The sequence below is a fragment of the Neobacillus solisequens genome, from assembly GCF_051233465.1.
Classification (GTDB): Bacteria; Bacillota; Bacilli; order Bacillales; family Cytobacillaceae; genus Neobacillus.
In genome coordinates this window covers 57,672-115,342 of the sequence record NZ_JBKFGJ010000017.1, presented here as the reverse complement: position 1 = coordinate 115,342, position 57,671 = coordinate 57,672, and the positions used below count along the sequence as shown (strand labels likewise).

Annotated in this window: 52 protein-coding genes and 1 pseudogene (1 of these 53 only partly in view); 8 read left to right on the top strand and 45 right to left on the bottom strand. The window is 38.1% G+C overall.

Features of this window, described 5'->3' with window-relative positions:
* Positions 1–29: 29 nt before the first annotated feature.
* The 7 genes from ACI3K6_RS16315 to trhA all read right to left on the bottom strand — a co-directional run bounded on the left by ACI3K6_RS16315 (position 30) and on the right by trhA (position 5,330).
* On the bottom strand, positions 30–497 hold the full coding sequence (locus ACI3K6_RS16315; RefSeq protein ID WP_435555652.1) for a DMT family transporter: 468 nt from the start codon (positions 495–497) through the stop codon (positions 30–32).
* 18 nt (positions 498–515) lie between these two features.
* Positions 516–1,214 carry a Crp/Fnr family transcriptional regulator gene (locus tag ACI3K6_RS16310; protein ID WP_435555651.1) on the bottom strand — a complete coding sequence of 233 codons (699 nt, stop codon included), beginning with the start codon at positions 1,212–1,214 and terminating at the stop codon, positions 516–518.
* Positions 1,215–1,312: 98 nt separating this feature from the next.
* On the bottom strand, positions 1,313–1,738 hold the full coding sequence (locus ACI3K6_RS16305) for a DMT family transporter (protein ID WP_335474761.1): 426 nt from the start codon (positions 1,736–1,738) through the stop codon (positions 1,313–1,315).
* 228 nt (positions 1,739–1,966) lie between these two features.
* Positions 1,967–2,950 carry an NAD(P)-dependent alcohol dehydrogenase gene (locus ACI3K6_RS16300; protein WP_435555650.1) on the bottom strand — a complete coding sequence of 328 codons (984 nt, stop codon included), beginning with the start codon at positions 2,948–2,950 and terminating at the stop codon, positions 1,967–1,969.
* A gap of 145 nt (positions 2,951–3,095) precedes the next feature.
* Positions 3,096–3,746, bottom strand: a complete 651-nt coding sequence (locus ACI3K6_RS16295) for a FusB/FusC family EF-G-binding protein (protein WP_435555649.1) — start codon at positions 3,744–3,746, stop codon at positions 3,096–3,098.
* Positions 3,747–4,131: 385 nt separating this feature from the next.
* Complete coding sequence (locus ACI3K6_RS16290) at positions 4,132–4,401, bottom strand: CD3324 family protein (RefSeq protein WP_335474754.1); 270 nt, start codon at positions 4,399–4,401, stop codon at positions 4,132–4,134.
* A 287-nt stretch (positions 4,402–4,688) separates the two neighbouring features.
* Positions 4,689–5,330, bottom strand: coding sequence for a PAQR family membrane homeostasis protein TrhA (trhA, locus tag ACI3K6_RS16285; RefSeq protein WP_335474752.1), 642 nt, complete (start codon positions 5,328–5,330; stop codon positions 4,689–4,691).
* Between the two features lie 164 nt (positions 5,331–5,494).
* On the opposite strand from trhA, the pseudogene ACI3K6_RS16280 reads away from it, so the two are divergent.
* A pseudogene (locus ACI3K6_RS16280) lies at positions 5,495–5,632 on the top strand (GNAT family N-acetyltransferase); the annotation flags it as partial.
* Between the two features lie 33 nt (positions 5,633–5,665).
* On the opposite strand, the gene ACI3K6_RS16275 reads toward ACI3K6_RS16280, so the two are convergent.
* Together ACI3K6_RS16275 and ACI3K6_RS16270 are read right to left on the bottom strand one after the other, a co-directional pair.
* Positions 5,666–6,526, bottom strand: a complete 861-nt coding sequence (locus ACI3K6_RS16275) for an AraC family transcriptional regulator (RefSeq protein ID WP_435555648.1) — start codon at positions 6,524–6,526, stop codon at positions 5,666–5,668.
* A gap of 540 nt (positions 6,527–7,066) precedes the next feature.
* Positions 7,067–8,125, bottom strand: coding sequence for a PrsW family intramembrane metalloprotease (locus tag ACI3K6_RS16270; protein ID WP_335474748.1), 1,059 nt, complete (start codon positions 8,123–8,125; stop codon positions 7,067–7,069).
* Between the two features lie 175 nt (positions 8,126–8,300).
* On the opposite strand from ACI3K6_RS16270, the gene ACI3K6_RS16265 reads away from it, so the two are divergent.
* Positions 8,301–8,639, top strand: a complete 339-nt coding sequence (locus ACI3K6_RS16265) for a YqzG/YhdC family protein (RefSeq protein ID WP_435555647.1) — start codon at positions 8,301–8,303, stop codon at positions 8,637–8,639.
* Positions 8,640–9,030: 391 nt separating this feature from the next.
* On the opposite strand, the gene ACI3K6_RS16260 is transcribed toward ACI3K6_RS16265, so the two are convergent.
* The 3 genes from ACI3K6_RS16260 to ACI3K6_RS16250 all read right to left on the bottom strand — a co-directional run bounded on the left by ACI3K6_RS16260 (position 9,031) and on the right by ACI3K6_RS16250 (position 11,418).
* Positions 9,031–9,606, bottom strand: a complete 576-nt coding sequence (locus ACI3K6_RS16260) for a nucleotidyltransferase family protein (RefSeq protein WP_435555646.1) — start codon at positions 9,604–9,606, stop codon at positions 9,031–9,033.
* Between the two features lie 100 nt (positions 9,607–9,706).
* On the bottom strand, positions 9,707–9,889 hold the full coding sequence (locus ACI3K6_RS16255) for a hypothetical protein (RefSeq protein ID WP_435555645.1): 183 nt from the start codon (positions 9,887–9,889) through the stop codon (positions 9,707–9,709).
* Positions 9,890–10,224: 335 nt separating this feature from the next.
* Positions 10,225–11,418 (bottom strand): MFS transporter, encoded by a 1,194-nt coding sequence (locus ACI3K6_RS16250; RefSeq protein ID WP_435555644.1) that lies wholly within the window; start codon positions 11,416–11,418, stop codon positions 10,225–10,227.
* A gap of 91 nt (positions 11,419–11,509) precedes the next feature.
* Here ACI3K6_RS16250 and ACI3K6_RS16245 point away from each other — a divergent pair, with 91 nt between their 5' ends.
* Positions 11,510–12,343, top strand: a complete 834-nt coding sequence (locus ACI3K6_RS16245; RefSeq protein ID WP_435555643.1) for a MerR family transcriptional regulator — start codon at positions 11,510–11,512, stop codon at positions 12,341–12,343.
* 263 nt (positions 12,344–12,606) lie between these two features.
* On the opposite strand, the gene ACI3K6_RS16240 is transcribed toward ACI3K6_RS16245, so the two are convergent.
* The 9 genes from ACI3K6_RS16240 to ACI3K6_RS16200 form a co-directional block, all read right to left on the bottom strand.
* Positions 12,607–13,395: a carbon-nitrogen family hydrolase gene (locus tag ACI3K6_RS16240; RefSeq protein ID WP_435555642.1), complete on the bottom strand. Its 789-nt coding sequence runs from the start codon at positions 13,393–13,395 to the stop codon at positions 12,607–12,609.
* 118 nt (positions 13,396–13,513) lie between these two features.
* Positions 13,514–14,179, bottom strand: coding sequence for a hypothetical protein (locus ACI3K6_RS16235; protein WP_435555641.1), 666 nt, complete (start codon positions 14,177–14,179; stop codon positions 13,514–13,516).
* 17 nt (positions 14,180–14,196) lie between these two features.
* On the bottom strand, positions 14,197–14,616 hold the full coding sequence (locus ACI3K6_RS16230) for a YhfM domain-containing protein (protein ID WP_435555640.1): 420 nt from the start codon (positions 14,614–14,616) through the stop codon (positions 14,197–14,199).
* 590 nt (positions 14,617–15,206) lie between these two features.
* Positions 15,207–15,989: an SDR family NAD(P)-dependent oxidoreductase gene (locus ACI3K6_RS16225; RefSeq protein ID WP_335474714.1), complete on the bottom strand. Its 783-nt coding sequence runs from the start codon at positions 15,987–15,989 to the stop codon at positions 15,207–15,209.
* Positions 15,986–17,344 (bottom strand): aspartate aminotransferase family protein, encoded by a 1,359-nt coding sequence (locus ACI3K6_RS16220; protein WP_335474712.1) that lies wholly within the window; start codon positions 17,342–17,344, stop codon positions 15,986–15,988. The genes ACI3K6_RS16225 and ACI3K6_RS16220 overlap by 4 nt, the downstream gene beginning before the upstream one ends.
* A gap of 68 nt (positions 17,345–17,412) precedes the next feature.
* Positions 17,413–18,258, bottom strand: coding sequence for a carbon-nitrogen hydrolase (locus ACI3K6_RS16215; RefSeq protein WP_435555639.1), 846 nt, complete (start codon positions 18,256–18,258; stop codon positions 17,413–17,415).
* Positions 18,255–19,868: an amidohydrolase gene (locus tag ACI3K6_RS16210; RefSeq protein ID WP_435555638.1), complete on the bottom strand. Its 1,614-nt coding sequence runs from the start codon at positions 19,866–19,868 to the stop codon at positions 18,255–18,257. Before ACI3K6_RS16210 ends, ACI3K6_RS16215 begins: the two co-directional genes overlap by 4 nt.
* 12 nt (positions 19,869–19,880) lie before the next feature.
* Positions 19,881–21,239: an APC family permease gene (locus ACI3K6_RS16205; RefSeq protein WP_435555637.1), complete on the bottom strand. Its 1,359-nt coding sequence runs from the start codon at positions 21,237–21,239 to the stop codon at positions 19,881–19,883.
* Between the two features lie 821 nt (positions 21,240–22,060).
* Positions 22,061–22,225: a hypothetical protein gene (locus ACI3K6_RS16200; protein ID WP_435555636.1), complete on the bottom strand. Its 165-nt coding sequence runs from the start codon at positions 22,223–22,225 to the stop codon at positions 22,061–22,063.
* A 198-nt stretch (positions 22,226–22,423) separates the two neighbouring features.
* Between ACI3K6_RS16200 and ACI3K6_RS16195 the strand changes: the two genes are divergently transcribed.
* Both ACI3K6_RS16195 and ACI3K6_RS16190 read left to right on the top strand, forming a co-directional pair.
* Positions 22,424–23,296: an SDR family oxidoreductase gene (locus ACI3K6_RS16195; protein ID WP_435555635.1), complete on the top strand. Its 873-nt coding sequence runs from the start codon at positions 22,424–22,426 to the stop codon at positions 23,294–23,296.
* Positions 23,297–23,470: 174 nt separating this feature from the next.
* The gene (locus tag ACI3K6_RS16190; protein WP_435555634.1) at positions 23,471–24,745 is read left to right on the top strand and encodes an L-cysteine desulfidase family protein; all 1,275 of its coding nucleotides are present in this window, start codon (positions 23,471–23,473) and stop codon (positions 24,743–24,745) included.
* Between the two features lie 273 nt (positions 24,746–25,018).
* On the opposite strand, the gene ACI3K6_RS16185 is transcribed toward ACI3K6_RS16190, so the two are convergent.
* The 6 genes from ACI3K6_RS16185 to ACI3K6_RS16160 form a co-directional block, all read right to left on the bottom strand.
* Positions 25,019–25,417: a DUF5412 family protein gene (locus ACI3K6_RS16185; RefSeq protein ID WP_335480617.1), complete on the bottom strand. Its 399-nt coding sequence runs from the start codon at positions 25,415–25,417 to the stop codon at positions 25,019–25,021.
* A 291-nt stretch (positions 25,418–25,708) separates the two neighbouring features.
* Entirely contained in the window at positions 25,709–28,006 is a 2,298-nt protein-coding gene (locus tag ACI3K6_RS16180; RefSeq protein WP_435555707.1) for a molybdopterin-dependent oxidoreductase, read from the bottom strand.
* A gap of 283 nt (positions 28,007–28,289) precedes the next feature.
* Positions 28,290–29,732 (bottom strand): glycoside hydrolase family 1 protein, encoded by a 1,443-nt coding sequence (locus ACI3K6_RS16175; protein ID WP_435555633.1) that lies wholly within the window; start codon positions 29,730–29,732, stop codon positions 28,290–28,292.
* The gene (locus ACI3K6_RS16170) at positions 29,729–30,088 is read right to left on the bottom strand and encodes a PTS sugar transporter subunit IIA (protein WP_435555632.1); all 360 of its coding nucleotides are present in this window, start codon (positions 30,086–30,088) and stop codon (positions 29,729–29,731) included. The genes ACI3K6_RS16175 and ACI3K6_RS16170 overlap by 4 nt, the downstream gene beginning before the upstream one ends.
* Positions 30,089–30,109: 21 nt before the next feature.
* Positions 30,110–31,369, bottom strand: coding sequence for a PTS sugar transporter subunit IIC (locus ACI3K6_RS16165; protein WP_435555631.1), 1,260 nt, complete (start codon positions 31,367–31,369; stop codon positions 30,110–30,112).
* Between the two features lie 28 nt (positions 31,370–31,397).
* Positions 31,398–31,706, bottom strand: a complete 309-nt coding sequence (locus tag ACI3K6_RS16160) for a PTS sugar transporter subunit IIB (RefSeq protein ID WP_435555630.1) — start codon at positions 31,704–31,706, stop codon at positions 31,398–31,400.
* A 186-nt stretch (positions 31,707–31,892) separates the two neighbouring features.
* Between ACI3K6_RS16160 and ACI3K6_RS16155 the strand changes: the two genes are divergently transcribed.
* Positions 31,893–33,794, top strand: coding sequence for a BglG family transcription antiterminator (locus ACI3K6_RS16155; RefSeq protein WP_435555629.1), 1,902 nt, complete (start codon positions 31,893–31,895; stop codon positions 33,792–33,794).
* Positions 33,795–33,977: 183 nt separating this feature from the next.
* On the opposite strand, the gene ACI3K6_RS16150 is transcribed toward ACI3K6_RS16155, so the two are convergent.
* The 18 genes from ACI3K6_RS16150 to ACI3K6_RS16065 form a co-directional block, all read right to left on the bottom strand.
* Positions 33,978–34,226 carry an MmcQ/YjbR family DNA-binding protein gene (locus tag ACI3K6_RS16150; RefSeq protein ID WP_435555628.1) on the bottom strand — a complete coding sequence of 83 codons (249 nt, stop codon included), beginning with the start codon at positions 34,224–34,226 and terminating at the stop codon, positions 33,978–33,980.
* 127 nt (positions 34,227–34,353) lie between these two features.
* Positions 34,354–34,749 carry a VOC family protein gene (locus tag ACI3K6_RS16145; RefSeq protein WP_435555627.1) on the bottom strand — a complete coding sequence of 132 codons (396 nt, stop codon included), beginning with the start codon at positions 34,747–34,749 and terminating at the stop codon, positions 34,354–34,356.
* Positions 34,750–34,980: 231 nt separating this feature from the next.
* Positions 34,981–36,456, bottom strand: coding sequence for a C69 family dipeptidase (locus ACI3K6_RS16140; RefSeq protein WP_435555626.1), 1,476 nt, complete (start codon positions 36,454–36,456; stop codon positions 34,981–34,983).
* Between the two features lie 193 nt (positions 36,457–36,649).
* Entirely contained in the window at positions 36,650–38,035 is a 1,386-nt protein-coding gene (locus ACI3K6_RS16135; protein ID WP_435555706.1) for an MFS transporter, read from the bottom strand.
* 76 nt (positions 38,036–38,111) lie between these two features.
* The gene (deoD, locus tag ACI3K6_RS16130) at positions 38,112–38,825 is read right to left on the bottom strand and encodes a purine-nucleoside phosphorylase (protein ID WP_435555625.1); all 714 of its coding nucleotides are present in this window, start codon (positions 38,823–38,825) and stop codon (positions 38,112–38,114) included.
* A gap of 200 nt (positions 38,826–39,025) precedes the next feature.
* On the bottom strand, positions 39,026–39,769 hold the full coding sequence (locus ACI3K6_RS16125; protein WP_435555624.1) for a GntR family transcriptional regulator: 744 nt from the start codon (positions 39,767–39,769) through the stop codon (positions 39,026–39,028).
* Between the two features lie 194 nt (positions 39,770–39,963).
* Entirely contained in the window at positions 39,964–43,047 is a 3,084-nt protein-coding gene (locus ACI3K6_RS16120; protein WP_435555623.1) for an MMPL family transporter, read from the bottom strand.
* Between the two features lie 29 nt (positions 43,048–43,076).
* A complete protein-coding gene (locus tag ACI3K6_RS16115; RefSeq protein WP_435555622.1) occupies positions 43,077–43,580 on the bottom strand; it encodes a MarR family winged helix-turn-helix transcriptional regulator in 504 nt (167 codons plus the stop codon).
* A 145-nt stretch (positions 43,581–43,725) separates the two neighbouring features.
* Positions 43,726–44,649, bottom strand: coding sequence for a type I pantothenate kinase (gene coaA / locus ACI3K6_RS16110; protein WP_435555621.1), 924 nt, complete (start codon positions 44,647–44,649; stop codon positions 43,726–43,728).
* 147 nt (positions 44,650–44,796) lie between these two features.
* Positions 44,797–45,912 carry a sensor domain-containing diguanylate cyclase gene (locus tag ACI3K6_RS16105; protein ID WP_435555620.1) on the bottom strand — a complete coding sequence of 372 codons (1,116 nt, stop codon included), beginning with the start codon at positions 45,910–45,912 and terminating at the stop codon, positions 44,797–44,799.
* Between the two features lie 175 nt (positions 45,913–46,087).
* Positions 46,088–47,278 carry a macrolide family glycosyltransferase gene (locus ACI3K6_RS16100; RefSeq protein WP_435555619.1) on the bottom strand — a complete coding sequence of 397 codons (1,191 nt, stop codon included), beginning with the start codon at positions 47,276–47,278 and terminating at the stop codon, positions 46,088–46,090.
* A gap of 178 nt (positions 47,279–47,456) precedes the next feature.
* Positions 47,457–47,897, bottom strand: a complete 441-nt coding sequence (locus ACI3K6_RS16095) for a cell wall hydrolase (protein ID WP_335477850.1) — start codon at positions 47,895–47,897, stop codon at positions 47,457–47,459.
* Positions 47,898–49,050: 1,153 nt separating this feature from the next.
* Complete coding sequence (locus ACI3K6_RS16090) at positions 49,051–49,515, bottom strand: phage tail protein (protein ID WP_435555618.1); 465 nt, start codon at positions 49,513–49,515, stop codon at positions 49,051–49,053.
* A gap of 368 nt (positions 49,516–49,883) precedes the next feature.
* A complete protein-coding gene (locus tag ACI3K6_RS16085) occupies positions 49,884–50,882 on the bottom strand; it encodes a PLP-dependent cysteine synthase family protein (protein ID WP_435555617.1) in 999 nt (332 codons plus the stop codon).
* A 264-nt stretch (positions 50,883–51,146) separates the two neighbouring features.
* The gene (locus tag ACI3K6_RS16080; RefSeq protein WP_435555616.1) at positions 51,147–52,328 is read right to left on the bottom strand and encodes a M20 metallopeptidase family protein; all 1,182 of its coding nucleotides are present in this window, start codon (positions 52,326–52,328) and stop codon (positions 51,147–51,149) included.
* 63 nt (positions 52,329–52,391) lie between these two features.
* A complete protein-coding gene (locus ACI3K6_RS16075; RefSeq protein ID WP_435555615.1) occupies positions 52,392–53,219 on the bottom strand; it encodes a MetQ/NlpA family ABC transporter substrate-binding protein in 828 nt (275 codons plus the stop codon).
* Between the two features lie 13 nt (positions 53,220–53,232).
* Positions 53,233–53,886, bottom strand: a complete 654-nt coding sequence (locus ACI3K6_RS16070) for a methionine ABC transporter permease (protein WP_435555614.1) — start codon at positions 53,884–53,886, stop codon at positions 53,233–53,235.
* The gene (locus ACI3K6_RS16065; RefSeq protein WP_435555613.1) at positions 53,883–54,905 is read right to left on the bottom strand and encodes a methionine ABC transporter ATP-binding protein; all 1,023 of its coding nucleotides are present in this window, start codon (positions 54,903–54,905) and stop codon (positions 53,883–53,885) included. The genes ACI3K6_RS16070 and ACI3K6_RS16065 overlap by 4 nt, the downstream gene beginning before the upstream one ends.
* A gap of 763 nt (positions 54,906–55,668) precedes the next feature.
* Between ACI3K6_RS16065 and ACI3K6_RS16060 the strand changes: the two genes are divergently transcribed.
* Both ACI3K6_RS16060 and ACI3K6_RS16055 read left to right on the top strand, forming a co-directional pair.
* The gene (locus ACI3K6_RS16060; RefSeq protein ID WP_435555612.1) at positions 55,669–56,385 is read left to right on the top strand and encodes an HAD family hydrolase; all 717 of its coding nucleotides are present in this window, start codon (positions 55,669–55,671) and stop codon (positions 56,383–56,385) included.
* A 51-nt stretch (positions 56,386–56,436) separates the two neighbouring features.
* Positions 56,437–57,671, top strand: the 5' portion of a protein-coding gene (locus ACI3K6_RS16055; RefSeq protein WP_435555611.1) for an ABC transporter substrate-binding protein. 355 nt of this gene lie beyond the right edge of the window; the window shows 1,235 of its 1,590 coding nt (coding positions 1–1,235); its start codon is at positions 56,437–56,439; its stop codon lies beyond the right edge, outside the window.

Below are 57,671 nucleotides of genomic sequence, written 5' to 3'. Positions count from 1 at the left end.
ACATCGCATTCCGGATTAAGAATTAGTAGTTATTGTGTGTTGACTGAAACAGTTCCCTTACCCGACTTTTTATTCCACTTAAAAACAATTACCCCAAGAACCATCAGGAAGATCCCTAAAATTTTATAATGTGTTAATGGCACTTTCTCAAATCCAAACCAGCCAAAAGAATCGATCAAAATGGCCAACGTAATCTGAGAGATGAGGACAATGGAAATGGAGTAGGCAGGACCTAATAGACTTATACCTTTCATAATGCAAAAGACTAGGACTACTCCTAGTAGACCACTAAAGAGGTATAGTTTATTTACTTTTCCAAAAGAAAATAACGATGTATGATCCATAACCATAAAGAATGGCAGAGAGGTCAAGAAGCCCAGGCCTAGAACCAGCGTGGTTGTTGCCCAGGAACCAAATTTTTCACTCACTCTAGTATTAAAGACAGTTTGCAGACTAATAAAAATGCCTGAAATTATAGCTAACAATATTCCTTGCATGGCAATTCCTCTCCGTTCTTATTCATGGATATGCCCATTTGCCCGTTCTCTAAGTCTCGGCAAATCTTTTATGGTGAGGGATCCTTTATTCCGTTCGATTATTCCCTCAAGGACTAGTTTCTGTATGACCCTATTTAAGTGTCGGTAGCTTGTTCCGATGAGAGCAGCTACCTCCGTCAGGTTAGTCGTCCTCATTTCCTTATGATAGATATTTCCTTCACCCTCTGATGATAAAGATAGCAAATAACTGGCTAAACGAGCTTCAACAGGCAGCAACAGGTTTAAACTGTTGGATTGGGATTCCGTGTATAATTTTTCCGTAATAATTTTTAATAAAAACTGTAGGAATTCAACTTGTTTCGCCTGCATGGTTCGCAAGACATCATAGGATACGCCAATCAGTTCACCATCCGAAACAGCCTCAACGGTATTTAATACGCTCATCCCGTTTACAAATTCCACATCCCCTATGATTGCAAGAGGTGTTTTGAAACGGACGATTAGTGTATTCCCTTCTGATGAGATGGCATACACTTTAAACTTCCCCTTCACCATAAAATACATAGAATGTAACTGATCACCTTTTGAACATAGGATTTCACCTTTACTGAACTGATGCAGTGTTAAATATTCCTTTACCTCATTTGAAAAAATAGATTCTAATTTATATTGGTCAAGATAACCAAGAAGCCGTGATTGTTCATGTATTTCTTTCATTTTTTTCACCTTTTATATTTTGCCTCTATTAAATTTGTCCATTGAGTAACGTTTTCCAATGGAATGGGTCATAGATCAACAGTATTATTTACTCTAGCTTATATTTTAAAAATAACGATTCCTACCATAATTAGTGCCATTCCTATTATTTGCTGCAAAGTAATGTTTAATTTCCGTACACCGAATAAACCTCTTATATCTATTATATATGCAAAAAGTAGCTGTGAAATTAACAGCGTCGCAATAGCAAATGACATCCCCAGCTTATTAATGGCCGTCATTTCTCCGATGACAATGATTACTCCAAACATTCCTCCCAGAAAATACACAAAGGGCACCTCGCGAAAGCCTCTTGATTTTCCATCTCTTACAAACAAAAAAATAATAAATGAAGCAATAAATCCAACGAGATGAACAATTGTTGTCGTATGCCACGGACTAAGTTCCTCAGACATTCTTGAATTAAAGACACCCTGCAAGGAGATAAACACCCCAGCCACAATTGAAAACAGGATTCCTTTCACCCATTTCACCCCCCATATTCTTCTCTTATTAAAATACAGGTGGGCTAAATAGAGAAAGGACATATGTCCCGAATGAAAAAAAGCGACTTTACCTCAAAGAATCGCCCTTTTGTTGAATTCAATGCTATATGTGTTGAATCCCTAATTTTTTTGTTGAATCACTATTCAATTTTGTTGAATCCTCTTAATTGTTCCTCCACATAAAAAAACAGAAGGAACTCCTCCTGTCTACTCTTCTTCAACGCTCACTTTTATGACAACATTACCTCGTTTATGCCCTTTTTCCACATATTTATGAGCTTCCACAATATCTTCAAATCTATAAGATCGATCAATCACGACTTTTAACTTTCCCGCTTCAGCAAGTTCACTTAGAAAATCAAGGGCCTCGGGAGTTTCAGGTGCATTTTGACTCAATATCACTCTTTTGCTGCTTGCTACCTTCGTCCAAACCATTCGAGCATCTGGCAAAGGTTCGGTAACATTTATATAGGTACCTTTATCTTTTAATAATTTGATACAGTCTTCGAACGAGCTCTTGTTTACTGCTTCAAAAATCACATCGTACGTCTCGCCTACAATTGAAATATCTTCTGTGGTGTAGTCAATGACCTGATCAGCGCCTAGTGATTTTACCAAGTCTACATTCGCAGCACTGCATACTCCTGAGACGGTTGCACCGTAATATTTGGCAAGCTGGACGGCATAGGTTCCTACACTGCCAGAGGCCCCATAGACCAGTACCTTTTGGCCACTTTCAATGTTGGCTTTTCTAAGAAAATGCAATGCGGTACGAGCTCCAATGGGAATAGCAGCTGCTTCCTCATGTGAAATATTGGACGGTTTTATGGAAATCGGCCCATCTTCAGGGAGACATATATATTCTGCATACGCTCCAAAACCCACTAGTGATGCTGCAAAAACCTGATCACCCTGCTTAAATCTTTTTACGGCTTTTCCAACGGATTCGACTTCTCCCGCCAATTCCATCCCCAATATCACTTTTTTAGGTTTTCTCATACCTAGTGACATGCGAGCAGGCAGCCACACTGACCTGGGAACCGTAAAACTCCGTGATCGAATATCTGCAGCTGTGACAGTCGTTGCCTTTATTTTTATCAATATTTCATGATCCTTAGGTGTTGGTTTTTCGATCTCTTTTAGGTGAAGAACATCAGGGGGACCGTACTTTTTATACACAATAGCCTTCATTCCTCGTCCTCCAATCCGTTTTGTTCTTTATTATCATACGAATGATACGGATAAATAGAACGAAGGTTTCAGACCCGTGCTAAAGAGAGAGTATAGGCAAATCAAGAGTCCATTCTCAGATACAAAAAACCATCATTTGAAAATCTCACACTCCTAGTGAGTCTTTGAGAAAGGAAGTTACATATTCGACCTCTGTGATTTTATGATTGCATTCACTGCTATCAGCGCAAATTAGATTGCCTATAGATCTATAATAATCTGGATTTTTCGCTTTTTTTGTTTTTGTTACGGTAGATAGATAAGTTACCTCTCCAAAACAATTACAGAAAGAACAATAATTTTTTTTGGTGGCTGGTGTGAAATTACATTCAATGCCGACCATTTTACCATCCAGCTCGTATACAATAAATTTTTTATTCAATCTTAGATCATTCCAACTTAAATAGGTCAGTTGGTGGTGGTCTATTTTTGATAAATCAGGTAGCTTTAATTTTTTTTGCTTTGGGAACATTTTTTTCAGTTGCTGCTCTGTTATGATTGGAAAGGGTATTAAAAAGTCCGAAAGAAGCTGAATATATCGCTCATACTCTTGATCGGTTTTCAGTTTAGAAAGATCCAGCATTTCCTGTTGATCCAATGATGCATTAGGAAAGAGATTCAAAATTTTGGCATTAGCAATATCAATCACAGCAGTCAAAACAGTTGGAGGTGCATTCTTTTTTGTGCTGTCCTTGATCAAAGAGATCTGTTTTTTTATAAAATTTAATTGTTCATTTTTAATAAATTTTTCGGTCATCATTTTTCTCTCCTATTTACGGCTATTAACACTTATTTTATCTAACAGAGTCAGCTTATAAAATGGAGAAAATAACTTAGAAACGTTTTTTACATAGGCTGTTAAACTCGTCTGTTGATTTCCGATCCAGGCACTTCGCTTTCCGTGGGTGTTTCGGCGAGCCTCCTCGGCGCTTGCGCCTGCGGGGTCTCTCCAGAACCGTAATCCCACAGGACATTGATTTTCTTCCTAGATTTCGCTCACGCACGAAGGAAATGCGTTAGCATTTTCGAGGAGTCTTCGTGCCTTCCTCTCCAATTAACATGGTATAAAAAATCAACAGTGCCGTTTAACATATCCTTTACATAAAAAAGCACCGATGACGGTGATCATCAGTGCTGTTCCACTACTTTTTATGTGAATAAACTATTTTCTTAATGGTTTCGGTTGAAAGGAAATGTTCCTTAGCTAGTTGTTCGATACTGCTGCCACTAAAAAAAGAATTTCTGATTGTGGCATTACGGTAATCAAGCAGCTTTCTCCCGCCACTCGAAGTCCCCCATTTCTGATGCTTCGTTTCAGGCTTCGGAATGTAAAGAGTTTCCCCTTGTACATACTTTTGGATTTCCAAAACTAGCTTTTCGGGTAAAACTTTATTTGCATTCATATATTTCAATTCTGCCAGCCCCTTATTTTGATTTTGAAAAAAATAAGGTGCAAAGCCTAATTAGTAGAAAAGCTGTTCAGCGATAATTTTAAATATTTCGCCCCATGCAAAGTATCGCCTTTCCATTAATAGGCTTTGCATGAGTGGAAGAAGTACCAGACAATCGATCATGATTCTCCATCTGTAAGCACCCCCTTTAATTTAATTATTATACCAAATTGTACTATTCGTTTGAACCGGTTAATACCGATAAATAACGACAAAAAAGACCTCCTAAAAGGTCTTCATGGAGCGAATTAATTTAAAAGCGTTAACACACTGAAAAAGTGCATAATGCTGCCGCCAATGACGAAAATGTGCCATACAGCATGGTGGAACTTGAATCCCCTCCAAATATAAAAAACAGATCCTAACGTATATAGCACTCCACCAATAATCAAAAACAGTAAACCATTAGGATGCATGTACTCGGATATAGGTTTCCAAGCAAAAACAATTAACCACCCCATTAATACGTATAACGCCGTGGATGTGAACAAAAATTTCTTCACAAAAAAGGATTTAAAAATGGTGCCACCGATGGCCATTCCCCAGACAATCCCAAAAATCGTCCAACCGATCCAGCCTTTAACAGCTATAAACATAAATGGAGTGTAGGACCCAGCAATAAAAAAATAGATTGAAGAATGGTCGAATATTTCAAATAGATTTTTCACTCTACTTCCTTCAGGGAAAGCATGCAAGAGTGTCGACGATGTATACATTAAGAACATGGTAGAACCAAATAAAGTGAAACTAACTATATGCCAAACATTACCGTATAACGAGGAAAATACAATTAGTAATACTAATGCTGCTATACTTAGAAGGGCACCTATTCCATGAGTAATGGAATTGGCAACTTCCTCACCTGTGCTAAAAGTATGTGTGTTAGCCATTTTAATGTCTCCTTTTGAAAATTGGTCCGATAGTATTTCTATTATTAAAATACCATACCGACAAACACAATTGGAAACTATACGGTTATTATATTAAGGTATATGCTGGAAATTAGATCCGCAATTATAATGAAAGAATGCAAGACTATAAATGGAAATTTACTTATGCTGCTTTAAACAGGGCAAAAGTGCTAGGTTATCATTCTGCCATTGGCTTAGGACATAATGATTATTATTCTAAGTTTGGTTTTAAACCTGCAAGCTTGTGGAACATTCGAGCTCCATTTAAGGTAAATAAAGAAAGCACAAGAACCGAATGCCCTTGTGCTTTTTTGCTACTTTTTAATAGGTATCCATATTTCACTATAATAATCCTCGGATGAAGGGTCAGCGTCGCTAGGGTAAACTTCCAACTCGGGTCCATCAGCATGCTGATATCCGGTTGCCGGAAACCACTCTGAAAAGATCCTTCCCCATGCTTTTTGTATGGTAACAGGCATGGCACCCTTTACTGGGAAAATCGCCCAGGTAGCAGAAGGAATTTGTCGTTCCTCCCAATCAGAAGGAATCTGATCAACATTCTTTTCTGCACAAATTAAATAAGTTAGATTTTCTTGTTCTTTATCAAAATCCATGCAAACTCCTATTAAACCCAGTGGGCCACAGTTTTTTGCAAGCTCACGTGAAAATCCATTCTGATTTGATTCAACCCAGAAAGCCGCTATATTTCGGTGATTTTCTCCACCAATTGTTGATGTGCGAATACTTTTTCCTACCACAGTAAAAGCATTTTTTTCGACAATCTTGTATTCCATTTCTACATCACCCTTTAACTGAATTTGAAAAGAGAGTCTCGGATATGCCTTCAAAATTTGACTGTTTTTTTTGGCATCAGAGGGATTAATTCCATGAATTCTCCGAAACGCTTTTGTAAAGGATTCTGGACTTTCATATCCATACTTCATGGCAACGTCAATCACCTTAGCCTTGGAATTAACCAATTCCTGTGCAGCTACTGTAATACGGCGATTTCGGATATATTCACTCACGGTATACCCCGTCAACATGTTAAACATTCGTTGGAAGTGAAATTTAGACATACACGCTGCAGCGGCAACATCGTCAATCAATAGATTGGTGTCTAAATTACTTTCCATATACTCGATGCTTTCCAGCATTCTTTGAAGCCCTTCCATGTGAACCTCTCTCCTTTCTACATTAAGTCTACTAACATTGATTCCATCTTTCCTGACAATCTGTGCACATTTATGACAGATCCTTTTTAAAGAAGTCATATTAATATAAAAGTAAGCTTAATATTCACTATTTTATCAAACTTTCTTGGTGACTAAGCTATAATAATATTCAGCAGTACGGGCTTTTATTAGCCCTTCATAACGACTGTGTTGCTTTCTTTTTTATCGATTCGGGCTTTATAAACCTTTCATAACGACCTTTTTACTTCCTCTTTTATCGGTACGGGCTTTATGAGCCTTTCATAACGACCGGGGTTGCTTTCTTTTTTATTGGTTCGGGCCTTATAAACCCTTCATAACGACCGGGTTGCTTCCTCTTTTATAGATTCGGGCTTTATAAACGTTTCATAACGACCTTTTTGCTGCCTCTTTTATCAGTGCGGGCTTTATGAGAACTTAGGCTCCCACCATTACCTTACTTATTATTTCCTAGCCAACAAAAAAAAAGAGCGCTTCCCATTATGAGTTACGCTCTCGAACTTACGTCATTATTTTTCTTTCCCCAATCTCCTTTAGACCGACACGAATAAACAGGAACACAACAACCCAGGAAGCAGCTGTTAAAAAGATGTGTCCAAAGGGAGACATACCAGGTATCGAAGTGTCCCATAGAGCATGCATGATGACCACTAAGAAAAACACACGCAAAAACTTAACATGAAAAAGCAGTTTTAGTTTAAATGGATGGTCCCCTTGCACTCGGCAGAAGGCCGCGCCAGTAAGAGCTGCCCAGGCTATATGCCCACCGGGAGCAAAAATTCCTCGAAATAGAATCGTGTTGTAGAGATTTGCGCCGTCACCGGAAAGCATGGCCCTAAGCGCATATCCGGCTGTCTCAAACGCCGCAAAGCCTGCTCCAACGGCGGCACCCATGAGAAGACCGTTTAGAATATATCTGTATTTTCGGTATCGTACAAAGGTAATGACGGTTATCGCTTTTGCCAGTTCCTCAGCAATGCCAATCGTAATCGGGTTTATATTGTTTTTCAAAATATCGAAAAAGACAAGTGCAGCTAACATGGAGAGAATACCGCCAATCAATACCACATAAATCACTCGATAAAAGGCAATATTTTGCGGAGCATTCATCTCCCAGAAAAAGATTAGTGTTGTAAATGGAACTGCAAACGAGCCAATAATAATAAGACCAGGGATAAAGTTCACATTCCCAAAATAGCTAACACCAATGTAAAATCCTGTGAATGCTAGAAGCGCAATGATGAACACCCTTGCAAAAAGCCAAGGTTTTGGCCAAGTTTCTTTCACTTCTGATATTTTTGGAGTTGTCAGGGCTGTTCCTACGATAAACAGACGTTCCGCTTCCAGTTCACTATGATTACGAAAAACACGCGAAAACACATTTTGAAACTTCGGCTCAATGGATCGTTCAAATTTTGGAACCATATCAACATAATGAGCAAATTCATAAAAATAACTGGTATCATCCTCTTCACCATTATTTTTATGAAACTTTTCACCGCAGTTTATGCAGAATTTTACTCCATCTGGATTGGTATAAACACATTGCGGGCATTTCAAAAAAACTCACTCCTCTAACAAGTAACTACCTTAAAAGAAGTATGCCCATTATTTGGTGAAATTCGCCGTTCATTTGTCTACTGCCGGTTAAAGTGGACTGCCCCTAATCCTCGGATATTCCCGTATAAAATAGTATTAAAAAACGAAAGATAATAGCAAAAAAGAGGCTTGCCGCATGGGAAAATTATTTATTCGTTTCATCATTAGTTTCGTTTTTTGTTTTAGTAGTATCCTTCCCATTTATTTCACTAACACCACAAACGCACAACAGAAACCTATTCCTTCCTATGCTAAATGGGGACGTCTGGCATTGACGAAAACGCAGGAAAGATACCCAAATGCTCAGATCATTGATTATCTCCATATTGGTAGAAGAAAGGGTAACCAAACATCAACGGAGAGATTTAAATTTTGGTTAAAAGATCGAAGAGAATTTGGGGTTTTTGTAAATATTGAATTTAACAATAAGACAGAAAAGGTTATTAATGTCACATTTAAGGAAACACCCAAATGATATAGAATTCTCTTGTCCCAAATCAAATTCCAGCAACCATCAATTTCAATATTCCTTGTGACAGGTTCCAATTGTTCATCTAACTTGTCAGCATATAAAAATATATATGCTCATATATTTATATCGTGTTCAAGGGATTGCTAAGAAGGAATAAATTAGATGGGGGAATTACATAGAATCATACAGACAAAGAAACTCAATACATTTTAAAAAACAAGAAAATATATGTACATAACAACATTAATCTATCATTTCATTTCGGGGATTCACTAAACTTACTTGCCCTAATTGGAGGAGTGTTTATGATTAAAACGATCTCCAAACAGTACAAGATATATAAGAAAACACAGAAGAAAAAGCCTCTCTCTAATTAATTTTTTAATCAATTAATTCAATAGGGACTTTTAATATGATATACGTTTAATTTATTCCAAATAGCTTTCCAATTCTTTTTTGCAAGACGGGTTTCGTATATTTCAATTCTTTCTTTCGTCTCTGTAAAAAAAGGAGTTGGTTTTACCTGTAAATTTACAACATCACTTATTCCACATGGAGCAGCCAAAATCACATTGTCCTTTTCATCTAATGTTACTCCTAATGCTGTGGCTGTTTCCGTAAATTTAGAAATAGCATCAACAGAAGATACATAGGGAGGCATATTGCTTTTTAGGTGCATTCTTGCTTCATTTTTTACTGACCATGGTGTGTTAGGCATGAGGGTTTTAAGCCTATCCTCCATTTTCTTTTCTTCTAATTCATCAATATGGGAAGGATTGAAATAGATTAAATCAATATCGGGTATTGGCGTGCGATCACTGAAATTATGAAGTGTGTCCCAAATTTTTGAACGAACAAAGCCCGCACAAACCCACCAATCCGGCAACTGTACTGCTTTTGCCGTTTTTAATATGTCCATCATCCAAGGATCTTCTGTTATTAAAGAAATAATGTCATCTTCATTCATCATAGAACATACTCCAAACTTATTTATATTATTGGTTTATTTACACTTGTTTGTTGATTTCCGCTCCAATCAACAGGGTGCTCCAACATAGCCATATTATTACTTATTGTTTATTCATAAATTCCCCTGGCTTCACCTTCTCCAATAATTCTATAATCCTCTTATTTTGCTCCACTTGAATTTCACTATTTCTTTTCATCTTATACACAGATACCAAAAGGAAGATCACTGCTATAGGCAATCCAATTACCACGAATAATGACATGTACCCCATTACACTGACCATAATATTTTCCTCGCCTTACTGTTTTTTTTACTATCAACTTATTCAAGAGTTATTAAGGAGAAATCTACCATCCAGAAACAACGCTGGTAATGATTTGTACAAACTGATAAATCAAAGTTCCTGCGAAAATAAGCAGCTTGATTGTTATAGACCGTCCTCCTCATTGACATAATGTTAAATTATACCATATCAATTCTAATATTTAAGGTACCTATTTTGAATAATTAAGAATATGAGATTCGGACCTTTTATAATTTCCCAAAGAAGACCTTATAAAAAAGGTAACGGATTTCCGTTACCTTTCACAAAACGTACATTCGGCTTTATTACATGGATTAATGGGCTACCCTAGCTTTCACTTCGTTTGAGGAATCACTAGCTTGCTTCTTCCAGAACAAGGTAATAACTATACCTAGAGATAGGATCACAGTCGCAAAATAGTAAGGGTAGTTAATATCAATATCAAATAAGATCCCTCCAAGAATGGGTCCACTTATGTTCGCTAAACTTGTAAACGTGGAGTTCATTCCACTAACAAAGCCTTGTTCGTTCCCGGCAATTCTTGAAAGGTATGAATTAACGGCTGGCAGGAATAAATCGAATCCAACAAAAACAAAAAAAGTAACCAGCAAAATAAAGAAATAGGAATGAACCACAGTCATTAAAAAGACAAGTATGGCTGATAATAGTAAGCAATATCGAATCAGCTTAATTTCACCCCACCATTTTGTAAGCCTATCAAATAAGATCACTTGCGATACTGCACCAAATATCCCACTGCCTGTGATCACAATGGCTATATCGGAAGGTGTAAATTGAAATTTATGGTCTACAAATAGGCTGAAGAATGATTCAAACGCGGCTAAACCAAATGTGGCAATAAAGATTAAGATAAACGCAAAGGAATATTTGGGGGCAGCAAGACGTTTAAAACCAATCTTACCACCCGTGCCTTGTTCATTACTGTCTTTTTCACGATTTGGCTCAGATAATAAAATAATAGAAAGTATACCCGCTATGGTGCCAAAGGCTCCTGCAAAATAAAATGGTATTCGTGTACCAAACTCTGCTAAAAACCCACCAATACCTGGACCAATAATAAATCCTGTACTGATTGCTGCTGACATATAGCCCAGTGCTTTTGGGCGGGTATCCAAATCGGTCATATCAACAATAAAAGCAGTAGCAGCAGGCATAATAAAGGCAGCGCTTATTCCTCCCAAAATTCGAGATATAAATAACATTTCGATTTCTTTTCCAATCCCAAATAATAATTCTGATAGTCCGAAGATAAATAAACCAATGACAATCATAATTTTCCTGCCGAATTGATCTACCGCTTTCCCTGCAAATGGTGAAACAATCAATTGAGCAATGGCAAACGCGGCTGTTAAATAACCAACTGTTGTTCCGGTTATCCCTAATTCATTCATCAGTGTAGGTAAGACCGGTATGACTAAACCAATTCCCAAAAATGAAATGAATAAATTCATTAGCAATAGCATTAAAGTGACTTTATTTTTCTTCATTTCACATTCTCCTTAATAAAACGACTTACGTTTTCAAACTCCATGTTATTGTATATAGTAACTATATAGTCAAGAGGGGAGACAGGGACAAATGAATAAAAAGGATCAAAAATTTCTCACTACTGGTGAATTTGCGAAACTTTGCAAAGTAAACAAACAAACCCTTTTTTATTACGACCAAATCGGGCTGTTGTCTCCAGTATTAAAGGATGAAAAAGGTTACCGTTATTATTCAATTCGCCAATTAGAGCTTTTCTTTGTTATTGATTTATTAAAGGAACTTGGTACGTCGTTGAACGATATTCAACAATATATGCAAAATAGATCACCTGAAAGTTTTTTGTCCTTAATGTACCAAAAGAAAGAAGAGGTTGTGAAAAAACGCCAGGAGATTGAGATGAAGGAAAAAATGATCGAGGCAAAAATCGCATTAATGGAGGAATCTTCGCAAATAGACTTTAATAAAATTACACTTGAAACATTACCAGAAGCAACACTCTATTTAAGTAGGAATATCGAAAATATAACCGATGAAGAATTTGTAGAGGTTGTTTCAGATTTTATTAATGAATTAAACGTTTCTCAGCTGGATACAGGATTTCCAATAGGCGTCATGACCAAACGGGAGCAAATATTAAAGGGAGATTTCACTAATTATAGCTATTTATATATAGAGCAGCCCCATCCAAAGGAAGGCTATCCGTACTTTCAAGATATTAAGGGAGATTTCCTCATTGGTTATCATATTGGCGATGATCACACCATCCATAAAACATATAAGCAGCTATTTGCTGAGTTGGAACGTTTAGATTTAACCCTTGGAGATTATGTTTTTGAAGAGTATATTTATGATACGGTTGTAATGCATTATAAAGAACAATACGTCACGAAGATAATGATACAAGTTGACCAACAAGGAAGTTAATTCTTGTATTGAAAGTCAACATCATCGGATGTTTGGATCCTTTCGAATCCCATAAATGTAGGTTTATTTTTGAATTCATCTAAATAAACAGGGCTAAGGTATCAAAAACTCTGCCTTAGCCCTATTTATCATCTATTGATTTTGCAGCCAATTCCTCAATATCCTATTCACAGATTCCTGTTCTTTCTAAAAAATACCCTGCAAAAAAGCATCGTTTAGGATCTGTGACAATGTTGTATTCAAGAGACATTATTTATGAGCAACTAAACATTCTTCTGTCTATTTATGACTCGATGTTTCAAATTAGGAAATACATCACGAATAGAAGCAATCTGAGTCGGATCAATTTCTGTTTTTATAACCGTTTCTTCCTCCCCTCCAGAAGCGACAACAATTCCCCATGGATCGACCACTTGGCTATGGCCACCTAAAAGGACGTCTTGAGTTGTGCCAACACAATTACTCGAAATTAAGAAACATTGGTTTTCTAATGCTCGAACAGCATTGAATAATTTCCAATGCTCCAATCTTCTATGGGGCCAAGCCGATGTAACCAGAAGCATTTCAGCTCCTAAATCGACTTCTGCACGATATAATTCAGGAAAACGCAAATCATAGCAAGTTGATAAGCCTACTATCCCAAAATCTGTATCTACTACAGTGATTTCATTCCCTCTCGTCAAAATTTGACCTTCTTTTGAACCGTACTGAAATAGATGCATTTTCCGATAGGTTCCTATAAGCTTCCCTTCCGGAGAAAAAAGAACACTAGTGTTGAAGTATTTCCCATTATTTCTTTCTATAAAGCTGCCTGCAAAAAGATAAGAGTGTATCTCCCTCGCCTTCGAGGAAAATCGCTGTACAAAATCCCCGTTTATCTCTTCTGATTCGTCCATATAACGATCAAATGAAAAGTACCCCGTTGCCCATGTTTCAGGTAAAATGATTAAATCTTGCCCTTTTAATTGGTCAATCATTGATTCAACACGATCAATTCGGTCATTTTTTGATTCGCTATCTTTTATCTCTACTTGTATTGAGGCAATTTTCATTTTTTCAACAACCCCTTCTTAGAATAATTTTTTGTCCTTTGTTGGAAGTGAGTAGCGATTTACCATTTGTAATGGCTCATCCATCATTTCTAAAATTAATTGGAAACTTTGAATTCATTTAGCTATCTATAAAAACTATTTTTGTCGTCTCTTTGTCCGTACTAAAATTGGATGGGCGGTCACTTCCGATGTCTTGCATATTAAAGCCCTTTGACTTTTTGGATGTAGAAACTTCGTCCATTTTTTTGAGATTGCTATTCTGCAGAATATAATAATCCCCATCCACTTGTATGTTTTCCGTCCAGCCTGAAGAGACAAGTAAATGATAATTAAATTTGGAGCCTTCAAAAAATCCCTGTTGATTCAGTTGCTCAAGTGCTGAAAAAAAACGATTGGCCTCGATTAATTTGTTATATTGGAGCCATTCATCTGATGTACTTTTACTGATATAGACTCTGTTTTCTCCCTCTGTCTCACATGAATAGCAATGGCTATATTGTAAAACGGTAAATTTATCATTAACTTTTTCTACTAATTCAAACTTAACTGAATAAATATGGTTATTTTTATCAAGAATCAATTGGAAATCCTCAATTTTTGTGCCCTTCTCAGAAATTTTTAATTCTTCACTAAACTTTTTCCAACTTTTTACACTATTTACAGAGTTAAAGTCGCTCTGTTTAAAGATAGGAACTTTTTTTATATGATTCTGTGAAAAGTATAGTACTACGATTATTGCCAATAAAGCAATTGAACCTGTAATCGACCATGTTTTTAATTTCAAACAGATCTCTCCTATTGCTACTTTTTTGATTTCACATATGTATTTAAATCTTTAATGACAAAGGAAGGCAGTTTATATAAAGTATTGGTATCATTCTCATTCATGATTGACCCGCTATCCGGACCAATTGACAAGGTATATTTGGAAACGCTCTGATCCTCGAAAGTTAGTGTAAGAAGATAATCGGGGACAGCCACATCAACGACGCCATTAATTTTTTTTGCTTTATGAATTGCTTCTATAAAAGTTTTAAGTTCTTTTCCATTTTTTTGATAATAAATGACATGTGGGTTATGAATTTCTTGCATGGAGTCACTTACTTTTGCCACCGAAATACTCGTAACTGCTTTTCCGTCTAAGGTGGCTTGCTGCTCATTACATCCGGTTAAAGAAAAAAAGATTAATAGTATTAATAGGATAGATTTTAATAATCGCAAATTCTCCCTCCTAGAATGGTTGTTTTACAGTTATTTGTAAATTATACCATGCGAGAAACGATAAAATATAAAAGCCTTTTTAAATAGAACGAAGTGTTGGAATAAGATGTGAAAAACAGGTATCCATTTAAGGTACCTGTTTTTTTGTCTGCGTTTTCGAGACGTGTTTGGGTTCCATACACGAGTCCGAGTGCTTTATCGACGCATTATTGGGTTTATCAACGCGTCTTCGGTTTTTATCGACGTGTTTTTGGGTTATATCTACGACCTTTTCATAGCTATCTACCAATCCGATTCGCGCATCCTCTTTATCCACGAATCCGCCTGCTTTATCGACACATTATTGGGTTTTATCAACGCATTTTCGGTTTTTATCGACGTGTTTTAGGGTTATATCTACGACTTTTTCATAGCTATCTACCAGTTCTGAGCCTGTATACTCTTTTATCCACGAGTCCGTCTGTTTTATCAACGCGTTTTCGGTTTTTATCAACGTGTTTTCGGATTTTATCCACGACTTTTTCTTTGATATCCACCAATTCCGAAACAAGTTTTCTACATGTTTGGAGGAGCTGTCAACTCCAACTGCTCTACGGCCCCTTATAATCCTGCAAAATATTCCCGCCGTCGACCACGAACAGCTGACCAGTAATATAAGAGGCTTGTTCCGATGCCAAGAATGCAATCATATGGCCCACTTCATCCGGACGTCCCGCCCTTCCGATCGGGGTATGCAGCGCGGCAATTTTTTCATGTTCCTGCTGGGAACCTGTTGCGATCCAGCCTGGGGCCACATTATTGATCGTGATGTTATGCTTGGCGACCTCAATGGCAATAGCTCGGCTCATCCCGACCATGGCGGCTTTTGCGGCACTGTAAGCAGATTCCCCCGGATAACTTACTAATGGTCCGGTGACTGAAGAAACATTGACAATTCTGCCGTATTCCTGTGTAATCATGTGCGGGATGACCTTTCGCGTTACGTTAAAACAAGTGGTCAGGTTTCGCGATATGCCCATATCCCATTCTTCCCCTTCAAGTTGAGCAAACTCGGTAAAGGTTTCGGGTGCCCCAACCTGTGTCATCCCAGCATTATTGACAAGAATATCAATCCGGCCAAACTCTGCTATAACTGTATCAATAAGTTCCTGAACTTGGGTTCGGTCCATTAAATCCGCAATAAACCCGCGAGCTTGCATGCCTTTCTGAATCAATTCATTTGCTCGCTCAAAAATTCGATCTGTAGTCGCGGTGATGGCTACTATCCCTCCAAGCTTTCCAATAATCTCCGCTGCAGAAAAACCAATGCCGGAAGGGCTTCCGGCACCAGTTACTAAACAAACTTTATCATCAAAACGGGTTAATGCATTCATTTTATATCTACTCCTTGTAAAGATTCGACGCTTTCACGGAATACCTTTGTATGATGATCAATATCTTCCACAGTTGTCTGAGAAGAGATTAAGGCCATGTTGTGGAACGGAGTCATTAAAATTCCCCGATTGAGAGCGAACAAATGCATGTATCGATCCAATTCATAGTCCGCAGCAACTGCTGCTTCCCCGCCATTTTTTGGCGGATTTTCTTTGAACCAGTACTCTGTCCGACAGCCGAGACGTTTTACAATCCAGGGAAGATTGTGTTCATTAATCACGGCCTCCACCCCATCACAGAATCGTTCAGCTAAGGCAATGTTTCTGTCGTAGGACTCTTGAGTCAAAACATTTTCCAAAGTAGCACGCATGGCTGCCATTGACAGGGCGTTGCCAGCAAGCGTTCCGCCAATACCGCCTACATCCGCTCCCTCTATGTCAATCGTACCACGCAACCTCTGGGCCAGTTCTTCACTGAAGCCGTAGACAGCTGTTGGGATTCCCGCGCCAATTGCTTTTCCAACCGTCAACATATCGGGTTTTAGACCATAGGTTCCCGTATAACCACCAGGCCCAGTACACATGGTATGGGTTTCATCATAAATCAGAATCGTACCTGTCCGGGCAGTAATTTCTCGCAAGGCCTCTAAGTAACCAGGATCAGGGTGAATAATCCCGATGTTCGTCATTGCCGGCTCAGCCAGAACGGCTGCCACATCACCAGGAGCCAAAGCCTTCTCAAGTGCTTCAATATCGTTAAATTCCACCACTTTAGTCGTTTGAGTGACGTCCGTTTGCGGACCAATATTCCCATGTCGCTGTACTGGGACCCCATCCTGTAAGGTAATGAAAGCCTCATCTACCGTTCCATGATAGCTGTAGTTGAAGACGAGAACATACTTCCTCTTGGTAATATGCCGAGCCAACCTTAAAGCAAAACGGTTTGCATCTGTTGCTGAAATAGCAACTTGCCAATATGGCAAACCAAAACGCCGGCCAAGTTCTTCTCCTACCCAGACAGCATCCTCCGTAGGAAGCATAAACGTAACACCCTGTTCAATTCTCTCTTTAATCGCTTCGATCGCACCCTCGGGGGCATGCCCCGTCATCGAGCCTGTATCACCCAAACAGAAGTCAATATAACGATGGCCGTCCACATCAGTAAAGTGAGCACCTTTACCCCCTTTTACAAATATCGGATAGCTGCCGGCCCATTTCACCATCCAGTTCATCGGCACCCCATCAATCAAGCTCCTCTTAGCGCGTTCGAATAGTTGTTTTGATGTTGGATGAGTGTCTTCAAATAGTTGGAGTTCTTTGTTTAATTGTTCTTTTAAATGATCTCTACTAATCATCTATACCATCTCCTTATAAGGTGATTGCCCATAAAAAGGAGAAAAACCTTTGTTTTTCTCCAAATGTATTAGCATTTTTCCAAAATGGGACCATAGGTGTCTGTTCGTCTATCCCGTAAAAATTGCAATAAGTTTCTGGCAAACTCAATTTCTTCTAAATTTACATCTTGAACAAGGATTCCTTCCTGCTCATCCATCGATTGAAGAATATCACCCATAGGATTGCTGACGAAGCTGCCGCCATAAAAACTCATTTCTTGTTCCTGCCCAACACGATTAACTGCAGCCACAAAGACTCCGTTATGAATGCCATGCGAGGAAATCGCCTTTGTCCAAGCTGCCTTAGTTGACAACTCCGGATGATCCGGCTCAGACCCGATGGCTGAAGGATAGAATAAGATATCGGCCCCCTTTAGAGTCAATATACGAGCAACTTCAGGGAACCATTCATCCCAGCAAATCCCGATTCCAATTTTCCCAAATTTCGTATCATATACAGGATATCCTGTATTTCCCGGAGTAAAATAATATTTCTCATGATATTGTGGGCCATCCGGAATATGATTTTTTCTAGTGGTACCCAAGTGCTTGCCCGTTTCATCAAATACGGCTGCACTATTAAAATAAACCCCTTTGGCAGCCCATTCGTAGAACGGAACAATCAGGACGATGCCAAGCTCTTTGGCAAGCTCCTGCATGGATGTAATGGCCCTATGATCATGTGGAATCGCCAATTGGTAGTTATCAACAGATACAGTTTGGGCAAAATATTGAGAATGATAGAGTTCCTGCAAGCAGACAATCTGTGCCCCCTGAGCGGCAGCCTCTCTTACTTTTGCTATGGATTTTTCAATATTCACTTCAATTCTTTCATCACACGTCATTTGAATTAATCCAATGTTCACTTTGCTCATTTTGCAACCTCCTCTGCGATCTCATGCACGACTTTCCCATCCACCATTGTAAAAATAACCTTCGCCTCTTTAATGTCTTCATGTGGTACATCAAACAAATTCCGGTCAAGGACAATGATGTCTGCCAGCTTTCCGGCTTCAATGGTTCCTAGGTCATGTTCACGAAATGATCCATAGGCAGGTGCTGCAGTATTGGCAAGAAGAGCCTCCTTCAAGGAAATACGTTCCTTGCCATCCCACACCACTCCTGCATCATCCATTCTTGTTACGGCACGATAAATCCCAGGCAGCGGATCCAATTTCACCACCGGATAATCTGTCCCGAATACCACATTGGTCCCGTGATCGAGCATCGTCTTTAGTAAATAATTATTCTTCATGCGCTCGGGCCCGATTAAATCTTCATAAACATCTCGGGTCGTGACATTGATGTGCTCTGGCTGTACAGAGGCAATGACTCCCAACTCATTAAATCGTTGAATATCACTTGAATGTATCATTTCTACATGCTCAATCGTGTGGCGGGAGTCTCTTACCCCATTTTCTTTTTGTGCCGCCTCAAATACATCCAGGGCCAATTGAACAGCTCCATCACCGATGCAATGGAATCTGACCCGGAAGCCTGCTTGATCAGCTTCCATTGTCCATTTTTTAATCTCTTCTTCGGGGAAAACTGTACTGCCCTTTGTCGATAGATTATTAGAATAGGGCTCAAGTAAATAGGCGGTATAACTAGTGGTCACTCCATCCAAAAACTGTTTAAACCCGCAAAATTGAACCATGTTACTTTTATAGGTTTCACTTAAACTCTTAGCCTGTTCAAGATCACCATTTAATGGCGTCACAAAATGAACCCTTGTTGTCAGTTTTCCACTTTTTTCATAATCGGCATAAAGCTCTGCTTCTTCCGTGCTCATTTCCGGAATTCTCAATAAATCATGAACGGAGGTAACCCCGCATTTGGCAGCTTCTTCTAAAAAGTTATCGAGCAATTTCTCCTTTATTTCTAAAGTTATTGGTAGAACTTTTGTTACCAATCCGAGCGCATGCTCCAATAAAAGTCCCGTTGGTTCCCCATTTTCATCTTTTACGATTTCTCCATATGGTGGATTGGGTGTATCCCTGTCAATCCCAGCTAATTCAAGGGCCTTTGAATTTACCCAGGCACTATGAAATTCAGCCTGGTATAACAGCACAGGTCGGTCGGGTATCACTTCGTCCAGGTAAGATTTGTGAGGCTCTCCTTCTTCCCATTGATTCTTCTCCCAGCTGCATCCGATGACAAAAGGATCATCTTTCTTCGTTTCTGCATATTCCTTTACCATTCGAGCGGCATCCTTTGCCGAGCTGGCTAAATGGAGGCGGACGCTATCATTTAACAACCCACCCATTAACAAATGGATATGAAAGTCATGGAACCCTGGTATAATTAATTCATCGCCAAAATGATAAACCTTTGTATGAGCACCAACAAATGGCGAGAAATCCCCTTTTTCAATTACTTCCATAATTCTATTTTCCTTGATGATAATCGACGCTGGCACTGGAGTGTCATACGTGCCGGTAAAAATTTTGTTGCCACTAATAATTACATCTGCTGCAAATGTCATTAGAATCACTCCTTACACGGTTACATCTTTTCCGCTATCTTCTGTAAAATCAATTTGTGGCGGCTGCACGCGAAAAAACTTTGTTTTAAAGGCCAGATAAGCAAGTCCGATCGCCGTCCACATTCCTCCTAATATCATCGATTTACTGTCTAAATCACTCCATAATTTGATGGAAATAAGCGCACCAATCAACGGAAGCAATAAGTATAAAATGAACCCTTTAAAGCCCCGCTGCTTTCCTTTGAAAAAGTAATGAGAAATCACACTTAGATTCACAAAGGTAAAGGCAATTAACGCTCCGAAATTAATAAAGGAAGTGATGGTCACTAGGTCTGTAAATAAAGCGGCAAGCGCAAAAAAGCCAACTAATAGAATATTGTTTACAGGTGTTCTGAATTTTGGGTGAATATAAGCAAAGAACTTCTTCGGGATGACCGAATCCCTGCCCATTGCAAAGAGAATTCTTGAAACACTGGCATGTGATGCGGTAGCAGAGGTAAAGCAGCAAACAACCATTGCTGCTACAAACATGGCATTAAAAAAGTTGCCTCCGATCATTTTGGCTACTTCAATCGCGGCAGTATCAAGATTTTTATAGGAGGTAAAGTCTGGATGAATGAGGTGAGCAAGGTAAGAGATAAAAATAAAACAGACACCGGCGAAGATTGTAACAAACATAATCGCTCTTGGAATCGTTCTCTCCGGTTTAATCGTCTCTTCTGAAAAGGTTGTTAAGGCGTCAAACCCCAAGAAGGATAAGCAAAGGATGGATGCGCCTGAAAAAATAGTGACGAGTGAGGTTTGATCTGACATAAATGGTGTGAGTGAAAAAACAGTTCCTTGACCTGTTCCACCAAGGAGGCTCTTTACACTCAGGATGACAAAGAAGATGAGTACAAGGTACTGAAAACCCAGAAGAATCATGTTCATGGTAACCGTAACCTTCATCCCTACCACATTAAAGATAGTGACCAGAATAATCATCCCAACAATCCAGACACTAAATGGGACGGAAGGAAAATACTCTGTTAAATACAAGGCTAAAATCAGAAAATTAATCATTGGAATAAACAGATAATCCATTAAGATCGCCCAGCCTACCATGAATCCCAGGTGAGAGCTAATTGACTTTTGGGTGTAAGAATAGGCCGAACCGGCAATTGGATACGCCTTCCCCATTCGCCCATAACTGTAGGCCGTAAAAAGCATGGCAATTAGGGCAACTATGTAAGCTGACGGTGTTGCTCCTTTTGATATTGATTCAACAATTCCAAACGTTGAAAAGATTGTCAATGGTGCCATGTACGCAAGTCCCAGCAATACTAGGTGAAAGAAATTTAACGATCTTTTTAATTGTACTGTTTTTTCCATTTATCATGCCCCCTTTGTTATGAAGAATTGCAAGATTAATGCCAAATTGCATAAACAGGATAAAAAGCTGATTATTCAGAAAACACGGAGTACATAAGTAGATTTATTATGCATTTTTGAATACTTTATGTATTTTTGCATATTTTCATTGTGCAAACATAATTAAACTATTGAAACGGTTCTTTATCAGGGTGATAGACTACTTGAAATAGATCTATCAGCGCGACTTTGAATGACATTATTTCATCAGGATCTTTGGAAACTGGTCTTCATCCAGACTATGAAAGACATTTCTCAATAAGACTCCTTGAAATCTGGCTTTCATCCAGGCTATGAAAGACATTTCTCGATCGAACTCCTAAAAATTTGGCTTTCATCATAGCTATGAAAGACATTTTTTAATCAGACTCCTTGAAATCTGGCTTTCATCAAAGCTATGAAAGACATTATTCAATCAGACTCCTAAAAATTTGGCTTTCATCAAAGCTATGAATGACATTTCTCGATCAGACTCCTTGAAATCTGGCTTTCATCAGGGCTTAGAAAGACATTATTCAATCAGACTCCTAAAAGTTTGGCCTTCATCAAAGCTATGAATGACATTTCTCGATCAGACTCCTTTAAATCTGGCTTTCATCAGGGCTTAGAAAGACATTATTCAATCAGACTCCTAAAAATTTGGCCTTCATCAAAGCTATGAAAGACATTATTCCATAAGGATCCTTAGAAACTGGGGCTTCGACCAATCTTTGAATGGCTTTTCTCAATCAGACTCTCAAAAATCACTTCCTAAATCATCATCCATTTTTGAATAATTTCTCCTAAAACCGTCGATCATCTCTTGCGGAATAAACATATCCAACACCTAAAGCAATGGATATGAGTATAAAACCGCTAATGTATGCAAACTTGTGCATGCCAAAAACAAAGGCCAACACCGTTACTACTATTAAAAATAACAATAGATAAAAGAAAAACTTCCCCATGTGGGCACCCCCTAAAAACCAGTATTTGTAAATACTACGATTCTTATAGTGTAAAGTTTCAATCGATGTAAATTTTCTTTTACACTACTTTTTTCGATAGAAAAAAATTTTTATCTATTGACAAAAAAACAAGATGTAATTATTATAGTTACATGTAATACATTTAGTTACAACCAAAACCATTCAGGAGGAATTCAAATGAAAATATTAGTTACTGGAGCAACCGGAAAATTAGGGTCAAAAGTAGTTGAAGCCTTATTAAAAACCATACCTGCAAGCGACTTGGCAGTAAGTGTTCGAAATCCCGAGAAAGCAGAAGGACTCCGTGCACGTGGAGTGGAAGTCCGACAAGGAGATTTTGATCAGCTAGAAAGCTTAGACAATGCCTTTGCAGGGATTGATCGTTTATTAATCATTTCTGCCGATGGTGACAACGACACAAGAACTCGGCAACATGCTAATGCTGTAGCTGCTGCGGAACGTGCAGGAGTGAAATTTATTGCATACACCAGTCTAGCTGACGCAACCGAGAGCAAAAATATTTTCGCTCCAACACATGTTGCGACAGAAGCGGCCATTATCAAAACTGGAATCCCCTATTCTTTCTTGCGCAACAATTGGTACTTGGAAAACGAAATGGGAGGCATTCAAGGTGCGATTGCCGGAGCACCTTGGGTAACCTCTGCAGGTACAGGTAAAGTTGGCTGGTCACTTCAACAAGATTACGCGGAAGCTGCGGCTGCGGTCCTAGTTGGAAACGGACACGAAAATACTGTTTATGAACTCTCTGGGCCTCTTTTAACTCAAGAAGAATTGGCAACTGCCCTTGGTGCTGTCTTGGGAAAAGAAATTCCAGTTCAGCAAGTCAATGATGAAAAATATGCTGAGATCATGAAAGGTTTAGGGGTACCTGATTTTGCCATTCCGATTGTAGTAGGAATTCAAGAAAGTATTCGAAACGGTTCACTTGAAGTGGAAAGCAATGATTTTGAAAAAGTTCTTGGTCGGCCAATTACACCGATTAACGAAGCACTGACACAAATTGTTCATGCCATTTCACAATCAAAATAATATTAGAAAAGCCGAAGCTTAAGGGATTTCCCCCCTAATCTTCGGCTTTTTTTGAATTTCCAAAGCTGTTATGACTTGTGTGAAACTACTGTCCAGTTTTTACCTTCCCCCCCAAAAATGTCGAACCATGTTATGATACTTTTATAAAATAGTATTGTTGGATGGTGAGCGGGATTGAAAAAGGATAAGCTTTTATCGATTTTGGAAAGAGAGTTAGTGGTGGCACTGGGTTGTACGGAACCAGTTGCCATTGCTTTGGCCGCTGCAACAGCGAAAAGCCATGTAAAAGGACAAATTGAAAAAATCCATGTAAATGCCAGTGGAAATATTATTAAAAATGCAAAGTCGGTCGGAATCCCAGGTATGTCGGCTAAAGGTCTTGATTTCGCAGCAGCTCTTGGTGCAGCAGCAGGAAATCCAGAAAAAAAACTGGAGATTCTCGAAGGACTTACAAAAGAAGATGAACAGCTCGCCTTACAACTAATTAAAGCTGGGAAAGTCACTAGTGGACAAGCAGACACACCAAAGAAACTATTTATTGAGGTTATTATACAAACAGACCAACAAACGGCAAAGGTGGTTATTTCAGATAATCACAGCAATATTATCCTTATAGAAGTGGATGAATCAACCGTATTCCTGGGCGGCTGCGAAAATATCGGGATTCAAACTGATGATGAGGAATTAGATGAACTTACCATTGATGAAATTTACGACTGGCTTTTGTCTGTAAACCTTGATGACTTAGAGCTTGTAAGAAAGAGTATTGAATTAAATAAAAGAATCGGGTTAGAAGGATTGTCAGGAGAGTACGGGCTCAATGTTGGAAGAACCATTAAAGAGAATGTAAAAAAAGGCTATCTTTCTGATGATTTAGCCACAGCCGCCATGTCGCTCGCAGCTGCTGGATCAGATGCCAGAATGGCCGGCTCCACTCTTCCGGTAATGGCTAATACAGGAAGCGGAAATCAAGGGATTGCGGTGACCCTACCGGTGGTAGCCGTTGCAGAAAAATTGAAAGTCTCAGAGGAAAAGAAAATCCGTGCGGTTGCCCTTAGCCATCTGGTTACGATTCATATTAAATCCAAGTTTGGGAGATTGTCTGCTTTATGTGGTGTAACAGCTGCCGGAATGGGAGCAAGTGCAGCCATTGTTTATCTGCTTGATGGCGGTCTACCACAAATTAAAGCCGCCATTCAAAACACCATCGGCAATGTCTCAGGGATGATTTGCGACGGTGCAAAGGCAGGCTGCGCAATGAAAGTATCAACCTGTTCTAATGTCGCCGTTCAATCAGCGTTACTGGCACTAAGCAATCAAGAAATCCAATCAACCGACGGGTTCATTCATGATAACGTAGAAAAAAGCATTGAGTGCTTCTGCAAACTTGGAAACGAAGGAACTCATCAAACGGATCAACTTATCTTGCAATTAATGCTGGAAAAATAATAAACTTTCTCTGAAAATTTTGGGATATAAATAAACAACTTCATCATCCCTTTATTTCTTGTTTGGTATAGTTGTGATAGGTTATATATTAACTCATAAAAAAAGCAATGGGGTAACTCTAACGGGCTCTCTTGCTAGGGAGTTTTGTAATATAAGCAGCTATTTCCTCACCCGTTTCGGCAAATGGTTTGATGCTTAAGAAAGTATAACAATAGAAAAAAGAGCATCGATTTCGATGCTCTTTTAGTATTAAAACATTGAAGTATTTCTTGTTTAATTTCCTATATATTCAATCTTAGTCCAATCCACACTTTTATCCATCTCATATGTCTCTGAGGATTTTTTATAATTCACTCGTAATTTATCATTGGTAATCCATTTGATTTCAAATTGGTCATCCGAAACAAAAGTGTTTCCAGATTTATTCGGAAACTCCTCATCCGAATCTAAAAGCGATAACTGATATGAGATCCCTGTTGTTGCACCACAATCTCGCTGAAAAATATAAGCCACTTTATCTCCATTCGGTGACTGTAATTTTTGAACAATCTCATTTCCGCACATATCTCCAAATAGTTTGTCGAGAATATAACTACCCGTAAAAAACAGACCTATTATAACTATTACGGTTATCAATAGAGGTTTTAATTTTTTAAACCATTTTTTATTCATTGTTTCGAACCTTCCCTATTATAAGTTACCATAAATATATTATATCTTTTATAAGGCTTACTGTATGTTGTGGCAAATTGTTTGTCCGATAATAACGGATAATCCTATACCCTGTTATTAAGTTCATCAGAGGTGATTGGGATGTCCACTTCAACCTTTTAAATGGCTTTATATGAATAAAAATAGACTATTCCGCTTGTGCGAAATAGTCTGCAATTTTTACTGTTATTTCGGGTAAACTCCCTATGAAGAGAACCCGTTAGGGGAACTCCCGTTACTTTTTCCACTTCACTATTTTGGCTCAGAACCAGAAGCCGAGGATACTGTTTGTAAATTCTGTACCTTCTCAATCTTCACAGGTACTCCATTTAACACGGCATTCCCGGAGATTTTATCTACTACTTGTTCATCAGTTAAAATATTCATATTGATTCCAGGGTGTTTACTTGCTACCTGAAGGCGGATTCCAGAAAGGGAATGGCCCCAACCATGGGGGAGGCTAACGACTCCTGGCATGATATCATCTGTGATGTGAATGGGCACCTCGATCTGTCCAATACGAGATTGTACTAAGGCCTTGTCTCCCTTCGATAGCCCGCACCCATTCGCATCATTGGGATGAATGAAAAGCAAACAGCGGTCTTCTCCTTTAACTAGCACAGGAAGATTGTGCAACCATGAATTATTGCTCCGTAGATCCCTTCGGCCTACTAAGAGCAGTTCTTCTGAATTATTACTCTTTGAAAACTTGAGACGACTGACATCTTCAACCAATATGGATGGGGCTAACTCAATTTTTCCAGATGGTGTTTGAAGGATTTCCTTGATTCTTGGTTGAAGCGGACCCAAATCTATGCCATGAGGAGCAGCCTCGAGAACAGACAAGCTTAACCCAGCTGGATTTTTACCAAAATGCTCTCCATAAGGTCCCACTCGCAAATAAAAATCAAGTAAACGCTCAGGCCCCACTCTATCCTTCAACAAACCCATAATCTCTGTTAAATCCCTTTCATAAATAGGGGAATTGGGGTTTTTTACCTCGTGCCTTATCAATTCCTTAATAGTAAGGTCATTCCAAACTTTCCCTGCATCCCCCGCTATTGTCTCCGGACTGACGGCATTCGCCAAGTGGAGGAGAATTTCCCACTCGTCCATTTGCCCCTGGGGAAGTTCAAAAACGCGCGGAGAATAATGAGCAATATTTCGAATGGACAAATTATAAAAAGCAATATCATAATGTGATCTCTCCAGTGGAGATGGAACAGGCAACAATACGTGCGCATGCCTAGTCGTTTCATTTAAATAGCTGTCCACACTGACCATAAATTCCACTTGATCTAGAGCATCTTGTAATTTACTGCTATTTGGGACTGAAAGTGCCGGGTTTCCGGCCACAGATATGAAGGCTTTAATCTGGCCAGGTCCCGGCTCTTCAATTTCTTCCGCTAAGCAAGACACTGGCAGTTCTCCCAAAACTTCCGGAGATTTTCTGATTCTTGATTCATAACGTTTATAACGGACGTGGCGGGCTTTTTTCGAGAGGGCTCGCCTCGTTGCAGGATTTGGAAACATGACTCCTCCCTTACGATCCAAGTTTCCGGTAAGGATATTGATTACATCAATCAGCCAACTATTCATCGTACCGAAAAGTTGTGTGCAGGTTCCCATTCTGCCATAAACGATTGCTTTAGGAGCCTTGGCCAATTCATGTGCCAGTCGGCGAATCTTTAGGGCTGGAATACCGCATTCTGCAGAAATATCCTCAGGGGAAAAATCCTTCGAAAGCTTCTCTATTTCTTCTAGACCATGGATCAGGTCCGCCAATTCACCAGTTTTCGTCAAATTTTCATCAAAAAGGGTATGGATTATACCTAATAAAAAGAAAGCATCGGTACCCGGGCGAATAAAATGATGTTCATTCGCTTGTTTTGCCGTTACCGTACGGACCGGGTCTATGACAATAAGTTTGCCGCCTCGTTCTTGAAGAGCCTTTATTCTGCCTCTCATGTTGGGGGCCGTCATTAAACTGCCATTAGAAGTCAGCGGATTCGCTCCAATCATCAATAAATAATCAGTATGGTCAATATCAGGGATTGGAAGATTTGCATCACTGCCAAACATGAATTCAGCCGATAACTGTTTGGGAATTTGATCAAGTGTACTAGCAGAAAAAATGTTCTTGCTGCCCAATGCTCGCAAAAACGTCGGCCCATATAACATTCCGCCTAAATTGTGAACTGTAGGGTTTCCTAAATAAACGGCAACCGCATCCTTTCCATACTCTTCTATGATTGGACGAAGTCTCTTCCTTATTTCTTTAAAGGCCTCTTCCCAAGATACCTCTCTCCAGTTTTCTCCTTGGCGAATCATCGGTTTCCGGATTCGATCAGGATCTGCGTGTAATTCTTTTACGCTAAATCCTTTCGGGCATAAATATCCACGGCTAAACGGATCGTTTTTATCTCCTTTAATATGGACAACTTCCCTATCCTGAGTATGGATTTCCAAGCCACAAGTAGCTTCACATAATGGGCATGTTCGGTAGCTTATTTTAAAAGAACTAGTAGTTTTCCCTTCATTTTTTCCCATAATCAATCACAACTCTCCTTTTTCAAAATGAAAACTGGCATTCCTTGAAATCCCCTAATTCAAAAATATGACTGACATTTCCTAGTTATACAACTTCTCTAACCAACGATATTTTCTGTATATTCTGAATTTGTCACTTAAAAATTATAGAGCCCAAAACAGACTACTACAAAAGAAAATTCCCCATATTATTTCCAATTCCTTCTTTTTGAAAAAAATGATTCATCCTTTTTCACAAAAATAAAGAAAGGCATAGTAATCTGCCTTTCCTCATTTTTTTCTCTTAAACTCTTAATAATACTTCCCCATTCGACTCAATGACTTTTTTAAACCAATGATAGCTATCTTTTAACAGGCGTTTCTTACTTCCATTACCATAATCATCTTGGTCAATGTAGATAAATCCATACCGTTTAGACATTTCAGATGATGAACAACTGATTATATCAATAGGTCCCCAGGCATAGTAACCACGCAAGTCGACGCCGTCCTTGATGGCCTCTTTCATTTGTTCAATATGTGCGCGATAATAGTCAATTCTGTAAGGGTCGTGAATCTCTCCATTATCTAATTCGTCATAGTAACCAACGCCATTCTCTGTAATGTAGATCGGGCATTGATAGCGGTCATAGAATAGATTTAGATATGTTCTTAACCCTACTGGATCGATAGACCAGCCCCAAGGATTCGCAGGCAATAATGGATTACGATGATCTTGATTCCCGTCTCTAAAACTTTCTGCATCACAAATGCGAGTATAGTAGTAGGAGAATGACATAAAGTCTGCTGTATTTTTCAGTGCTTCCTCGTCACCATCACCAAATTCAACGTTTATGCCAATATCATCAAAATATCTAAACGCATATCCAGGATAATACCCGCGCAACAATACATCAGCAAAGAAGTATTCCATTTGATTATGGCGAACTGTTGCGAAAACATCTTCTGGTTTTGATGTGGCCGGATACGCTGGGCCGCCACATAACATCATGCCTATTTGCAGTTCCGGATAGTTCTCGTGGGCATATTTTGTTGCATATCCACAAGCGACCATTTCATTGTGAACTCCTTGATATTTTGCTTCTAATAAGTGATCTACTTTATCTTCGGCAATCCCTAAATGATTAAAAGATTCATGTACGATTAAGTTAATTTGGTTAATAATAATCCAGTGTTTTACTTTTTCGTGGTAGCGATCAAATAAGACTTTACAAAAACGAGTAAAGAATTCAATTAATTCACGAGAATACCAACCTTTATAAGCAGTAGTTAGATGAATCGGCATTTCATAGTGAGATATGGTAATCATGGGAACCATGCCAAGTCTGTTGATCTCATCAAATAACTCATCATAGAATTTCAGACCTTCTTCATTTGGCTCTAATTCATCCCCGTTAGGGAATATTCGTGACCAGGCCACAGATGTCCTAAATGTTTTCAAACCCATATCTGCTAATAGTTTTAAGTCTTCCTTATAAGTATGATAGAAGTCAATACCCCAACGCTTAGGGAAAACACGGTCTGAACTGTTTAATGCTTCTTCAATGTACTCCGTATTAATTTCTTTATTCATTTTATTCTCAATTGGGATGTCATTACGAAATTCATTAATGTCTGCGACACTTAATCCTCTGCCATTAAGATTATACGCGCCTTCAGCTTGGTTTGCGGCAATGGCGCCTCCCCATAAAAAGTTTTTTGGAAAACCAGTAGGCACTTTTCTCATGATTCATTCACCTTTTCTAGATTTTCTAATTTTGCTAAACGTGCATCATACGCTTCAAAAATCTTGATCATTCGTTTTGCAATATTAATTTCACTGTAAATCGTCATTAATGTATCTTGCGCATGGGCAAAGAGTACAGAATAAACACCCACTTCACCTTGTGTCTCAGCTGAAATAGAATTTGTCTGAATATGATGAGCTTTGACAATTTCGTCACTGGCGCGTTCCATTTCTTCTTTTGCTTTTTCAAAATTGCTGTTTTCTATTGCTTTTAAGGCGTTCATACAATGGACACGGGCATCTCCGGCATGGAGAATAATTTGCATTGCATTTTTGGCAGTATTATCGTCAATCATGTTTAAAATCTCCTCAAATCATTATTTTGCTTCTTTTAGAGTTGATGTGGTCGTTGTTTTATTTGATTCGTTCGCCATTTCTTGTTTTTCATAGACTTTAAAGAATGGATACCAAATAAGTGTTGCAACAGTCACACAGATCAGCATTAAAATAATTCCGCTGATAGAGCCGCCTGTTACAGCCCAAGTAGATATCGGAAATGGCGTATACCATAAATCAAATACAATCTTAGGGATGGGTGCAAAATGAATGGTTTTTGTAAATACCCAGATAATGATTGGCAAAATGGTACCAATAATCCACATTGGTAGCATCATGATTGGGTTCCAAGCAATCGCTCCGAAGACAACCGGTTCATTTATGTTGAAAATACCAGGTGTGATACACGCTCGTCCGAGGGCCTTAAGTTTAGCATTCTTTGAAAAAGCCATCATGATGACGAGCGGCAATGTTGTTCCAATACCACCCACATAAAGATAGGCAGAAAAAATCGTTTCCGATGTCACTAGATAATGAGCTCCTGCGGTGGCATTGGCAGTGATAGCAGCCAGATAGATTGGCTTGGTAACTGGCGTCAATACCCAAGTAGATATACCAAGTGTATACAAGAAACAGGTAACGAAACTCATAAGTGCGAAACCCCAAGGCGACTCCATGATTTTTCCAAGTGGTTTAAATAGAGTTTGAATCGCATTGTATAAATCAAAGCCAGCTATATCTACTACCAACCATGTTGTTACAATGACAACGGCTATTGGCAGCATGGCATCAAACCAAGCGCGAACAAAGTCTGGAATCACGGAATCTTCCTTAAAGAAGGAGAATTTTCCGAAAAGACCCATGATGATTCCGGTAAATACACCTGCAACGATTGCTACAAACATACCGCCTGCACCCAATGATTCATGGCTGAAACCAATTGCTTTATCATGTGTGACTTGCGGGGTAATAATAATTAAGAAAGTAATAAGACCAGTACATCCGGCAATAAATCGTTGCTTACGCAGCCGCTTCTTTTCCATCAAGTTAAATGGTATTAAAAAGGAGATTAACAAAGATAATACGCCCATTGTCCATCCGAACAGTGTCCAAAAGTTAGGGTAGTTTTTAATATGGAATACATCACCAGGAATGGTTAACAAACAGAACACAGAACCCAATAAAATAAAAGGAAGCAATTGCATGATCGAGTCTTTTAATGTGGTAACCCAAACATTATTATTAATTTTCATCATTTTGGGAGAGAAATCATTTTCCAGCCATTTTATCAATTTTTGCATATGAATATGCACCTCGAATCCATAAGTATTAGAATTCCTTTAATAAATCTTCCAGAGCAGCGTCTCCATCAAGAGTTGAATAGTAACTTGGCTTCATAAGAAGTACTTTTACTTCTGTGTCGCCAATATATTCTTCGATATCTTCCATAATATAGGCTAAGTGCGGACCGACCATCAGAGCATCAATTTCATCAATATAGTTTTCAATTTCCGCTTCTCCACGTGCCTTAATACTAATGTCAATATTTCGTTTTGCTGCTGCTTTTCGGATATTGGATGCCATAAATCCTGAACTTGCCCCAGACCCACAAACTAATAAGACATTTAATTTTTTCATCTGAATCGCCTCAGTTTCAATTTATTTGATAGCGCTATCATTTATATATCCACTATAAAATGAATCTCGACTTCTCTCAAATATTCCCTTACACTAAGGTGGTGCAAGAAAATATTTTTCATGGTGCAAATCTATGTTTTTCACGGTGCAAATCTACATTTTATGTTGATATGAGGTTGAAAATATATGAATATTAAATACAGAAATATCCTTCGCCAGCTTAGTATGCAGAACGGATGGACATCTTCCTCACAGCTTGCCAATGCACTGGGTATTTCAAAGCGAAGTGTAAAAACTTATATTGCTGATATAAACTCCTTAGAAAAAGGATTAATTCTTTCTTCCAAAATGGGTTATCAAGTGGATCTGAAAAGATTAAATCCATTCCTGTCATCAATGAATCGGACCATACCACAAACCCCGAAAGAACGAGCTGATTATTTGATAAAAAGCCTCGTTAATGTGGAAGGTTCCTTAAATATTTACGATTTAAGTGAGGAATTGTTTATCAGTGAAGTTACGTTAAAAGGCGATTTACGTAAAGTAAAAAAGCGTTTAATGAATCATGATTTGGAACTGAGAGCTTATGGGGACATAATTGAAATTGTCGGGAGTGAAAAGAGTAAACGGAAATTGATGAGCTCGATGCTCTATAGTGAGACAAATGACAATTTCCTTGATATAGATAAGCTTAAGACATCTTTTGAAGGATTTGATATCGATTATATCCGTGATGTAGTTGTTGAGGTATTTTCCACACATCATTATTTTACAAATGATTATTCCCTGACAAATGTGATCCTGCACATAGCTATTGCAATTGATCGGATGAAGAACCACTTTATTTACCCAAAGCAAGTGGATGGGGAAATAATTCAAGAAAAGGAATATAAAATTGCAAGTGAAATTGCTAAGAAACTAGGGGAGCATTTCGGCCTCGATTACTCTGAAGGTGAATTGCGTGACCTTATGCTTCTAATATCCAGTAGTGGAACAAGTGTTAATTTTATGCATTTGCAGCTATCTGATTTGCAAGATGTTGCCGGATTACAATGCTTAAATTTGGTTGGAAAAATTCTTGATGAATTACAAAATAATTATTATCTTTTCATTGAGGATGCAGACTTTTTGGTACGCTTCACCCTTCATATTAAAAATTTACTTATGCGTTTGGAGAATCATTTTTCAAGCAAGAATCCCTTAACTTCAACCATTAAGCTGAATTGCCCTTCCATCTATGATTGTGCGGTTCATGTTTCTTATACGATCAAGGAAGAAACAGGCTTTAGTATGAATGATGACGAAATTGCCTATATTGCTTTTCATTTGGGCTATGCCTTAGAAATGCAAAAACAGGCCAATTCCAAAATTACCTGTTCCATCCTTTTTCCTTTTTACTATAATTACAATGTACAGTTGACAGACAAGTTAACAAAACAATTTGGTGAAGAACTTCTTATACAACACATTGTCACTAATGAGAGTGATTTGAATGCACTTAACAGTGACTTGGTTATTTCCGCCGTTCAGCTCAATTCGGTTCCAAAGATACCTTTTGTTGTCATCAATCCTTTTTTCTCAAGCATCGATCAGAAAAAGGTCACCAATAAGATTAGCGAACTTAAAGAAATAAAACGTAGGGAATCTTTCAAAAAAAATATCGAAGCGATCATTGACGAACAACTATTCGAACTCGTTCATACTGAAGGGACCAAAGAGGAATCGTTGACTATGATGTGTAAAATCATGGAACAAAAAGGATTTGTGGACAACAGTTTTCTTACCAGCGTAAAAGAACGAGAATCTATGTCCGCCACAGCTTTTGGACGTATTGCTATTCCACACGCAATCAAAATGAATGCCAAAAAGACTGGAATGTTTGTTTTATTAAATACAAAAGGGATTAAGTGGAATGATCTAGACGTGAATTTAGTCTTCCTCTTATCTGTAAGTAAGGATGATAGGAGAATATTTCATGAGGTTATGGACTCTCTAGCCACGATATTGACGGACGAAGGAAATGTTGCCAAAATAGTTACTGCAACAGACTATCAAAGCTTTGTTGATTTGCTAGTTTCGTGTTATTAACGAGTAATCAAAATATGTCAGAACTATAACTACTTTCCGATTGGGAAACCACCATCATTCCTACCTATCTTTTAGAAAACGAATATTACTAAATAATCGCAAAGCCAAAAAACTGCATCCAAAAAGTGTCATAAATACATGATAAAGACCGTCTCTTTAATAAAAGGCGGTCTTTTCATACGACTATTTAGAAAGTGATTCTTTCCATTTCTTAACCAATCGCTTTGGTGCCGCACTCAGATAAGCTTCTTGGATTAACTCTGATAGTTCATTCCAATCGTTTTCCTTTGGATTTTTAATCGATACCCATCCGTAACGTCCGATAAAAGGAGTTTTGTAAAAATACTCCTTCTGCAGCAAGAACTCCTGAGTTTCCCTGTCAGACTTGAACGACAAATTGAATCCATTCTTCTCTCTTTCGCCTATGATCACAAATGACTTTCAAGTGATTTTAAACGTAATATGCCCATGACCGTCAACAATTTCAACGGCATCAGGCAAGGAAGGACAAATCTTACGTACATTCTCCAAGTTGCCGGCAACCTCTGGTAAATTCATGCTATTTTGCATTTTCATCGGGTTGATGAATGCCAAAAACATTTCCTTCGGTATCTAAATAGTAGCCTTGCCAAGCCATTCCCGGCAGAGCGTACTTTGGCATGGCCAATTTTCCGCCATTCTCCAAAATTTTCGCTTCTGTTTCATCATAATTTCCCACACCCATTGTACAAGCATAGCCATTTACAGCCTGACCGGGTTGTGGCGCAGCACTTTGCCGCTGCATCAGCGCTCCATTAATCCCTAGCTGGCTTTCATCACCGGTCACTGCCCCAAAGTAAGGCATTCCGGCATACTCTGTCCAATCCTGAAATGTCCAGCCAAATACCTCGCCATAAAACTTCTTTGCACGTTCCATGTCATCTACATGAATTTCGAAATGGATTAGTCTCCCCATCATTGCCTCCTATTTTTTAAAAAGAATATCCTTAACTAATTCATTATGTTTACTCAAGATTCCTTTCCATTATCGGAATTTAACAGGAAAAATATTCAAATTATGATTGACCATTAAAAATCTTTAACTAAATTGGGAGGTATCCTACTACTGCCACAATGGAGCCATAAGTTTCTCTATTAAAAAAACAGGCAAATGCATGTTGCATTTGCCTGTTCCTACTTTACCCTTTTATAGATCTGGATTAAAAACGCCACTTGATTTGCTTGCAATTTTTGTAATTAAACCATCTCTCAATAATTTTGCTTGTTTAACGGCATTCAGAGCCTTGTAATTACTATATTGTGTTATATATTGAAGTGCTTTTTTCTTATCAGTGGAATAAAGGTTTACTGCATTTTTTTCAATATAGTTTTGATTTTTTAATAAGTTATCTTGGTATTGATTCCAATAGTTTTTCACTCCGACTCCCAGCACAGCTGGATTTGTTGCTGCTAAAGCCGCTGGGGCACGGAATGCCCAATAGGCAGACTGATCGCTATATTTATCATTGCCAAGTTTATAAGAAGCTGGAGTGTCTGTTATTCCTTGATAGAATGGTAGGTACACACTGTATTCAGGATTAGCCAAGCTTAGCCACATGACATTCGCGATGTCAGCAGGCATATTTGATCTCAATTGGATAACATGAGATTCAACTGTACGGTCGACACCAACGGCACGTTCGTTTTTACCAGTTGGTGTTGATGGATCATACGGTGTTCCCTCATAGTGAGAACCTAAGAATTGCATGATCTCCTTTGGTTTAATTTTCTTATCTGGAACCATAAATAGTGGGTAACGTTTTAGATTTGCATCTTGTACCTTAGATGGAGTAAATGTTTTTTGTCCCCACCATTCGCGTCGAGAATTGTATAGTTGACCTACATCTCCATAAACCCCAGCGAAGTCAAATTTTTGGCCTTGTTGATAGTTGGTAATTAGACCATTTTTAACTGCAAAGGAAATTAATGTTTTGGAACCGATAAAGTTATTTGTATCAGAAAGATCCACGTTATCAATTCTTAGGCCATTAGCAACTATTAGATAAGCAGTATCAGGTACCTTTTCTGCAACCCACTGATGTCCAGTTCCAACCTCAAAATACCAAATTTCATTTTTATCGGCAATTGCAAGACCATTAGCCTCTGCTGAACCGTATTTTTCGATATAAGAACCGAGTAACTGTGCACCTTCCCGGGCTGTTTTTACTCGTGGCAAAATCAAGCTTGGAATTACAGACTCAGTGACTCCTTTTTCTATGAATGGATCAACTGCCTCTGCTTGCTTATTGGCATATGCACTGTTTGTTGCTGAGACTGCTACTCCATATTCATTAATTCCTGCCTCTTCGAAAGGCCCTTCAGATGGATCCCAGTCAGGTACAGCTATGTACTTATAAGAAACGGATGGCTGCAGAACGGTTAAACCTGTTGCAAAACTTTGTTTTTCCCCAGTTTTATGACTTGCCCTCGGAAAAACTTTGACATGCTTTGCCCATGCACTTGAAACATCCTCATTTCGAGCAACTAAGACGGAGCCATCAGCTGTGGCTTTTTTTCCGGCAAAAACCGATGTACAAGCACTTGCTGGAAAAGCAAAGCCCCCTGCTAATAAGACAGCAGTGGCTGCAACTGCGATTGCTTTTTTCATACTGTGTGCCTTCATTATCCTTCCTCCTTATATCCTTTTTTTGGACGTTTTTATTCTATCATTAGTAAATTGCTAGAATTGTAAGCGTGTTCACATTTTTGTATTTTTCACAAAAGGTTCATTTTCAATAAAATATTAAACAAAGATATATTTTTGGACAAAAAAAGAAGATAGGGTTGCTACAAATCCTATCTTCTTCGCTTTTTATTTAATTTTTAGCATTGGAAAACCGTCCAATTAATACCCAATACAAGGTTAAACAACATACAGTTATTATAGATAGAACCAATAAAATATTACTATATAAAGAAATGTTCGGATTGGTGATATACCCAAGGAAGGTTCCTTTCATTGATGGGTGATCCAACATGGCTGCCGTATAGGCAATCCCAATGGAGCAGGCCACATTTATTGTTAAATTAAAGAATCCTACAGCAGTTCCCGACTTTTCCTTGGCAATTGTGCCGACACATGAGTCAATCAACGGTGCATACATAAAGGCAAATGAACTGGCAAATATAATCATGGAGATCACAAACACAATCACAGAACTTTGGATAAAGAAGGCTCCGGCTAGCAGACTAATAGTAATCCCAGCCATTGCAATCGTAATACATTGTCTTGTTCCCATTAACTTGGCTGTCTTTCCAGAAAGAGCTCCAATTACAGCTGCTAGAACATAACCTGGGATTAACAGTAATGAAATGGTATCCAGTTTTAAATGATATATTTTTTCAAGTAGAAACGGAAACAAGAAAATATACGCTAACTGGATGGAATAAATAATAAAGGTAATCGCTAATGTTGAAAGAAATTGTTTGTTTTTGAAAAAAGAAATACCAATAAATGCTTTTGAATTCTTGCTAATATATAGTAAAAATAAGACTATTGCTGCAACAAATCCAAGTAAATAAAGGAAATTAAAATCCGTAATATATAACAATAGTGAAGCAGATATTGCAGCAATTAAAACCAATCCTACTACATCAATACTGCCCGATTTTCTTTCTTCATTCGGTAAATACTTTAGTATATAGGGAAGAAAGAGAAGGGTAATTAATGGAACCAAAAATAACGTGGTCCAATGAAAATAGGTTGAGATGTATCCACCAGTCAGGGCTCCAATTACCTGCGAAAGAGCAAAACTGCTAGTACTTAACCCTAAAAACTTCTTTTGTTCATTTGCTGGCAAATGTTTAGTTACAAAAATAACATATAATGTCTCAGCTGAAGCTAATCCTGCAGTTTGAATAATTCTTGATAAAACGACTAGAATAAAGGAATGTTGGAAAATATAACCCAGAATGGATCCAACACATATTAGGATGATTCCCACAGCAAAGAGTCGTTTTATGCTGATGGTGTCTGCCAATGCGGCGTAAACGACTGCTCCGATTCCGATCATTAATCCAGCAAGTGTAGCTTGCCAGCTAACCATCGTTGCAGATATATTAAAATCCTTTGCCATATCTACTGAAATGATTTTAAATGAATTGTCAATGACTAAACAAAGTAGAAACAATAGTAAAATAACAGGTACTGCTTTTTTGACATTATATTCTCTTGTTTCAGCGATTGTTGCAGTTGCACTCATGGTTGCCATTTGATTTTTCTCCTCTTCGCATTTGTTTGAAGTTCATAGCTGTCATTGTTAACTCAGACTTTAAGATTTAAGCAAGTTCTAAGGCAATTTCCATCATATTAGTAAAGGCTGTTTCTCTTTCCTCTGGTGTTGTTTGCTCATTTCTCAAAATGTGGTCGCTGACGGTGAAAAGCCCAAGTGCATTAACACCCGCATAGGCGGCATTCATATAAAGAGCTGCCGTCTCCATTTCCACACTTAAAATGCCCATTTCCTTCCATTTTTCTACCGCGGTCGGGTCTGCATTGTAAAAGATATCACTCGAAAGTACATTTCCAACATGAACCGGAAGATCTTTTCCATCTGCTATCTTCTTGGCTTTCTCTAGTAATGAAAAAGAAGCGATATTTGAAAAATGCCCAGGTAGCTTATATTGATGTACATAGCGAGAATCTGTGGATGCTCCCATTGCGAATACAATATCATACAGATTTAACTGATCTTGAATGGCCCCACAAGAGCCAATCCGGATTAAATTTTTCACACCGAAAACATGAATTAATTCCCATGAATAGATGCTCATGCTAGGCATCCCCATACCTGTCCCCATTACCGAGATTTTCTTCCCTTTATACGTTCCTGTATAACCAAACATATTACGGACAGAATTGAACTGCACTACATCTTTCAAGTAGGTCTCAGCAATAAATTTGGCTCTTAAAGGATCGCCAGGTAAAAGGATTGTTTCCGCAATTTCTACTCCATTTGGTTTGATATGTGCTGTTTCTTTAGTAGTGTTCATTTTACATTCTCCTTACAATATAGTAATAATGGTGCCGCTTACATTGCTTCTAAAAAAACATACAACTTTGTATAGTTGTATAAAAACTTGTCTAATCTCAACAATGAAAAGGTTATCATAAACAAAAATTACTTACAATAGATTTTTTGTGAACAAAATAAAAACAGTGCATTTTATTAAAAAGGCACTGTTAAAAAGATCTATTTAGATGCATTTATGGTGATTTGACTGAGCTCGGTAGGAATATAAAATTTATTATGGACAACCGGGTATTTATCACTAATATAAACACTTTCTAAAATCAAGTTGCATTCTTTCCCACTAGAAATTTTAGATTTTTTATGGGAAGGAATTTTAATAAAATTGGAACGTTTAATTTCAATCGTTGATGAATTCGCAAGGTCATATATTTTTTGTTCAAGCATTTCTAATATTTGTTGTTTGTCTTGTAGGTCCAAATCTAATTCTGAAATGGCCTCGATGGCCATCATGGAAAAAGCATAGGCAACCACTTCATCGCCATTCATATACCAGCGGTCAACAGAAACAATCGCGGTCATATTTCTATTTAATACTTGCTTAGCATAGTCACTGACCAATTCAATTCTAACTTCTATTTCCACGTCATCTACTTTTTCAAGATAACATTTATAAAGAGGATTACCCATTTTCTCTAACCCAAAAGCCTTTTGGTTTTGATGAAATTTTGTGATAAAATTCCCTTTCCCATGGATATTTTTAACCAAACCATCCTCTTGTAATAGAGAGAGTGCGTGTCTAAGTGTCATTCTGCTGACACCTAATATTTTTGCTAATTCTGGTTCTGTCGGAAGCCTACTGTCAGGAGGAAATGTTCCATCCATTATTAATTTATATAATTTATGATAAATAGTAATAAATAATGGAGATTTGGTTTTAGTAAGATTCTCAGGTTTTAAATTCATTTCATTCTCCCCTTATTAATAAACATGCCTAGGTATTCTAGTAACATCAACATCATACAACGAATCAATTTTATATAATATCATATAAATTGCCCTTTTTGAAATCCCTTTCAAATGACTATTCCTTTTTTTACGTAAATAATAAAAGCTGACTCCAATTAAGAGCCAGCCTTATTACTTAGGTCCCACATTAATTAAACTACTTCTTTCTCTAAAGAAAAATTCTCACCCTTTTTCCTAGAGAATAAATTTGCTAGGGTATCCGGAAGTACAATTAATGCTGGAACAAAGAGCGGAAGCAAAATAAAGCAAAGTACGACAAGTCCGGTTATTACAGCAATGGCCAATTCAGTTAAAAGGACCATTCCAGAAGGCATAAGTGTCGCAAATGTCCCGCCAAGGATGATCACCGCTGAAATGATGACGCCGCCGATATTCTTAGATGCCAAAACGATCGCCTCTTTAGGGGACAAATCTGGATATTCTTTAAAGCGCATCATTAAGAATATGCTATAGTCCACTCCCAAGGATACTATGATAATAAAGGAGAAGAATGGCACAAAGGAGGAAATCCCCTCATATCCCATTAAATCTATGAAAATATAGTTGATCGCGAACATGGCTGCATAGTATGCCCCTAAAAGGGATGCTGTGATAAAGACTGGTGTCCAAAAAGACCTTATAACCAAGAATAGGACAAGCAATACACCAATAATCACGATTACAGTGGTTCGATTTAAATCTCTAGACAAGACATCGTTCATATCATTGGTTGTAGCACTTGATCCAGACGTTCCACTTTTAGCAGCTGAAAGTGCTGTTCCTTTAAGCCCATCTGTAACGGTTTTATTTATTTTATTAATCGTATTTAAAGCTTTCGTTGAATAGGGATCATCACTCAATACAACCGTCATCTTGGTGATTTTCCGATCCTCTGACATAAACGAATCTAATGATTTTTTAAAGTCCTTGTTCTCCAAAGCTTCCTTTGGCATAAAGAAGGATTTGTTCGTAGTAAGCTGAGATAAATAACCATTTGTTTGACCAAGTCCATCAGATATTTGTTTTAATCCACCGTTAACATCCGATAATTTTTCACCAAAGATACTGAAACCGTTAAGTCCAGCTACAAGCTGTTCCTGACCTGATTTCATTTGGCCAAGACCATCATTCACTTTATTCATATTTGTGACGATGGTGCCAATTCCGGAGGACGCTTGACCTAGTCCGGCTTTCAGTTTGTTCATCCCATCTGCCATTTGTGATAAGCCGCTGCCCATACTGGCAAGATTGGTATTGGCTGTACCAAATCCAGAAGTTACGGCATTGTAATTTTGATTTAATGCCTTGATTCCTTCAGGTGTAATGGGGGCTAAAGATGTAGACAATTGGTCAATTGTATACTTTAATGCCTGATAATTAGCATCTTTATTAGAATTGGAATAACTGCTTCCTAAGGCATCTGCCATAGATTGCATTTGCATGATTGCACCTTTCACACCTAGAAGAGCCTGTGCCGCCTCTTGATAGTGGGTACCCATTTCCTTATATCCGGCCTGCATTTTACCATAATTTTCAGCTAGCATGGCTACGCCGCTGCTCATTTTGGAGAGATTTGTTTCGATGGCAGCCATTCCATTGCTAATCGATTGTGAATTCGTTGATCCATCATCAATACCTGATTGGATTTGTTTTAATCCATTGGTTAGGGCACTCATTCCATCTTGAAGCTTTGCTGTACCATCAACCATTTGGTTGACTTTAGAAAAGTCTGCTGATCCGAGCTTTTCTTGTGCTTCTGTCAATCCATCATGTATCTGGTCCACACCATTTTGAGTTTGCGAAATTCCATCTGTTACAGATCCCATTTGACGATCAACGTAAAAATCCTCAATCTTCTTCCCTAAAGGCTGGGTAACAGAGGAAACTTGCTTCACACCTTTAATTTCCTTTATTTTTTCTGTTACATCATCAATGACCGCAAGAGAGTCATTATTATCAAGTGCTTTTTTATTCTCAATGACCACTGTAGCAGGCATTGCCTGCCCTTTACCAAAATGCTTCGCAACTAGATTGATAGCTTTAGATGAAGGGTATCGATCTCCAAGTTCCCCAACGGTATCAAAGTTAAGCTTTTCCTGATGGAAATAGACCATTGGCCCAATGATTAATAGGATGACGATGATCACGATAGCAGGATGCTTTGTACCAAAGGAAGAGGTTTTCTCCCAGAACTTGTTTTCCTTATGGCCATTTACATTTTTAGATGGCCAGAAAATTTTCTTACCCAATACTTTCATGATAAAAGGGGTTAACGTCAAAATTTCCAGTAACAGGACGGTAACACCTATTACGACAACAACACCAGATTTATAAATAGGGGACTCAGAAAAAACGAGAGCAAGGAATGCAATAAATACCGTAAGAATACTATAGGCAATTGTTTTTCCAGCTGTTTTATAGGTCGTGATAATCGAATCATCTACTGAGTGACCCTGTGATAGTTCTTCTTTAAATCGATTAAACAAAAGGATATTGTAATCTGTACCGATCCCAAAAAGGATCAGAACCAGTAGCATTTGAGTCAGGCTGGTTACAGGAAATCCAGCTTTATCTATTAACTGGGCTGCAATTCCCATGGAACAGAGATAGGAAAAGGCGACAGCCACAAGGGAAATCAGCGGGGTCACGATTGATCTAAATGCTAAGATCAGTACGACTAAAATAAAGACAACGGTCAAAACAGCACTCTTCTCGACACCGGATTGAGATGCCTTTAAATAATCATTATTGATAAAATCTTCCCCACTAAGGAAATAATCAACAGGTACTTGATCTAGTTTACTTTCAAACTGCTTCTTGATTTCGTCTATTTCTCTATCTTTCTTATCAAGTTTATAGCTCACCATGAGTGTGGTGCCATCTTTAGAAACTAATGAGCTTTTTGCTTCGGGCATACTGAAGGGATCAATCATGTTTGTGATACCCAGCTCTGACCGACTAACATGAATAGACTTTACCGCATCACCGATTTTTTTCAACTCATCATTAGAAATTTTATTTTTATCATAAAAAACTATAAGGTTGTTTGTGCCCGTCGTCGTATCCATTTTCTTCAGGATATGATTTGCCATGACCGAAGGACTCTCACTACTTGTTCCTTGCTGCCCCTTTTGCCGGAGTATGGCATTGATGTCAGGTTGAATGACTGTTAGCAATATTGTCACAATCAACCAGATTGTAAATAGGACCCAACGCCCTTTTATGATGCTTCTCACTTTGCATCCTCCATTTTCAATTAAAATGTTTATTTTTTACGATTGCCTTTTTCAGAGAAAAACAAAATGTCGATGAATTCACGATGATCCAATCCTTCAACTTCCATTTTTTCCTTAACAGCTGATACTAATAATTCCATCCCCTTCTCGACAATCGCTTGTTCGTTTGGAGTCAACAGGTTTAATACTCCCACTAAAGCCTTATTGGTTATCTCTGCTACGTTCTCATCTATTTCTTCCGCAAGTCGTTCAGACAAGGAAATGTCCGCTAATCGCTTATCCTTTGGATTAGGGGTTTTTATCAGGAATCCCTTGGAAATAAGTCTTTCCACAATGTCTGAAACTGTACTTTGCGTCATTTTTAGGTTTTGAGAGAGTTGTTTGATACTGACAGTTTTATGAGCAAACACATCGCCAATAACTCTTACTTGTGGAATCGTGACACCATGCTCCTCAGCTTCTTTCTGAAGGCTTTTCATTGTATAACGATGAATAAAATCGACTGATTCCCCAATAAATCTAGCTTTATCCACTACTTCACCCCCACCTTTCATAAAATAAATCGTATACGATACATCGCATACGATTTATTTTATGGGCATAAACCCCTATTGTCAATGTTAATGATATTTAAATAGGAAAAATGCCAATCACAATGGACTGGCATTTAAGTGTTAATTAATATTTTTTTAAGTAGATCTTTTCCATTGTATGATCGGAGCCCTTTTTAAACACAATATGTGCCCGTCGTCTTGTTGGTAATATGTTTTCTCTTAGATTTGGGGCATTAATTTCCTGCCAAATTTCAGCAGCTTTGTTCATCGCCTCATCCTTGGTCAGTGAGGTAAATCGGTTAAAATAGGACTTTGGATTTTGAAAAGCCGTCTGTTGAAGCATCAAAAATCTTTCAATGTACCACTTTTTAATGTTTTTTTCATCTGCATCAATATAAATGGAGAAATCAAAAAAGTCGCTGACAAATACTTGATCGGTTTTATTCACTTGAAGGACATTAATCCCTTCTACAATTAGAATATCCGGATTGCTTATTACTTCAACTTGATCAGGAACAACGTCATACGTTAAGTGGGAATAAACAGGTGCTTCCACTTTCCTTTTTCCGGATTTCACATCCATCATAAACTTTATTAATTTTTTTGTATCATAGCTCTCGGGAAACCCCTTTCTACTCATTAGCCCTTTTCTTTCCAAGGTCTCTTTTGCGTATAAAAAACCGTCAGTCGTAATTAAAGATACCTCTGGATGACTGTCCCACCGTGATAAAAGGGTTTGAATAACCCTGGCAGTGGTGCTTTTCCCAACCGCTACACTTCCAGCAATTCCAATAATATAAGGGACCTTCTTAGCTTTGAAATCTAAAAATGAGTTAGTTGCCCCCTGCAATTGTTGCGAAGCCTTCACTTTTAAATTAATTAAACGGGTCAACGGCAAATAGACTTCTTCCACCTCTTGAAGAGAGATTTCTTCATTTAACCCCTTAATCTTCTCTAGCTCTTCCGCTGATAACAACAGAGGAGTTTTATTGCGAAGAGCTGACCATTTTTGTCTATTGAATTCAATATAATTTCTATAGGGATTCATTTTTAAAAAACCTCACCATTAAAAGTAAATACAGTTTAACAAATAAGGGGGAATATTTCTAAACAAACGTTTAGCTAATAAAAAAGAACCAAGAAAGATGTAACGGTTGTACATTTTCCAGATTCTTTTGAGTTATATTGTGGTCGCTTATACATGGAGGTTCAAATTAAGATCTGCATATTGAGCAACCCTATTTCTCCCCAGTTTCTTCGCTTGATATAGAGCTTTATCAGCAAGATCTAATAGTTGACATGATTTAGTAATTTGATTTGGGATGATGGAGGCCACGCCTAAACTCAAAGTTACCGATCTATTTATTTTAGATCTTTCGTGAGGGATATGTAGATTTTCAATTTCTAATCGGATCCTCTCAGCTATAAAACATGCCTCATTTGAATCTTTTTGAGGAAGGATTATCGCAAATTCCTCTCCCCCATATCTTGCACAGATAGACTCATGTGAATTCATTAAGTCTTTCACTCGGTTTGATATAGTAATCAAACACTGATCACCTAATACATGTCCATAGTGATCGTTGTAACATTTAAAATAATCCACATCGAATAAAATTACGGAAAGGGGCTCGCGTTTTTGAAGAGAGGAGGCTATATACTCATTAAGAATTTTATCAAAGTATCTACGGTTATAAAGAGCTGTTAAACCGTCCACATTTGATAAGTATTCCAGCTTTTTCTCATTTTCTTTGCTTTTGGTTATGTCATTGCGAATAACAATATATTGAAATGGCTGATTATTTTTATCCAAAAATGGAACAATTGTTGTATAGACCCAAAAATATTTACCGCTTTTTGTTTTATTTCGCATTTCCCCGTTCCATACTTTTCCTTGGGAAACAGTATCCCAAAGGTCTTTAAAAAACTCTTTTGTGTGATAATCACTGTTCAACATTCTCATGTTTTTTCCCTTTAGTTCTTCGTACGAATATTCAGAGAGACGGCAAAATTTTTCATTGGCATATAAAACATTGGCATTTTTGTCAACAATCTGCACTAGGTTTGACTCGTCTAATGCAAATTTTAAATCTTGAAGATCTTTAAGCGTATCCAGATAATTTTTCTCAAGTTCATTTCTATGAACCTTATTATTGTAAGAAATAATCAAACTATCAATGATCTTGATTCTTGATTTCAAAGTCACTGGTGTCTTCCTAAGGTTGTCCCATTTACTTTTGATATAGAGTGAAAAAAATACTAACAACAACGTAAAAAGAAAAAAATCGATCATCCCATGATTAAACCCCATTTTGCTTTCCTCTCACCCCAAGATAATCAGTTAAAAAACGTAAAAACATTCCTTTTGATGGTTTATTTTATAGTGTAATGTATTCAATGTTTAAAACCAATGTCTTTTTTTGACATTCTATTAAATGAAACCTTAGAAGGCCTTTCATTGATTTGGCTAAAACAAAATTGCTCTCTTAGATGTTATATTGTCTTTTAAATTCAAAAATCTCATTTACAGCCTGCTGATATCCACCTGACCTTAGTAAGGATTCCCTCATTTGTGCCACAGCTTTTTGGAAAGAAGGTTGGTTTATCACATATTCTGCAGCTTCACGCAACTGCTTTTGCGTCAATTCTTGCATTTGTAATTGAATTCCAGCTCCAATTTTGGCAACTTGATCGGCAATAAACGGTTGATCTGCGCTCTGCGGGATGACAATCAGCGGTACTCCGTAATAGAGGCTTTCGTGGACACTGTTCATTCCTCCATGAGTGATAAATAATTTGGCGTATTTTAGTACCTCTGTTTGCGGAACATAATTTTTTACAATAAAGTTTTTAGGTATATCCCCCAAATCAGAAGCTTGAGTGTTATTCCCTATCGACATGACCACAGGATGTTCTGTGTTGCCAAATGCTACGACACATAGCTTATAAAATTCAATCTCTTGATTAAAGACTGTCCCTAAAGATATGTAAATTGGATTTTTTATCATGACTGTCATTGTATCAAAATTTTCATGCGTCTGCCTCGTAGCAATCGATGGACCCACAAATTTATAAGTTTGATCAAATTCTTCTTCAAAAGGTTGAAAGCCCCTGATAGTGTAGACAATGGTAAGCTGTGCAGGGTTACAAAATACTTCATAAGGTGAATTGATCTGCACACCATATTTCTCCTCCACCCTTTCGACCAACCTTTGATATTCACGGAAAGTTTCTGCGGGAATATTTTTCGAAAGCTGCTTGAGCTTGTTATGGAATGATGCTTCCGACTCTGCAAAAGTAGTACAAGAATTTATAGCAGGTAACTTTAGAATTTGGGAGAGTAAGCGACCGCAACCAAACATAGAATCGTGAAGGATATAATCAAACTGCTCTCCTTCAATTTGTTCCAAAACACTTGGTATCACAATATCTGCCGTATGCAGCAAACCATTGATTCTTTCGAGAAAATTACTTCTCCCGCCAGAGATAAAGGCTTTTATAAACCTTTGGGCATCAATCGTTCTTACAGTTGCCCCTGTTTTTTCTAATCGCTCTCGAAACTCTTCGATTGTAAAATATACAACCTCCTCGCCTCGCTTAATCAGTTCTTGTACCAATCCTATGGTTGGATTTACATGCCCTTCTGATCCACTATTTATAAATAAAACTCTTGCCATGGTAACGACTCCTTTACAAAAATTTCTATTGTAAAGCATGATCTCTAACTATTATTTTAAGGATTCTTTGTCTAGATAGGGTAAAAAAATAAGCAGTGCTTTTCTAAAATTGAAATTACACTGCTTTCTATTTTAACCGACTGAAACATAAAATAAAAAGCTTACTCAATGAGCAAGCTTAACCACTATAAACACTATCACATGTTCCCGCTTTTGGTTCATAATAACAATGATTTTTAAATTGACCGGATTGTGGTTGACCGTACCAAGTCGGAGGACATGGGGCATGTGGATTAAAATACCAAAGGGCATATTTCCCTGGGTGTTGCCTCCAATACTCCAAATTCTGTCTGGCTAATCTTCTTTCCGCAGTTCGTGCTCTTTGATAAAAAACATTGCCTTTTTGAACTGCTTCAAAGGAAAAATTTCCTCCTTGTACTTGATAAATAACTTGGTTTACTGTTCTTAAACCTTTAAAATCTAAACAATTAGCTACAAGGCGATTCACTATGACGTTACCAACATATAACATCCCCTGTTTTCCTTCACCTTCGGCTTCTGCTCTCATCATCCTTGCCATTAAATCAACATCTGAACTTCGGTAACTTACTCTCGGCATTTTTCCACCTCCAACATATAGTATGAAAAAAAGCCTGCATTGATGTCTTTGTTTATTTACTACTTATGCTTTGTTGTTAATATATTTCCTATTAAATGAAAACACTTTGTTGGAAGGATCAATACTACGGAACCCCACTACGTTTCCAAGTTGATGCTGAATTCATAAAAATGGGAATATAGACAGTCTCTAGGTTCCCAGTTTCTTGCTGACTTCGTTAAAACAGGAACATAGACGGTCTCTACGTTCCCAGTTTCTTGCTGACTTCATTAAAACAGGAACATAGACGGCCTCTACGTTCCCGGTTTCTTGCTGACTTCCATTAAAACAGGAACATAGACGGTCTCTACGTTCCCGGTTTCTTGCTGACTTCTTTAAAACTGGAACTTAGACGGTCTCTACGTTCCCGGTTTCTTGCTGACTTCTTTAAAACGGGAATATAGACGGTCTCTACGTTCCCGGTTTCTTGCTGACTTCTTTAAAACGGGAATATAGACCGCTCCTACGTTCCTGCTTTCTTGCTGGATTCATTAAAACAGGAACATACACTTACTCTACGTTCCTAGTTTCTTGCTCACATCATTAAAACAGGAACATAGACGGCCTCTACGTTCCCGATTTCTTGCCGACTTCATAAAAAAAGGAACATAGACCTCCTCTACGTTCCCGGTTTCTTGCTGACTTCTTTAAAAAAGGAACATAGACCTCCTCTACGTTCCCGGTTTCTTGCTGACTTCATTAAAACAGGAACATAGACGGTCTCTACGTTCCCGGTTTCTTGCTGACTTCCATTAAAACAGGAACATAGATGGTTTCTACGTTCCCGGTTTCTTGCTGACTTCTTTAAAACAGGAATATAGACCTCCTCTACGTTCCCGATTTCTTGCCGACTTCATAAAAAAAGGAACATAGACCTCCTCTACGTTCCCGGTTTCTTGCTGACTTCTTTAAAAAAGGAACATAGACCTCCTCTACGTTCCCGGTTTCTTGCTGACTTCTTTAAAAAAGGAACATAGACCTCCTCTACGTTCCCGGTTTCTTGCTGACTTCATTAAAACAGGAACATAGACGGTCTCTACGTTCCCGGTTTCTTACTGACTTCCATTAAAACAGGAACATAGATGGTCTCTACGTTCCCGGTTTCTTGCTGACTTTAATATTCCCCCTTAATGACAAAAAACGAGCCGCGAATGGTTCCAGCCAGTTTAGACTTCTGCCTGGCAAACTTAAATTTCCCTTCTAATTCCTTTGGAACCTCCATCCCCTCAGAAAGCTTGAAACCAACAGCCCTCTTCTTAGGGTTATCCAACGTATACAAGACGTTGATTGAAAGACCATCCTCATAAAAGACGTAGGTCCATTTGATATTCTCTACCTGAAAACTCGATGTTTCCAAAGGTTTGGCTGCAAATTCGAGATCACGTTCTTCTTTCAATATTCGGTTCACATAATCCAGGGTATCCTGACTTTCACTAGCTGGTACCACTGTTAATTCATGCTTGTATTTGTTCATAAAGTAACGGGCTTCATTTGCACGTAAACCAGCAAGCGATTCTGCTACAGGTGAAGACTCTAATCCCACCGTAGACACATTTTTAAAATCAACAATATAGGACATTTCCATCCATCCTTTTAGTCTGTTTATTTTTTTATATTTGGAATTTACCTTTCCTCTAACACTCTATTAAGTTCTCCTGCTACTGAAGGCTTGATCTTTTTTTGGATTCAAAATCTCTCGAAAAAGTCCACCCTCCCCTTGATCTGCACGATTTTAAAAAAAGACACCAAATAGTGTCGTATTTGTCATTTAAAATACGACACTATTTAGTGTCCTGTCAAATTATATTTTAGACCTTAAGGAACCTTTCTATTCAATTGTCTTCTATCTTTATTTATATACCCTTGCTTCAATTGGAACACTGCAATCTTTATTAAAAAGCATAAATAACACTCATTGATCTAATACACTATTACGGTTTCGTAGCATTATTCAAATAGATCTGTTGAAAGATATCTCAACCCGGTATCCGGTAGAATAACAACAATTCTCTTCCCCTTATTTTCCGGACGTTTTGCAAGCCTAGTAGCCGCCCAGATCGCAGCACCTGATGATGTTCCAACTAGGATACCATCTGATTTAGCCACTGCTCTTGCAGCTTCATAAGCTTCTCTGGTCTCAACTTCGATTACTTCATCAATGACATTTTGATCAACGTTTGCAGGTACTCTTTCATCTCCAACATCAGAGAATCTGTGTACACCCGTGATCTCTACGATATCCGGATTATCCAAGGTAGCTATGGATGAAATCCCCGGTTCGACCCCGACAACTTTAATATTGGGGTTTTTCGACTTTAAGTAAGCTCCCGCCCCGCTAAGTGTCCCTCCTGTACCAACGGTTGCAACCAAAATGTCTACATGGCCATCTGTATCCTCCCATATTTCAGGTCCTGTTGTCTCTTTGTGAACTTTGGGATTTGCTTCATTTTCCAGTTGATTTAAAAATACAACATTTTCCTCTTTTTCAACAACAGCCTTTTTAAAGACATTAATAACTTCCACAAAATCTCCCTCGGTTTTCTCGATTGCTTCCGCCACTTCAGGTACATCGGAAAAGGGAATAACTTCTGTTCCGTATGCCCTTATTACTTTCGTTCTTTCCTCACTTACCCCGTCCTGCATATATATTTTAAGCTTGTAGCCTTTGGATGCCGTGATTGCTGCCAAACCTATTCCTGTATTACCGCTTGTTGTTTCAAGGATCGTGCAGCCACTTCCTAATATTCCTTTTTTCTCAGCGTCTTCAATCATGGCCTTGGCAATTCTGTCTTTGACACTATTGGCAGGATTTAAATATTCCAACTTTCCAATAATCTCTGCCTCTAGCTGATTTTCCTTTTCATAGTTGACTATCTCTAACAACGGAGTTTTGCCTACAAGTTCTGATATTGATTTCTTAATTTTGTTTGTTATGACTTTACTCATCATGCCTTACCTCCATTTATTATATTTTTGTAAAAAAAATGCCCTATCGAAATATTATAAAAAACAAAAAGCTCCTAGATCTCAGTGATTAGAGATAGGAGCCTTCGGATGTCCGAACAGCGGATGATTTGGCTTTCCCATGATTAATGTTGGCTAACTGCGAAAAACCTCTCTTATTCTTTTAAGATCCAGTTTACTAGTTGTTGGTTTAAAAGAAATATCTTATTACAAGATGAATTGGGCTGGTGACTGATTCCTTTTTATTTAAAATAAATAATGCGAAACAATTTTTACAAACGATCGTTCAATATTTAATAAGGCCTGTTCATCAATGTCAAATTTCGGATGATGATGTGGGTAGTGAGTCGTTTCACATTCGTTTCTCGATCCTACTCTAAAATAGGTGCCCGGTTTTTCAAGCAAGAAATAGGAAAAGTCTTCTGCGCCCATGGATGGCTCCATCTCCTCCACATTTCCCTCAGAAAATTCATCAATTAATAGGTTGCGGACCGTCTCTGTTTCTTCTGGATGGTTATATAATGCTGGGTACCCGTTTAAATAATCAATAACAGCAGAGGCACCGAACGCAACCGTAATCCCGTTAACGATACAGCGAATCCGCTCTTCTACCTGTTTGCGGATACTAGCATCAAATGTCCGGACCGTACCTTCTAAGACCGCTTTATCGGCAATAACATTAAAGGCACTACCCGCTTGAAACACGCCAATTGTGACAACGGCTGACCTTAATGGGTCTACTGAGCGGCTGACAATTTTTTGTAAAGAGCTGACGATTTCACTGGCAATCACGATGGAATCGACGGCTTCATGCGGCTTTGCCCCGTGCCCGCCTTTCCCCTGAATGGTGATCGAAAATTTATCAACTGCCGCCATCTGGTAGCCTTCCCCTGTCGTAACTTTTCCGACAGGCGTTTGCGAATCCAGATGAGCTCCAAACACATAATCAACCCCTTCGAGAGCCCCATTTTCAATCATGAACTTCGCTCCGCCAGGCGGTGTTTCTTCTGCTGGTTGAAAAATAAACACTACATTTCCCTTAAGCTTTTCGCGGTATCCGCTTAATACTTTTGCCGTTCCAAGCAATGCTGCGGTATGTCCGTCATGGCCACAGGCATGCATGACACCAGGATTTTGTGATTTATATGGAACCTCTTTTTCATCATGGATTGGTAAGCCATCGAAATCGGCTCGCAGTCCTATTGTTTTTCCCGGATGTGCGCCTTTTAAAATACCAATTAAACCGTGCCCTCCAATATTTGTTTTCACTTCCAATCCGAAGCTAATGAGCTTCTCTTTTATGTACAGTGCCGTTTTTTCTTCCTTAAATGATAGCTCCGGATGCTGGTGCATATGCCGTCTCCAACTTACGACCTCCTTAAAGTTTTCTACTAACTTCTCGTTCACTTCACTTACTAAAAGTGTCATCCAAATTCCTCCCTTACAACTATGGGGCATACCGTGTGAATTAATCACCGACTTCCCGGGTTTTTATCTTAATTCCTTTGGGATAAACCAATAGTTATCTTTGTTATGTTTTTTCATATAAGCTTTAAATTCATCAGATTGATAGGCTGCAGCAATTTCCTTTGCCCATTTTGTGTTTTTGTTCACTTTCTTGGTTACTGCCACTAATTCTAAGTGTTTTAGAACATCTTCAGATAAAAGCTTTGTTGACGGATCCATGTTAGAGGAATACACAATGCTACCTGGAATGACCCCATAATCTAAATCTGCCAACGATCTTGGAATCTGTGCAGAATCCATTTCGACAATTTTTAAATTTTTGGGATTTTCAACAATATCTTGGGAAGTAGCTTTCATTAATTCCACGCCATCTTTTAGTTTTATTAATTTTGCTTTTTGTAATAGTACATAGGCTCTTGCTGCATTGGAGGCATCATTTGGAATTCCAACCGTATCACCTTTGGAAATTTCTTCTAAAGATTTTTTCTTCCCTGGAAAAATTCCTGCAGGAACCGTTGGAATCGGTGTTAAGCTTACAAGGTCAGCTTTTTTATTTTCATTGAAATTTTCCATATAGGCAGTATGCTGGTCCACATTCAAATCAATACCGCCATCAGCCAGGGCAACATCTGCTTGAAGTAAATCATTAAACTCAACCTGCTTGATGGAATACCCCTTTTTCTCCAAAATAGGTTTAATTGCATCTAAAAATAATATACTGTACGGCCCAGGTGATGTACCAACTTTAATAGTTGTTTTTTCTTTTCCGGCCGTTTTCTCCTCTTTGCTGCAGCCGGAAAGAATGAGAGTGAATAATGCTAAAATGCTGATGAAAATAGCAAGTTTTTTCATGTTCAAAACTCCTTTATTTATGTCTTAGTTTTTTTGCTACCCGATTACCAATCCCCTGAATGATCTGGACAATGATAATCAAAATAATTACGGTTAAGATAATGACATATGTGTTAAATCGTTCGTACCCATATGTTATGGCAAGGCTCCCAACACCACCGCCGCCAATCGTTCCGGCCATAGCGGTTGCCCCAATTAAGCCAATTGTTGCTGTCGTGAGCGTCAGCACCAAGGAACCCCATGCTTCTGGTAACAGAAAATAGCGAATGGTTTGGAAAGTAGAGGCCCCTAACGATTTCGCTAATTCAATAATCCCCGACCCGACTTCAAGTACTGAGTTTTCAACCAGACGAGCAATAAACGGAGCAATGTAGACAATTAGCGGAACGATTGCTGCAGTTGAACCATATGTCTGTCCGGCTATTAATCTCGTTAATGGTGTAATAGCAACCAACAAAATAATAAATGGAATCGATCTTAAAATATTGATTACGCCATTCAGTAATGTGAAAAAAATGTGGTTCGACTTAATTCCATTTGCCCTGGTTATAACCAGTAGGATTCCAAGAGGCACTCCAATTAAAGTACCAATCAGAAGCGAGACAGATACCATATAAAACGTTTCATAGATTGATTGAATAATTAAATCTGTTGATACACTGTTCATATAAGCACCTCTTCAACCGTAATACCACTTCCCTTAATATATGGATAAATTTGATCCATATCGGCATCTTCTCCATAAAAGACAACAGTAAAAACTCCTAGAGTAGTTCCCTGTAGTTCCGTGACATTGGCAAAGACGATGTTCATTTCAATATCAAACTCTTTTGTCAAAGTATTCAACAGTAGCTTTGTGCAATTTTTTCCGAAGAATTTCAATAGATAGATTCGCTTATTTCTTAATTCTTCTTTTAACTCATCTATTACACTCAAAGGAATTTCATCATGAATGACCGTTTTGATAAACTCCTTCGTTGTTGACTGCTTGGGTTTTCCAAACACTTCGATGACATCTCCTGCTTCAATCACTTTACCTTTTTCCATTACAGCTACCTTATTACAAATCTTGCGGATCACTTCCATCTCATGGGTAACGACGAGTATCGTGATAGTAAACTCTTTGTTTATTCTTTTTAACAGTTCAAGAATGGATACTGTCGTTTTTGGGTCCAATGCGGATGTTGCTTCATCACACAAAAGAATTTCCGGATTAGTGACTAATGCTCTGGCAATACCAACACGCTGTTTTTGCCCGCCCGATAATTGACTGGGATAGCTATTTTCTTTATCCGCTAATCCGACAAATTCTAATAGTTCCTTTACGCGCTGTTTGATTATTCCTTTATCAACTTTATTTAAGACAAGGGGTATCGCCACGTTATCGAAAACAGTCTTGGAATCTAACAAATTAAAGTGTTGAAAGATCATACTGATGTTTTTCTTTACTTGTGAAAGCTCTAAGGTTTTTAACGTACCCAACTCTTTTCCGTTTACAATGACTTTTCCCGAAGTCGGTCCTTCCAAGGCATTGACCATTCTAAGGAGAGTGCTTTTCCCTGCACCGCTATAGCCAATGACACCATAAATATCTCCTTTTTCTATTTTTAACGAAACATTATCCAAGGCTTTCATTGTCTTGCCCTTATGTTGAAATTCCTTTATTATTTGTTGAAACTCAATCACAGACGAAATCCCCCATTAACAAAAATTTTATTTCCGATTTAACCTATACGTTTTATAATTAGGAGGTCTGACCCGAAACTCTTGAAAATATAGATATTTGAATCAATCTTCCTAACTGATAATTCATACCCCCCTCCTTCCAACTTTCTTAAAGGAGTTTTTATACCCATTTTTCCAATAAAAAAGACCACCAAAGTACTCGATAATTTCTTATCTCACATACTTTTGGTGGTCCAATCAGTATTTCAATATTTTATTTTTGTATTTTTTCCAACTTAAACAAAACCGAGTTTTCTGATGCGAATTATTGATAATAACAATTTACAACTACATCCACTAATTGTCAATTCTTTTTCTCTATTTATCTAATTCTCATTTTTTAAAGTTGAGATTTAATGGTTTAACAGTTTTTTTACGAAGCTTAATATGGACGATACTTTTAATTTCTTCCTCTGTCCTATTTGCCCAATAGCCTCTGATTCCTGATCAAATTGTATTGCTAGTTCAAATTTACCTTATGACATTAAACTGGAAATTTTTGTTGACAAACTGATAACCCCTCCTTTATGATACTCTCAAAACGTATTATTCCTATCGGAATTATAATTAATCTGCCAGACCACTGGAGATGCTCATGGGACATTTAATATGTCTACAAGCATCTCCTTTTTTATTCTATGTTCAGTTCAAATGGGGAGTCATCGAATATATTCCGCAATCATTACCCAAACCCTTTCGGTTACTTCATACAAGGAGGAGAAAGATGAGAAAAACGTTCGTTTGGTTTGATTTAGGGTATACCCTTTTTTATCAGCAAAGAGAGATTACTTACCAAAAATATCTTCAAGAGAAGTATTTGGAAGTTCCTTATTTACAAATTGAAGAAGCTTACCATTTTGCAGATAAATTGTTTATGAGGGAATATCCTGGGATATTATCTCAGGCCACTGAAACCTTTTACCCGTGGTATTTAGGTATTGTTAATTATCAACTTGGCTTACATTTTGATTTGTTAGAACAAAATCACAAGATCCAGACCTGGATTAAGGAAAAATCTGATTATTGGAGCCCATATCCTTTCACTCATTCCATATTGCAGCAGTTAAAGACTGAGAATTACAAAATTGGTCTTATTAGCAATTGGGATTTAAGTGCAAGGGATTTATTAAAAAGGAATGGTCTACTTCCCTATTTTGATACAGTTGTAATTTCATCGGAGGTAGGTGTAAGCAAGCCCGATCCAGGTATCTTTTATACGGCTCTTAAATTGGCAAATGCTACGGCAGAAGAAAGTATCTATGTAGGCGATAATTACTATGACGATGTCATCACAAGTTTAAACGTTGGAATCGATTGTGTTTTGATTAATCGATTTGGTCAAAAAGGAATAGAAGAAATAGCCCATGATTCCATTATCTTTTCCATCAAAGAACTCCCTCCATTATTAAAAGGAAAAAATTGGACCGTGTCTGCTATCTAAAAACCTCGCCAATTGGGTGAGCAAATCAAATATATTCGGAGGTTAAGCCAAATGACAAACCTTAGAAAGAAAAACAACCATAATCGGTACACCATATTATTTATCCTTATCATCAACCTATTATTAACAGCATGCAACGCAAATAGTGAATCCTCATCATCCAACAAATCAAAGTCAAAAGTTCAAACAGCCGAATCAGATAACCAGGCTTCGCCCAAGTCAAAAGCAGGGGGAAGTGTTGTAGTAACTATCCCTCAAGACTTGGATTTCCTAGATCCTCATCTAGCAGAAGCAGCTGGTACAAGAGAAGTACTGTTCAATGTATTTGAAGGACTGCTCAAGCCAAATCACCTTGGCGAATTAAAACCGGCCATTGCCGAATCTTATACAATTTCAGAGGACGGTCTAAACTATACATTCAAAATTCGCGATGGGGTAAAATTCCATAATGGAAAGACATTAACTTCTAAGGATGTAAAATTCTCCTATTCAAAATTGGCCGGTCTTGGCACAGGTAAGCCGCTATATTCAACCTTTTCAAATGTTAAGGACATCGAAGCTCCAGATGATAAGACTGTTATTATCCATCTAAAGGTAAATGAAGCGGGATTTCTAACTGCTCTAACTGCTGCCATCATCCCATACGGATATGAGGATAATAATAAGAAACCGATAGGAACTGGCCCCTTTAAATTTGTTGAATACAAAGCAGGACAAAGCCTGACTCTTGCCAAGAATGAAGATTACTATGTAAAGGGAGTTCCTTACTTAAATCAGGTAGAATTTCGCATTATTCCAGATCCTGAAACGGCTTTTCTCGCATTTCAATCAGGCGAAATAGATATTTACCCACGAATCGGAACCGAAAAAGCGGAGCAATTAGGGACTGGATTTAAAACAATTAGCAGCCCCCAGAATTTAGTTCAATTACTGGCATTTAACCACGCGAAAAAACCACTTAACGATATCAAAGTAAGACAAGCAATTAATTATGCAGTGAATGTTGATGAGATCATTAAAGGTGTGGCCCTTGGGAAAGGAACCAAGATTGGATCTAACTTAAGTCCTGTCTTAAGTCAATACTTTAATAAAACCCTCGTGGATGCGTATCCCACCGATATTAAAAAGGCAAAACAGCTTCTTCAAGAGGCTGGAGTAAAGGATGGCTTTAACTTAACAATTACCGTTCCATCTGTTTATCCTTTCCATGTCGATACGGCTCAAGTCATTGCACAACAGTTAGCTAAAGTCGGGATTAGAGCAAAGATTGAAACGGTTGAATGGGG

Excerpts from the sequence above, each read along its gene's own strand:
- ACI3K6_RS16315 (WP_435555652.1), bottom strand. The coding sequence starts at position 497 with ATGCAAGGAATATTGTTAGCTATAATTTCAGGCATTTTTATTAGTCTG.
- ACI3K6_RS16310 (WP_435555651.1), bottom strand. The coding sequence starts at position 1,214 with ATGAAAGAAATACATGAACAATCACGGCTTCTTGGTTATCTTGACCAA.
- ACI3K6_RS16300 (WP_435555650.1), bottom strand. The coding sequence starts at position 2,950 with ATGAAGGCTATTGTGTATAAAAAGTACGGTCCCCCTGATGTTCTTCAC.
- ACI3K6_RS16295 (WP_435555649.1), bottom strand. The coding sequence starts at position 3,746 with ATGACCGAAAAATTTATTAAAAATGAACAATTAAATTTTATAAAAAAA.
- trhA (WP_335474752.1), bottom strand. The coding sequence starts at position 5,330 with ATGGCTAACACACATACTTTTAGCACAGGTGAGGAAGTTGCCAATTCC.
- ACI3K6_RS16275 (WP_435555648.1), bottom strand. The coding sequence starts at position 6,526 with ATGGAAGGGCTTCAAAGAATGCTGGAAAGCATCGAGTATATGGAAAGT.
- ACI3K6_RS16265 (WP_435555647.1), top strand. The coding sequence starts at position 8,301 with ATGGGAAAATTATTTATTCGTTTCATCATTAGTTTCGTTTTTTGTTTT.
- ACI3K6_RS16260 (WP_435555646.1), bottom strand. The coding sequence starts at position 9,606 with ATGATGAATGAAGATGACATTATTTCTTTAATAACAGAAGATCCTTGG.
- ACI3K6_RS16255 (WP_435555645.1), bottom strand. The coding sequence starts at position 9,889 with ATGGTCAGTGTAATGGGGTACATGTCATTATTCGTGGTAATTGGATTG.
- ACI3K6_RS16250 (WP_435555644.1), bottom strand. The coding sequence starts at position 11,418 with ATGAAGAAAAATAAAGTCACTTTAATGCTATTGCTAATGAATTTATTC.
- ACI3K6_RS16245 (WP_435555643.1), top strand. The coding sequence starts at position 11,510 with ATGAATAAAAAGGATCAAAAATTTCTCACTACTGGTGAATTTGCGAAA.
- ACI3K6_RS16240 (WP_435555642.1), bottom strand. The coding sequence starts at position 13,395 with ATGAAAATTGCCTCAATACAAGTAGAGATAAAAGATAGCGAATCAAAA.
- ACI3K6_RS16225 (WP_335474714.1), bottom strand. The coding sequence starts at position 15,989 with ATGAATGCATTAACCCGTTTTGATGATAAAGTTTGTTTAGTAACTGGT.
- ACI3K6_RS16220 (WP_335474712.1), bottom strand. The coding sequence starts at position 17,344 with ATGATTAGTAGAGATCATTTAAAAGAACAATTAAACAAAGAACTCCAA.
- ACI3K6_RS16215 (WP_435555639.1), bottom strand. The coding sequence starts at position 18,258 with ATGAGCAAAGTGAACATTGGATTAATTCAAATGACGTGTGATGAAAGA.
- ACI3K6_RS16210 (WP_435555638.1), bottom strand. The coding sequence starts at position 19,868 with ATGACATTTGCAGCAGATGTAATTATTAGTGGCAACAAAATTTTTACC.
- ACI3K6_RS16205 (WP_435555637.1), bottom strand. The coding sequence starts at position 21,239 with ATGGAAAAAACAGTACAATTAAAAAGATCGTTAAATTTCTTTCACCTA.
- ACI3K6_RS16200 (WP_435555636.1), bottom strand. The coding sequence starts at position 22,225 with ATGGGGAAGTTTTTCTTTTATCTATTGTTATTTTTAATAGTAGTAACG.
- ACI3K6_RS16195 (WP_435555635.1), top strand. The coding sequence starts at position 22,424 with ATGAAAATATTAGTTACTGGAGCAACCGGAAAATTAGGGTCAAAAGTA.
- ACI3K6_RS16185 (WP_335480617.1), bottom strand. The coding sequence starts at position 25,417 with ATGAATAAAAAATGGTTTAAAAAATTAAAACCTCTATTGATAACCGTA.
- ACI3K6_RS16180 (WP_435555707.1), bottom strand. The coding sequence starts at position 28,006 with ATGGGAAAAAATGAAGGGAAAACTACTAGTTCTTTTAAAATAAGCTAC.
- ACI3K6_RS16175 (WP_435555633.1), bottom strand. The coding sequence starts at position 29,732 with ATGAGAAAAGTGCCTACTGGTTTTCCAAAAAACTTTTTATGGGGAGGC.
- ACI3K6_RS16170 (WP_435555632.1), bottom strand. The coding sequence starts at position 30,088 with ATGATTGACGATAATACTGCCAAAAATGCAATGCAAATTATTCTCCAT.
- ACI3K6_RS16165 (WP_435555631.1), bottom strand. The coding sequence starts at position 31,369 with ATGCAAAAATTGATAAAATGGCTGGAAAATGATTTCTCTCCCAAAATG.
- ACI3K6_RS16160 (WP_435555630.1), bottom strand. The coding sequence starts at position 31,706 with ATGAAAAAATTAAATGTCTTATTAGTTTGTGGGTCTGGGGCAAGTTCA.
- ACI3K6_RS16155 (WP_435555629.1), top strand. The coding sequence starts at position 31,893 with ATGAATATTAAATACAGAAATATCCTTCGCCAGCTTAGTATGCAGAAC.
- ACI3K6_RS16145 (WP_435555627.1), bottom strand. The coding sequence starts at position 34,749 with ATGGGGAGACTAATCCATTTCGAAATTCATGTAGATGACATGGAACGT.
- ACI3K6_RS16140 (WP_435555626.1), bottom strand. The coding sequence starts at position 36,456 with ATGAAGGCACACAGTATGAAAAAAGCAATCGCAGTTGCAGCCACTGCT.
- ACI3K6_RS16135 (WP_435555706.1), bottom strand. The coding sequence starts at position 38,035 with ATGAGTGCAACTGCAACAATCGCTGAAACAAGAGAATATAATGTCAAA.
- deoD (WP_435555625.1), bottom strand. The coding sequence starts at position 38,825 with ATGAACACTACTAAAGAAACAGCACATATCAAACCAAATGGAGTAGAA.
- ACI3K6_RS16125 (WP_435555624.1), bottom strand. The coding sequence starts at position 39,769 with ATGAATTTAAAACCTGAGAATCTTACTAAAACCAAATCTCCATTATTT.
- coaA (WP_435555621.1), bottom strand. The coding sequence starts at position 44,649 with ATGAATCCCTATAGAAATTATATTGAATTCAATAGACAAAAATGGTCA.
- ACI3K6_RS16105 (WP_435555620.1), bottom strand. The coding sequence starts at position 45,912 with ATGGGGTTTAATCATGGGATGATCGATTTTTTTCTTTTTACGTTGTTG.
- ACI3K6_RS16100 (WP_435555619.1), bottom strand. The coding sequence starts at position 47,278 with ATGGCAAGAGTTTTATTTATAAATAGTGGATCAGAAGGGCATGTAAAT.
- ACI3K6_RS16095 (WP_335477850.1), bottom strand. The coding sequence starts at position 47,897 with ATGCCGAGAGTAAGTTACCGAAGTTCAGATGTTGATTTAATGGCAAGG.
- ACI3K6_RS16090 (WP_435555618.1), bottom strand. The coding sequence starts at position 49,515 with ATGTCCTATATTGTTGATTTTAAAAATGTGTCTACGGTGGGATTAGAG.
- ACI3K6_RS16085 (WP_435555617.1), bottom strand. The coding sequence starts at position 50,882 with ATGAGTAAAGTCATAACAAACAAAATTAAGAAATCAATATCAGAACTT.
- ACI3K6_RS16080 (WP_435555616.1), bottom strand. The coding sequence starts at position 52,328 with ATGACACTTTTAGTAAGTGAAGTGAACGAGAAGTTAGTAGAAAACTTT.
- ACI3K6_RS16075 (WP_435555615.1), bottom strand. The coding sequence starts at position 53,219 with ATGAAAAAACTTGCTATTTTCATCAGCATTTTAGCATTATTCACTCTC.
- ACI3K6_RS16070 (WP_435555614.1), bottom strand. The coding sequence starts at position 53,886 with ATGAACAGTGTATCAACAGATTTAATTATTCAATCAATCTATGAAACG.
- ACI3K6_RS16060 (WP_435555612.1), top strand. The coding sequence starts at position 55,669 with ATGAGAAAAACGTTCGTTTGGTTTGATTTAGGGTATACCCTTTTTTAT.